We start from the raw sequence: 56,695 nt of genomic DNA, 5'->3' as shown, positions 1-56,695 counted from the left end.
GCGGCGAAGGAGTGCCGCTTCACCGACTCCACGAGCATGGCCTACCGGTGCACCCTGCGTTCGGACCTGAAATTCTCCAACGGGGAGAAGATCGACGCCGAGGCCGTGAAGTACTCCATCGACCGGATCACGAAGATCAAGGTCAAGGGCGGCCCGGCCGGCCTCCTCGGGTCCCTCGACCGGGTCGAGACCAAGGGGGACGACACGGTCATCTTCCACCTCAGCAGGGCGGACGCGACCTTCCCGTTCATCCTGGCCACACCGGCCATGTCGATCGTCGCCCCCGGTGAGTACCCCGAGGACAGCATCCGCGACGACGGCAAGGTCACGGGTTCGGGGCCGTACGTCATGGATTCGTACGAGCCGGGCAAGAAGGCCGAGCTGACCAAGAACCCCAGCTACAAGGGGTTCGCCGACCGGAAGAACGACGCTGTCACGATCCACTACTTCACCGACTCCACCCCCATGGTGAAGGCGCTGAAGAAGAAGGAGATCGACGCCACCTACCGCGGCCTCACCGCCGAGGAGGTCATCGGTCTCGAGGACAACAAGAAGGACAACGACGGCCTGCAGATCGTGGAGTCGGTCGGCGCCGACATCCGCTTCCTCGTCTTCAACCCCAAGGACCCGGCGGCGGGGAAGCTCCCCGTCCGGAGGGCCATCGCCCAGATCGTGGACCGCGACGCCCTCGTCGCCAAGGTCTACCGCGGCACCGCCGAACCGCTCTACTCCATGGTTCCGAAGGGCATCGCCGGTCACGCCACCAGCTTCTTCGACTCCTTCGGCGACCCGGATGTCGCCGAGGCCAGGGCGATACTCTCCCAGGCCGGTATCACCGAGCCGGTCGAGATGACCTTCTGGTACACCACGGACCGCTACGGTTCCTCCACCGCTCCCGAGTTCGCCGAGCTGAAGCGCCAGCTCGAGGCGTCCGGCCTGTTCCGGATCACGCTGAAGAGCGCGCCGTGGAAGTCCTTCCAGGAAGGCTTCACCAAGGGTGACTACCCGGTCTTCGGCCGTGGCTGGTTCCCCGACTTCCCGGACCCGGACAACTTCGTGGCTCCCTTCGTCGGCGAGGACAGCGTCACCGGAACCCCGTATCTGACGGACGAGATCACCCAGGACCTGCTGCCCTCCTCCCGCAAGGAGAGCGACCGCGGGGCGGTCTCCGACCAGTTCAAGCGGGCCCAGGAGATCCTCGTGAAGGATGTGCGGCTGCTGCCCCTGTGGCAGGGCAAGCTCTACGTGGCCGCGGGTGAGGACATCGGCGGCGGCGAGCGCGCGCTCGACCCGCAGACGGTCATGCAGATGTGGGAGCTGTACCGCAAGGCCAGCTGGTAGGAGGGTGACGGCGGGCTCGGCGGGCTCGGCGGGCCGGTTGTCAGTGGGCCCCGGTAGGTTCTGTGGTCAAGAACCGATTGCTTACCGGAGGTTGTGGACGTGACCGACACCGACCTGCTGCCCGAGTCCTGGCGCGGCGTCCTCGGCGAAGAGCTGCAGAAGCCCTACTTCAAGGAGCTCATGGACTTCGTCGAGGAGGAGCGGGCCAGGGGACCGGTGTATCCGCCGCGCGAACAGGTCTTCGCCGCGCTGGAGGCCACGCCGTACGACCGGGTGAAGGTGCTCGTCCTCGGTCAGGACCCCTACCACGGCGAGGGGCAGGGGCACGGCCTCTGCTTCTCGGTCCGGCCGGGCGTGAAGACGCCCCCCTCGCTGCGCAACATCTACAAGGAGATGAACGACGAGCTCGGCCTGCCGGTCCCGGACAACGGATATCTGATGCCGTGGGCCGAGCAGGGCGTCCTGCTGCTCAACGCGGTGCTGACGGTCCGCGGCGGCGAGGCCAATTCGCACAAGGCCAAGGGCTGGGAGAAGGTCACCGACGCGGTGATCCGCGCCGTGGCCGAGCGGCCGGACCCGGCCGTCTTCGTCCTCTGGGGCAACTACGCCCAGAAGAAGATCCCGCTGATCGACCAGGACCGTCATGTGGTGGTCAAGGGCGCGCATCCCTCGCCGCTCTCCGCCAAGAAGTGGTTCGGCTCCCGCCCCTTCACGCAGATCAACGAGGCCGTGGCCGCGCAGGGCCACGAGCCCGTCGACTGGCGGATCCCGGACCTGGGCCTCGGGGCGACCCGGCCGGCCGCCGGGGCCCGCGCCTGAGCGTGATTGCCCGTGGCTGCCGCTAGCGTCTGAGCCACCGGAACAGGCCGGGCGGTGATCAGGGGAGACCTCTGTAGTGGAGCAGCGGGAAGTGCCGGGGGACGCCGTCATGACCAGGATCGGCCAGGCGATCATGCTGCTCCACGCGGGGGACAGGGAGGAGGCCCGCAACCGGTTCGGGATTCTCTGGTCGGAGATCGGCGAGCGCGGTGCCGCCCTGCACCGCTGCACCCTCGCCCACTACATGGCCGACACCCAGGACGATCCCGGGGACGAGCTCGCCTGGGACCTCCGGGCGCTGACAGCCGCGGAAGGCCTGACCGGGGCGGCGGTCACGGCCCCGGGCCCGAGCGCGGCCCCGGCCCCGGACACCGACACCGGCACGGACCCGGACCCCGGCACGAACCCGGAGCCGGGCGGTGAGCGCCGGGAGGTGACCGCCGTCCGGGCCCTCGTCCCCTCCCTGCATCTCAATCTGGCGGCGGACTACCTGAAGCTCCAGCGCTTCGAATCCGCCCGGGTCCATCTGGACCGCGCCTGGGACGCCGTGGGAGTGCTGGAGGACGACGGATACGGCGGAGGGATCCGCGCCGCCATCGGGCGGATGGAGCAGCGCATGCGGGGCAACGCGGCGGGGGAGTGACGCGGGCCGGCCCACCCCCGGCGGCCCCGCTCCGGGCCGGTCAGGCGCCGGTCGTGCCATCGCTCAACCGGCGGCCCCGGTGCCGAGCATCCCCCGCAACAGTTCGGCGCAGCCCCTGCGCAGCTCCTCCTCCGTCGGCACGGCCCGGTGGTAGGAACCCACGGCGCACGCGAACATCATTCCCTCCGCCCAGGCCACGACGGACAGCGCGTGGCGCTCGGGTTCGGTGGATCCCGCCGCGGTCATGAGGGCCACCAGCGGTTCGCGGAACCGCCGGCCCGCGTCGTCGTAGAACGCTCTGAGGTCCGGGCGCCGGGTGGCCTCAAGGGCGAGTTCGTAGCGGCAGACGAGGAGCTCGGTGGAGCCGGTCAGATAGCGGTGCAGCGCGTGTGCCAGCCCGGCGGCGGCTCCGGCCGGATCACCGCTCGTGAGCAGCTCCCCCGGCGCGAGCACCCGCGCCTCCAGCTCGGCCAGGCGGCGGACGGCGGCTTCAAGCAGGGCCTGCCGGGTGCGGGCGTGGTTGGACGTCGACCCCTGGGGAAGCCCGGCCCGCTCGTCCACCGCCCGATGGGTGAGTCCCCTCATCCCGCGCTCGGCGAGAAGGGTGAGAGCGGTGTCGGCGATCAGTTCGGTGCGGGAGGGCGCGGACGGCCGGGCGGCGTCGGCGGGGGCGGCCACCGGGGGCGTGGAGCGTGTGGGCATGGAACCAATCTACCGCCACCACTACACCTGTAGTACGGTGGAGCTCACCTACTACAGATGTAGTCCCGAGGAGGAGTCAGTCATGACGACGTCCCGTGCGGTGGTCATCGGCAGCGGAATCGGCGGACTCACCGCCGCGGCGGCGCTGCACCGGAGTGGGTGGCAGGTCACCGTGCTCGAGCGTGCCGCCTCACTGGAACCCGTCGGCGCGGGCATCAGCCTCGCCCCCAACTCCCAGCGCGCCCTCGACGTCATCGGACTCGGGGACGAGGTCAGGTCCCTCGCGGCCTGGCAGGGGGACGGCGGCATGCGCACGCCGTCCGGACGCTGGCTGGCCCGCACGGACAGCGCCGCCGCGGCGGAACGGTTCGGCGGGCCGCTCGTCCTGCTGCACCGCTCGGCGCTCGTCGACCTGCTGCGCGCACGGCTCCCCGAGGACGCCGTGCGCACCGGGACACCGGCGCGACTCGTGGATCCGGGCCGCGCGGGCGGAAGCCCGGCCCTCGTCAGGACGGCCGCCGGTGACATCGAGGCCGATCTGGTGGTCGGTGCCGACGGCATCGGCTCGGCCGTGCGCACCGAGCTGTTCCCGGGCCACCCCGGCCCCTCGTACAGCGGCTTCACCACCTGGCGCGTCCTCGCCCCCGGGCTGGGCCGCACCTTCAGCTCGCACGAGACGTGGGGCCGCGCCGCGCTCTGGGGCAGCCACCCGCTGAAGGACGGCGGGATCTACGCCTACGCCGCGGCAGCCGTCCCCGCCGGAGCCCGGGCCGCCGACGACGAGAAGGCCGAACTGCTGCGCCGCTACGGCGACTGGCACGACCCGATTCCCGCGATCATCGACGCCGTCGAGCCAGGCCAGGTCCTGCGCCACGACGTGTACCAGCTGGCCGATCCGCTGCCGTCGTTCCACCGGGGGCGCACCGTCCTCGTAGGCGACTCGGCGCACGCCATGGTGCCCTTCCTCGGCCAGGGCGGTAACCAGGCCATCGAGGACGCCGTCGTGCTCGCCCACCACGTCACACCGGACGGTGACCTGGGAGCGGGCGTGGCCGCCTACAGCGCGGCCAGGCACCCCCGTACGACCGCCATGGTCCGCAAGGCGGCGCAGGTCTCCCGGATGACGGGACTGCACAGTGTGCCGGCCGTCGCCCTCCGGAACGGACTGATGTCCGCCGTCTCCCGTCTGGGTCCGGGGCTCGTCCTGCGTACGTTCGACGGGATCTGCGACTGGCAGCCCCCGCAGCGCACGTATGCTGCCGGGACCAGGGAAGGACAGACGACGCGACCGTGACAAGGCCCTGGTAAAGGCGACAGGGAGAACCTCGTGAAGGTCGGCTGCATCGGGCTCGGCGACATCGCGCAGAAGGCGTATCTGCCGGTACTGACGACCCTGCCCGGCGTCGAACTGCATCTGCAGACCCGCACCCCGGCCACGCTGGCGGCTGTCGCCGGGGCCCACCGGATCCCCGAGGAGCAGTGCCACGAGGACCTCGGCTCGCTGCTCGACCGAGGGCTGGACGCCGCCTTCGTGCACGCGCCGACCGCCGCCCACGCGGAGATCGTGGGACGGCTGCTCGAAGCGGGCGTCCCCACCTACGTCGACAAGCCCCTCTCGTACGAACTCGCGGAGTCGGAGCGGCTGGTGTCCCTCGCCGAGGAGCGCGGTGTCTCTCTCGCGGTCGGGTTCAACCGCAGGCTCGCCCCGTCGTACGCGCAGTGCGCCGAGCACCCGCGGGAGCTGATCCTCCTGCAGAAGAACCGGGTGGGCCTGCCCGAGGACCCGCGCACGATGGTGCTGGACGACTTCATCCACGTCGTCGACACCCTGCGCTTCCTGGTCCCCGGTCCCGTGTCGAACGTCGTCGTGCGGGCGCGGATCGCCGAAGGGCTCATGCACCATGTGGTGCTCCAGCTGTCCGGCGACGGATTCACGGCCATCGGCATGATGAACCGGCTCAACGGATCGACGGAGGAGATCCTGGAGGTCTCGGGGCAGGACACCAAGCGGCAGGTCCTCAACCTCGCCGACGTCGTGGACCACAAGGGGCAGCCGACCCTGCGGCGGCGCGGGGACTGGGTGCCGGTCGCCCGCCAGCGCGGAATCGAACAGAGCGTGCTGTCCTTCCTGGACGCGGTGCGGTCCGGCGAGATGCTCAGCGCCCGGGACGCCCTGGAGACCCACCGGCTGTGCGAGCGGGTGGTCCTGGACGCGTCGGAGCAGGCGACCTGAGGGACCGCACCCCCGCCGCTCCGAAGAAGACGGCCAGCACCGCCAGCGCGCCGTAAACGGGCCAGGCCCCCAGCCGGACGTAGAGGGTGGTGCCCCGGGCGAGCGGTACGTCGTAGACGGCGGCCCCGCTCGTGTCCGTATCCAGCGGTGCCCCCACCCGCTCGCCCCGAGGGCCGTACGCCGCGCTCACGCCCGTCAGTGTGGCGTGCACCATCGGCCGGCCCGTCTCCGCCGCCCGCAGCGCCCCCAGCGAGGCGTGCTGCTCCGGGGCCCAGCTCTGCTGGAACGTCGAGGTGGAGGACTGGGCGACGATCAGCTGGGCCCCGTCCTCGGTCAGCTGCCGGCTCATGTCGGGGAACGCCGACTCGAAGCACACCACGGGGCCCACCCGCAGCCCGTCCGGCAGGTCCATCACCACGGGCTCACTTCCCCGCAGCCGGTCCTCACCCGCGGCCTTGCCGACCGAGGTCGCCCAGCCGAGGAGCGCGCGGGCCGGGACGTACTCACCGAACGGCACCAGGCGCATCTTGTCGTAGCGGTCCCCTGTCGGGCCGTCCGGGCCCACCAGCACCGCGGACTTGAAGATTCCGGCGCGGGCGGGGCCGTCCGTGCGCCGGGCGTCCATGTTGACCAGCACATCGGCCCCGACCAGCCGGGACAGTGCGGCGACACGGTCCGCCGTCGCCTTGCTCCGGGACAGATCGACGGCCACGCTGCTCTCGCCCCACACCACCAGGTCCACGTCCCGGCCCGCGAGGCCCCGGGTCAGTGCCTCGCCACGCGCGAAGCGGCGTTCGATGCTGCCGGGGCCCTCGACGACACCCGGCTGCACGACGGCGATCCGGGTCGTACCGGTCTCCTCGGGACGCGGCGCCCAGAGCGTTGTCGCGCCCACTCCCAGCGCCCCCGCCACCAGACACGCGGCCCCGGCCGTACGGGCTGCCGGAACGGCCAGCAGCAGCACGACCGCCGTGTTCACGGCCACGAGCCCCAGACTCACCAGCCACACACCCCCCACCGAGGCGACACGCAGCGCCGGCGGGACGTCCCACTGGCTGGCGCCCAGCAGTCCCCAGGGGCCGCCGAGCCCCTCCCAGGAGCGGACCAGCTCGATCATCAGCCAGCCGGAGGGCACCACGGCCACCGCGGCCACCGAACGCCGGACGGACGGCGAGCCGCCGAGAAGCCGGGCCACGAGCACGCCCCAGGGCGCCCAGAGCAGTCCCAGCAGGGCGGCGAGCACCAGAATGAAGACATGGAGGCTCGGCATCAGCCAGTGGTGCGCGGCGAGCATGAAGCCCGTACCGCCGAGCCAGCCGTCGACGGCCGCTCGGCGTCCCGTGCCCGCCGAGCGGATGAGCAGCAGCCAGGGCACCAGGGCGACGTAGGCGAACCACCAGAGTGAAGGCGCGGGAAACGCCAGGGCGGGCAGGGCGCCCGCACACAGGGCCACGGCGCCGCGCCCGGTCCTGGACCGCAGCAGCCGCTCGTACGGCCGTGCACCTTCCTCACCGGCCGGCCCGTAGCGGAGCCGCCCGCGCAGCATCGGCATACATGCCCTCCTCGCCGGTCGTGCGCCTGATCTCCAGTGTGGTGCAGAAGATCAGCAGCGCACAGGGGGCGTGCCGCGGCCACCGGGCGGGCGCCCCACGCCGGCCGCGGATCAACCGGCCGCGTACCGCCACTTCCGGTGCGCCGTGACGGTCAAAATCCGCCAGCCCGGTTCCGTACGCACCAGCTCGAAGACGTACCCGCCGCCGGTGACCAGGGCCGGAGCCGTCTCCCCGTCCCAGGCCACCGGACCCGTCGGGCTGAGGTAGTCGGCCCGCACCTGCGCCCGGTCACCGGGGTAGCCGCCCAGGTCCTGGAGATCGAGGCGCCTGTTGACGATCAGGTGCTGGCGGGCGGGGTGAGGCCGAAGGCTCTCCGCCAGCCACCCCGCGGCCTCGGCGGCCGGCCCTTCGGCACCTCCCGCACCGCGGTAGTCGGCGTGTCCGTCCGGCGTGAACAGGGCGCCGTAGTCCTCCCAGGCCCCGTCGCCCCACGCCACGGCGTAGTCGGTGATCACTGCATCGATGGAGAGCCGGTCCATCACCGTCGCGAGAGCCACGCGCTGTGTCATCGCCCAAGTCTCGGCCGTCGCACGCCGCACGCCAAGGGGCCGGGCAGGGCCTCTCGGCTCCGGCCGGGGGCAGATGTCACGTGGGGACGACGGCCACCGGGCCGAGGGCGTGCGTCACCGTCGTCTGCGCGACGGGGGAGAGGCCCAGCCCGAGGGCCTCGCCGCCCCTGCGCCGCCCGACCACGGTCAGCGCGGCGGTGGCCGATGCCGTGACCAAGGTGCGGGACGCCGAACCCCGGACAGGTTCGCGCACGACCTCCACCCGCGGGTACGTCTCGCGCCGGCCCACGGTGAGTTCGGCGAGCATCCGCTCGGCCGAGTCCGCCGCCGCTTCGCTGTCGAACACAGGGCCGCCGGACAGCATCGAGGAGAACATCGTCCACCCGTGCACCAGCCGCAGCCGTGCACCCGGCCTGGCGGAGGCGGCCGCGTAGGCGAAATCGAGGACCGCACCGCTGCTGTCGTCGGCGGCGACCCCCGCGACCACGTCCGGGAAGGCGTCCGACGGCTCCACCTCGCCCTCGTCCGTCCTGCCGGTGTGGGCGACGACGACCGGACAGTGCGCCATCGAGGCGGTGGCCAGGCTGTTGGATCCGATCATCAGCGAGCGGAATCCGCCGAGACCACGCGAACCGACGACCACCAGCGAGGCGTCACGGCTCAGCGAGGTCAGCGCCGCCGAAGGAAAGTCCAGCGGCGCCAGCGTCGAGGTGCGCAGCTCGGGGGCGAGCCGGGAGGCCCGCAGCGCGGCCTGCGCCAGCAGTTCCTCGGCCTCGCGTAGAGCTCTCTCCTCCTCCGCATGCCTGGTGGGCGGTCTGACATGCACGATCAGCAGCGGCAGACCGGTGCGCACCGCCTCGGCGGCGGCCCAGTCGAGCGCCTCCCAGCTGTGGGCGGAACCGTCCACGGCGGCGATCACGGGCAGTTCGTCGGCGGTCATGCAAGCCTCCACGGGGCCGGAGAGCTTCCGGGCCGGGGCGGGACGGCCCTGAACCGTGATTATGACCCGGTTGCGCGCCCGTGGCCCGGCGGACCTCACCGGCGTAGGCGGACTACTGTGCAGCGGACGTAACCACGCTTGATCGTCCGGTGTGACACCCGGGAAACGGACGTTTCGTACGGTCGCGACATCAGCGTTCCCCATGAAAGGCCGTCCATGACCGTGCCGAATCCGCAGCCGGACACTCCCGCCCAGGTGCGGACGGTCTGCTCGTACTGCGGTGTCGGGTGCGGGATGGTCCTGGACATCGGCATGGGCCCCGACGGCCGGCGTACCGTCCTCAAGGCCACGGGAGACAAGGCGCACCCCACGAACGGCGGCCGGCTCTGCACGAAGGGGGCGACGAGCGCGGAGATGCTGGCCGCACCCGGCCGGCTGACGACGGCGCTGGTCCGCGCCGACCGCAGCGAGGAGCCCGCGCCGCTGCCCATGGACGCAGCCGTCAAGGAGACCGCGCGGCGGCTGCGCGCGGTCGTCGACGAGCACGGTCCCGACGCGCTCGCCCTCTACGTCTCCGGGCAGATGACGCTGGAGGCGCAGTACCTCGCCAACAAGCTGGCCAAGGGGTTCGTCCGCACGAGCTGGATCGAGTCCAACTCCCGGCTCTGCATGGCCAGTGCGGGCAGCGGCTACAAGCTCTCGCTGGGCGCCGACGGCCCGCCCGGGTCGTACGAGGACTTCGACCACGCCGACACGTTCCTCGTCATCGGCTCCAACATGGCCGACTGCCACCCCATTCTCTTCCTCCGCCTCATGGAGCGGGTGAAGGCCGGCGCGAAACTCATCGTCGTCGACCCCCGGCGCAACGCCACCGCCGCCAAGGCCGACCTGTTCCTGCAGATACGCCCGGGCACGGACCTCGCCCTGCTCAACGGCGTCATGCACCTCCTCGTGGAGAACGGCCACACCGACCCGGAGTTCATCGCCGAGCACACCGAGGGCTGGGAGGCGATGCCCGGCTTCCTCCGGGACTACGCGCCCGCCGCGGTCGCGGAGATCACCGGCATCCCCGAGGCGGACATCCGGCTGGCCGCCCGCTGGATCGGCGAGGCGGGTGAGTGGATGAGCTGCTGGACCATGGGCCTCAACCAGAGCACCCACGGCACCTGGAACACCAACGCCCTGATCAATCTCCATCTGGCCACCGGAGCCGTCTGCCGCCCCGGCAGCGGCCCCTTCTCGCTCACCGGCCAGCCCAACGCCATGGGCGGCCGCGAGATGGGCTACATGGGCCCGGGCCTGCCAGGTCAGCGTGGCCTGCAGTCCGACGAGGACCGCGCCTTCACCGAGGAGCTGTGGGGCGTCGCCCCCGGGACCCTGCGTACGGACGCGGCGGGCGCCGGGACCGTCGACATGTTCCGGCACATGTCGGACGGTGCGATCAAGGCCTGCTGGATCATCTGCACCAACCCGGTGGCATCCGTGGCCAACCGCCGAACGGTCATCGAAGGCCTCGAGTCGGCGGATTTCGTGGTCACCCAGGACGTGTTCGCCGACACCGAGACCAACGCCTACGCCGATGTCGCCCTGCCCGCCGCGCTGTGGGGCGAAGCCGAGGGCGTCATGATCAACTCGGAACGGAACCTCACGCTCGCCGGACAGGCCGCCGATCCGCCGGGGGAGGCCTGGCCGGACTGGCGGATCATCGCGCGGATCGCCTGCGAGATGGGTTACGAGGAGGCCTTCGGCTACAGCAGCGCCGAGGAGGTCTTCGAGGAGATCAAGCGGGCCCACAACCCGAAGACCGGCTACGACCTGCGCGGAGTCACCTACGAGCGGCTGCGCCGCACCCCCGTCCAGTGGCCCAGCGCCACCCCGGACGGCCCCGCGCGCAACCCGGTCCGCTACCTCAACGACGGGGTCAGCCGGAACCGGGCCGTACGCGCCGACGGGAGCGTGCCACGGCTCCTCTTCCCCACCCCGAGCGGGCGGGCGGTGTTCTTCGCCCGCCCGCACATGCCGCCGGCCGAGATGCCCGACGACGACTTCCCCTTCACGCTCAACACCGGCCGCCTGCAGCACCAGTGGCACACCCTCACGAAGACCGGGAAGGTCGCCAAGCTCAACAGGCTGAACCCCGGCCCCTTCGTGGAGATCCACCCGCGGGACGCCGCGGCCCTCTCGATCACGGAGGGCGACTCGGTCGAGGTCGCCTCACGGCGCGGCCGGGCCGTGCTGCCGGCCGTCGTCACCGACCGGGTGCGGCCCGGGGACTGCTTCGCGCCGTTCCACTGGAACGATCTCTTCGGCGAGTACCTCAGCGTCAACGCCGTCACCAACGACGCCGTCGACCCGGTCTCCTTCCAGCCCGAGTTCAAGGTCTGCGCGGTGACGCTGGTGAAGGTCGCCGCCGTCGTGCCGGCCGCCGCGCCGGCCCCCGCCGTCCCTGTCCCGGCTGCCGTGGAAGGACCCGAAGCCGCGCTCGCCGGGGTGTTCGGGATCGCGGACACTGCCCCGCCCGTACTGGCCGAGCACGAGCGGCGCTATCTGTCCGGATTCCTCGCGGGGCTCGGCACACAGCCGGCGGGCACCCCCGTACTGCCGGTGCACGCGCCGTTCGAGCCCGACCACGCCCTGTGGGTCAACGGGGTGCTGGCCGGCATGTTCTCGCGTGTGCCCGGCGAGGCCTCCGGCGCCCCGGAGCCCCTCGGTGCGGCCCCGGAGCCCGGCGCCGCACCGGGCCGGCAGGTGGTGGTCCTGTGGGCCTCGCAGACCGGAAACGCCGAGGAGGTCGCCGCGGCCGCGGCCCGGCGGCTGACCGCCGAAGGACGGACGGCGACCCTCCTCGGGATGGATGACAGCCCCCTGGACAGCCTGCCGTGCACAGCCGATCTGCTGGTCGTCACCAGCACGTTCGGCGACGGGGACGCGCCGGACAACGGCTCCGGATTCTGGGAGTCGCTCAACGCGCCCGACACGCCCCGGCTGGACGGGGTCCGCTACGCCGTACTCGCCCTCGGGGACTCCTCGTACGACGACTTCTGCGGGCACGGCAGGAGGCTCGACGAGCGGTTCGGTGAGCTGGGCGCCGTGCGGCTCGTCCCCCGTACGGACTGCGAACCGGACTACGAGGAGCCGGCCGGGCGGTGGCTCGACAAGGTGTTCGCCGCCCTGGGCGCCCCGTCCGACCACGCCGACCCCACCCCTCCCGCCGCCCCTCCGGCGCCGACCCGTTCCACCAGGACGGCGACCGGGCGGCTCGTGGGCAACCAGCTGCTCAGCCTCCCCGGCGCCACCAAGGAAGTGCGCCGGTTCACCTTCGACACGCAGGACAGCCCCGTACCGCTCACGTACGAGGCGGGCGACGCACTCGGCGTGGAGGCGCTGAACTGCCCGGAACTGGTGGCGGAATGGCTTGCAGTCACCGGCCTGGACCCCACGGAAACCGTCGACGTGTCAGGCGTCGGGCCCGTACCCCTGGGCGAGGCTCTCCACCGTCACCTGGACATCGCCCGGATCACCCCCGGACTGCTGCGCCTGGTCGCCGAACGCACCCACGACCGCACCCTCAAGAAGCTCCTGCGCCCCGACAACAAGGGCGAACTCGCTCAGTGGACCTGGGGCCGGCAGGCCGTCGACGTCATCGCCGAGCACTCCGCCCGCGCCTCCGCGGCCGAGTGGACCGGGGCCCTCACGCGTCTCCGGCCGAGGCTCTACTCCATATCCTCCAGCCCGCTCACCGACCCCGGCCTCGTGAGCCTCACCGTCTCCGTCGTCCGCTACGAGAACCGGCACGGCGCCGTCCGCAAGGGCGTGGCCTCCACCTTCCTCGCCGACGCGGAACCGGGCACCCCCGTCCCCGTGTTCGTCCAGCGCGCCCCGCACTTCCGTCCGCCGGCCGACCCGGCCACCCCCATGGTGATGGTCGGCCCCGGCACCGGGGTAGCCCCGTTCGTAGGGTTCCTCGACGAACGGCGCGCCCTCGGCCACCGCGCCGCGAACTGGCTGTTCTTCGGAGAGCAGCGCAAGGCGACAGACTTCTACTACCGCGACGAGCTCGACTCCCTGCGCCTCGACTCGACCCTGACCCGGCTGGACACCGCCTTCTCCCGCGACCAGCGGGCCAAGATCTACGTACAGGACCGGATGCGGGAGCACGGCGCCCAGCTGTGGTCCTGGCTCCAGGACGGCGCCCACTTCTACGTCTGCGGCGACGCCTCCCGGATGGCGAAGGACGTGGACCGGGCGCTGCGGGACATCGCCGTGGCCCACGGTGGACTCCAGGAGGACACCGCCGCCGCGTACGTCAAGCAGTTGGCCGCCGACAAACGGTATGTGCGCGACGTGTACTGAGGTCAGTTCCCCGACACGGCGGCGCTGAAGGCCGGCAGATACGCGGACTCGTGGCCCTCGGCCGTCGGGTGGACGTTCGAGCTGCTGATCCAGGCGTCGCTCGTGCAGATCTCGTGCCCGGTGAACGCCGGCCGGCCGTCCGCGAACGCGAACCCGGCTGCCGCCGCACGGCCCGCGATCGTCTCGTTGAGCAGATCCGAACCCTGGTTGACAGCCGTGCGCTTGGCGGAGCTGAGCCCGCCGAGGCAGAGGCCGCCCTCCTTGTAGAGGTGCGGGTATCCGATGACGACGACCTGGGCGTGGGGCGCCCGGGCGCGGACGGTCGCGTAGAGGCTGTCCAGCTCGCCCGGCAGCTCGTTCACGACGTACTCCCCGGCAGTCTCCAGGGCACGCTCGCAGGCCGACTGGGTGGAGTACTGACAGCTGAGCATGGTCGAGGCGAAGCCGGAGTCGTTGCCCCCGATGCTCAGGCTGACCAGGGTGGTGTCCTCGTCCAGCTCGTCCACCTGGTCGCTGAGCACGTCGGGGATCTTCGCACCGCCGCAGGCGACGAACGAGAACGAGGCCGGGTCGTTGGCATCGGCCCAGAGAGCGGGGTAGGCGTTGCGGCTCCGGGTGCACGCGATGTCGGAGTAGCTGCCGGCGCCGGTACCGGAGGCGTACGAGTCGCCGAGGGCCACGTAGTTCACCTCGGCGGCCTCCGGGGCGGCTGTCGCGGTGGACATGGTGACCGAGGCGATCGCGAGGGCCAGCAGTGCGGCACCGGCGGTACGGGGGAGAGGCATGGGGTTCTCCGTGGTGTGGGAGGGGATACGGCCGGTGCACGGCTGCCGCGTGACACCGACGGCCGTGACCACGCCCAACTTCCCGCCCCGGCGGGCTCACGTCATCGGCGAAATGACCCGTCCCCCTGCGCGCTGCCACGGGGCTGCCCTCGGCATCGCGGCCTGCTCGGCCTCCGGTCACGCACGGCGGCCTTGCCACAATGAGGTTGTGGCAGGAGCGACCGGGGGAGCAGAAGCATGGCTACGGATGCAGGCAGGGACACGGGTGTGGACGGTGCGGCGGAAGCCGAGTCCCCGCTGATTCGCGCGGTCCGGGCCGGCGACACCACGGCGCGGATCCCCGGCCCAGCGCACCGGGGAGCCTGCTGCCGCTGTGCGAGGCGGTCGACTCGGGGGCGCCCGCTCTCGTCCGTGCCCTCCTGGACGACCGGATCCTGGCACGCTACGCCGAGTCGGAGCTGCTGGACGCGCGGGACCTCGCCCGCGACTGGTGCGAGACGGGTGTCGAGGCCGGGCTGCGGCGGCGCACGGGTTCCGAGGACGTCGTCACCCGGACCCGGGTCCAGGACGACGAGTACAACAGAGTCGACGAGTTCACACTCGACGGTATGACCGTGCGGGACGGGCACGGGGCGGTCCTCACACGACTGGAGGAACTGCTCGGTGCCCGTACCTCGTTCGAGGAGCTCATGGCCCGGGCGACGGTCCACGCCGATCAGGGTCACGCGCCATGGGCCGCTGCCACCATGCTTCTGGCTCACCGGCGCGACCGGGCGACCTGGACGGCCGCCGCGGCACTGCGCACGCACACGGAGTCGCTGCACCGCTTGTTCGGCGCCGAGGTACCGCGGCTGACCCATCTCTTCGACGGCAGCGACGAGGACGCGTTCGCCTGCCCCGCCCTGGACACGTTCACCGGATGGTCGGCCGAGGAGACGGACCCCGCCGTGCTCGCCGAGGTGCTGGTCGCCCTCGGAGAGCACTCCGGTCCGCGAGCGGAAGCGGCCCTCCTGCCCCACGCGGGCCACCATGAGACCCGTGTCCGGCGCGCGGTGGCGCGCGGACTCGGTGCCTGGCCCTCGCCACCCGCCTTCTCCGGCGCGGTTCGCACGGCGCTGCGAGAGCTGATGCGCGACCCGGAAGCAGGGGTGCGGCAGGACGCCTGCCTCACGTTCACCGACGGCAAGGACCACGACCCCGCCCTCATCGAGGCCATGGCTGCTCTGATGGACGACGAGGACCGCGGGACGACGGCTGAATCCCCCTCCACTCACCGACGCCGGTCGGGCGCCCGGAAGCGTATGGAGCGCAGCTCTGGAGTCTGCCGCACCGAAGCCTCCCGTCAGCCTGCGGACTCGCCCGCATGCGGGCTCAGCGCACCCGCTCCGACCAGGATGAACAGCACGATGCCCAGGATCACGCGGTAGATGACGAACGGCATGAAGCTCTTCGTCGTGATGAACTTCATGAACCAGGCGATTACGACATAACCGACCACGAACGCGATGATCGTCGCGAAGATCGTCGGCCCCCAGGAGACGTGCCCCTCGCCCGCGTCCTTCAGCTCGAACGCGCCCGAGGCCAGCACCGCCGGAATCGCCAGCAGGAAGGAGTAGCGAGCAGCCGCCTCACGGGTGTACCCCATGAGCAGGCCGCCGCTGATCGTCGCGCCCGAGCGGGAGACACCCGGGATCAGGGCCATCGCCTGGCAGACGCCGAAGATCAGACCGTCCCTGACACCCAGTTCCTTCAGGGACTTGCGCTCCTTGATGGCCCGGTGCTTGCCGCCGGTCTCGTCGCGGGCCGCGAGCCGGTCCGCGATGCCGAGGACGACGCCCATGACGATCAGCGTCGTCGCGATCAGGCGCAGATCACGGAACGGGCCCTCGATCTGGTCCTTGAAGGTCACCCCGAGCACACCGATGGGAATCGATCCGATGATGACCAGCCAGCCCATCTGGGCGTCGTGGTCGCCGCGCATCGAGGAATTGGTCAGAGACCGGAACCAGGCCGAGATGATCCGGGCGATGTCCTTGCGGAAGTAGATGAGGACCGCGGCCTCCGTGCCGATCTGCGTGATCGCGGTGAACGCGGCTCCCGGGTCGTGCCAGCCCGCGAACGCCGCGGTCAGCCGCAGATGCGCGCTGGAGGAGATCGGCAGGAACTCGGTCAGTCCCTGAACGAGGCCCAGGACGAATGATTCGAACCAGCTCATGGGGCTTAGGCCATCCCGGAGGTACTCATGCAACGGCCGACGGACCCGAGGGCCGTCGGCGGTGTGCGGATGCGGTCAGAAAAAGGGGACGGGACGCCACGGCCCCGGACATCCTCTGTCGGTTCCGCGCAGCGTATCGCCTGCAGGTGAACAGACTCCCGCCTGCCCCTGGCTACGCCGCGTCGCCCGCCCCGGCCGAGGACGCACCCTCCGTGCCGCCCAGCTTGTGCCGCCTGCGCCAGGCCACGAGCGCCGCACCCGCCCCGGACAGCACGATGAAGCCCATCGCGGCCAGGAACACCGGCGACGTGGGGGAGGAGGCCGAGCTGCCCGCGATGACGTACGCGGCCGTGTTCGGGATCGAGCCGAGCCCGGTGGCCAGCAGGAAGGGCGGGTAGCCCATGCGGGAGGTCGCCGCGCAGTAGTTGGCCGCGGCGAACGGCACCCCGGGGAAGAGCCGCAGCGCCAGCATCGACCTGAAGCCGTGACGGCTCAGCAGACCGTCCGCGGCCTTGAGGTATTTGCCGCGCAACAGGGTCCGGAGAGCGTCCTGCCCCAGCACCCTGCCGAGCAGGAAGGAGACACCGGCACCGAGGACGGTTCCGGCCAGAGCCGCCGCGAGACCGGCCTGGGCACCGAAGAGCGCACCGGCGGCCAGGTTGAGCAGCGGACGCGGCACGAAGGCCACGGTGCACACGCCGTACGCGAGCCCGAACAGCATCGCCGCGGCGGAACCGGTGAGTTGAGGTGGCCAGCCGGAGGCCAGCAGCCGCTGTGGTTCGAACAGCAGCATGGTGGTCGCGGCGGCCAGCAGGACCGCCACGAGCAGGGAGAACCGGGACCAGGGGGACAGTAGCGCCCTCGTACAGCGCACTGCGAGGCCACCGGAGGGCCGTGTTGCGGGGACGGGGTCGAACATCTGGGGAGCCTAACCGAAACAGGTGTGTGATCGCCGTAATGTCCGTGCGAGGGCGACGAGTCACTCGTCACGCATCCCGGTCCCTCCGGGCGGTGACCTAGGGCCCGGCCGGCCCGGAACAAGGCGCGGTCGCCCCTGTTCCGCGCCGGCCCGAGGAGCACTCGGAGCACGGAACGCCCGCCCTCGGCGGTGCGGCAGGACGCAGTCAGTCGCCGCGTGGACCCCGGAAGTCCACCGAGGTGACGAGGACGTAGTCGAAGTAGATCGGGTCCCCCTCCTCGTCCATCGGGTATTCGAAGCTGCTCTCGTTGGACAGGATCACCTTGAGGCGGGGAAGTGTGTCCACACCGTCGTCGTTCTGTTCGACGGTGTGGCCCCGTTCCCCGAGGCGCTCCAGCAGCTCGTCGGCGGGAGTGCGGAAGACGTCGAGCCCGTCGAGGACGACCGCGACATCGGCGTCCTCGATCTGGAACCGATACATATGGATGTCGGTCAGCGCGCCCTTGGTGAAGCCGAGATTGAACACCGTCCGGGACTCCCCGTGCTCGCAGAGCACCTGTCCGGGCGCGTCGCCGTGGTCCGGGTCGGACGGTGCGAAGCCCAGTTCGCGTGCGGCCCCGCCCGCCTCGTCGGCCGACATGCCGAGCCTGAGTGTGGCAACCCCGACCTCCGGCAGCAGTTCCAGAATCATCGCCATTCCTTCCGGCCGGCCGATACGGCCGCCTGCTCCATGTAACCCACGACGCAACAGACCCGTACCCGTTCGCGCTGCGATCTTCCGGTGATCGATCTTGCGTGTGACGCGCCGTCGGATCGACCGGTTCCCTCCACAGTGCCGTGCGGCAGGCGGGTTCGGGCGGCGCGAAAATCATTCGACGTCGTGCCGCCGCTCCGCCATGATCAGGGCATGTTCCGGTACGCCTTCCTCGCAGCGCAGTCCGCAGTCGCGGACGCGCCGAAGGCTGCCGTGAGCCTCGCGGCCGCATGCAACGCAGCGGTCGCAGCAGCAACTGACGCAGCGTTCGCCGCTGCCGCAGCGCCCTTCGGCGGCGCCCGAAGCTGACCCTCCCCCGACAGTCCGGCGGACCCCGCAAGGGGAGGGTCGGCGGGGCCCTGGGGTCTTCTCCTCTCAGCTTCGAAATCCAAGGAACGAGCCATGCCCAAGACGGCATACGTGCGCACCAAGCCGCACCTCAACATCGGCACCATGGGCCACGTCGACCACGGCAAGACCACCCTGACCGCCGCCATCACCAAGGTGCTCAGCGACCGCGGCACCGGCACCTTCGTGCCGTTCGACCGGATCGACCGGGCCCCGGAGGAGGCCCAGCGCGGCATCACCATCAACATCGCGCACGTCGAGTACGAGACGGACACCCGGCACTACGCGCACGTCGACATGCCCGGACACGCCGACTACATCAAGAACATGGTCACCGGAGCGGCGCAGCTCGACGGGGCGATCCTGGTCGTCTCGGCGCTCGACGGCATCATGCCGCAGACCGCGGAGCACGTTCTGCTGGCCCGTCAGGTCGGCGTCGACCACATCGTCGTCGCCCTCAACAAGGCCGACGCCGGTGACCCGGAGCTCACCGACCTGGTCGAGCTGGAGGTCCGTGAGCTGCTCTCCGCGCACGGTTACGGCGGGGACACCGTGCCCGTCGTACGGGTGTCGGGGCTCGGCGCGCTCCAGGGGGACCCACGCTGGACGGCGTCCATCGAGGGGTTGCTGGACGCGGTCGACACGTACGTACCGATGCCGGTGCGCTACACCGACGCGCCGTTCCTCCTGTCGGTGGAGAACGTGCTCACCATCACCGGCCGCGGCACCGTCGTCACCGGAGCCGTGGAGCGCGGGACGGTGCGCGTCGGGGACCGGGTGTCGGTGCTCGGCGCGGACGTCGAGACGGTCGTCACCGGCCTGGAGACCTTCGGGAAGCCGATGGAGTCCGCCGAGGCCGGCGACAACGTCGCCCTGCTGCTGCGTGGCGTCGAGCGCGACCGTGTCCGCCGCGGCCACGTGGTCGCGGCGCCCGGCAGTGTGACGCCGAGCAGGCGTTTCACCGCGCAGGTGTACGTCCTCTCGGCTCGGGAAGGGGGCCGGACCACTCCGGTAGCCACGGGATACCGGCCGCAGTTCTATATCCGTACGGCGGACGTCGTCGGTGACGTCGACCTCGGCGAGGCGGCGGTGGCACGGCCCGGCGACACGGTCACCATGACCGTCGAGCTCGGCCGTGACGTCCCGCTGGAGTCCGGCCTCGGCTTCGCGATCCGCGAGGGCGGCCGCACGGTCGGCGCCGGCACGGTCACCGGTCTGCTCTGAGGCCCGGGCGCGCCCGCCTCCCCACCCCGGGGAGGCGGGCCGCGCGCCGTGCATCAGACTGGGTGCCATGGCAGACACAGCTCTCGTACTGGGCGCCGGAGGCGTCACCGGCACCGCCTGGGAAACCGGCATCCTCCACGGCCTCGCCAAGGCGGGTGTCGACCTCTCCGCCGCCGATCTGATCGTCGGAAGCTCGGCGGGGGCCATCGTCGGGGCGCAGCTCGCATTCGGCCCGGCCGGCATCGACGACCTCTACGAGCGGCAGTTGGCCTCCCCGGAGAACGAGAAGGGAGCGGCGGGCCGGCTAGGACCCGTCACCATCCTGCGGTACGCGAGAGCAGTGCTCTCCTCCCGCACACCCGACGAGTACGGACGCAGACTGGGCGCCCTGGCCCGGGACAGCCGCCTCGCGGCGACCGCGGACGAACGGCGCGAGTCGATCGCGAGCAGGCTCCCGTCGCCCGAATGGCCCGAACAGCACCTGCTGATCACCGCCGTGGACGCGCTGACGGGCGCTCTGCACACCTTCGACAGGACGGGCACGGTCGCGCTCACCGACGCCGTCACCGCGAGCTGCGCGGTCCCAGCGGTCTGGCCCGTGGTCAGCGCCGGCGGCGGGAGCTGGATCGACGGGGGCGTGCACTCCCCGGCCAACGCCCACCTTGCTGCCGGTTACGAACGCGTCGTCGTCATCGCACCCACCGCGAGCGGCAACAAGGTGATCGCCTCGCCCCGCGCGCAGGCCGCCGAACTGGAGGCCGCGGGCGCCCGCGTCGAGGTCATCACCCCGGACGCCGGCACCCGGAAGGCCATCGGCCGGAACTCCCTGGACCCGGCACGCCGGGCCGCGGCAGCCAGGGCCGGCCTCGCCCAGTCCGCCGCCCACACCGAAGCGGTCGCCGCGGTGTGGAACGGCTGACCCTGCGGGGGAGAGGGGCCGGCGCCCGTCACCACAGGGGCTCGGCGCCCGTCACAATGGAGGGGTGAACGAGCCGATACCCGTCATCCGCGACACCGACTGCGGCACCGCCAGGCTGCTGCCCGACGTCGACCGGGACCGGGCCTGGCTGCTCACGGTCGACGGCGCCCCGCAGTCCTACGTCGATCTCGACGAGCCGGAGCACCTCGAATTCGAGTACGTACGCCGGCTCGGCCATGTCGTGGACCGGGCCGGCGCACCGGGAACACCGCTGGACGCCGTGCATCTCGGCGGCGGCGCACTCACGCTGCCGCGGTACGTCGCGGCCACCCGCCCCGGCTCGCGGCAGGACGTGGCCGAGGCGGACCGGGGGCTCGTCGACCTGGTCCGGGAACATCTGCCACTGCCCCGGGGCGCAGGCGTCACCGTGCACGGCACCGATGCCCGGAGCTGGCTGGAAGAGGCGCCGGAGGACTCGGCCGACCTGTTGATCGCCGATGTCTTCGGCGGATCGCGGGTGCCCGCGCACCTCACCTCCGTGGAGTACGCGCGGGCCGCCGGACGCGTCCTGCGGGAGGACGGCGTCTACGCGGCCAACCTGGCCGACAGCGCTCCCTTCACCTTCCTGCGGTCGCAACTGGCCAACTTCGCAGAGGTTTTCGACGAGATCGCCCTCATCGCCGAACCGGCTGTCCTGCGCGGCCGGCGCTTCGGGAACGCCGTGCTGCTCGCCTCCCGCGCCCCGATCGACATCGCTCCGCTCACCCGGCTGTGCGCCGCCGACGCGTTTCCCGCGAGGGTCGAGTACGGTGCGGCGCTCACCCGGTTCATGCGCGGTGCGAAGCCCGTGCGGGACAGCGAGGCCGTGGCCTCACCCGAGCCCCCCGACGGCGCCTTCAGCATCGGCTGACTCCCGGGACCGCTCCGGGACGCTGACCTGCTTCACCAAGCTGCGGCGCGTCAGATTCCGTACATCCGGGACGAACAGTACGCCCGCCGTCACCAGCACGATCAGAGCGGCGCAGCCCCAGAGGGCCTCGCTGCGGCCCACGAGCGTCTCCACCGGGCCGGCCGCAGCCGTGGCCAATGGCACCATCGCCACCGAGCCGAACCAGTCGTACGCCGCTACCCGGGACAGCTTCTCCTCCGGGATCTCCTGGTGAAGGGCCGTCATCCAGGAGACCCCGAACACCTCGATGGCGACCCCGGTCACGAACATCACCGCACAGAGGCCTGCCACCGGCAGCGGGATCGCGAGCCCCGCGGACGGCAGGGCCAGCGGGAACACACAGAGTGTCCCGGCCAGCAGCAGCCGCCTGGGTTTCCACCGCATCATCAGCAGGGCCCCGCCCAGCGTGCCGACCCCGAACGCGGCGAGAGCGAACCCCCAGGGGCGGGCACCTCCGAGCTCGTCCCGCGCCACGAGCGGTCCGTACACCGCCTCGGCTGCTCCGACGACGGCCACGACCACGGAGAACTGCAGCACGACGGCCCAGAGCCAGGGGCGCCCGACGACCTCCTGCCAGCCGTCCCGGAGATCGGCGAGCAGCCCGCCGCCAGGTGCGCGTGCGGGGATGTGGCTCACGTCCAGGAAGGCCCGGAGGGCACCGGCGACGGCGAACGCGGCGGCGTCGACCGCCAGCACCCAGCCCGGGTCCATGGCCGCGATCATGGCCCCGCCGAGCGCCGCGCCGCCGATGGCCGCGCCATGCATGGACATCCGGAAGAAGGCGAAGGCGCGGGCCGCCTGCTCACCGCTGACGCTGGACATCAGCATGCCCTCGGCCGCCGGGCCGAAGAAGGCCTGCCCGGTGCCGCAGAGCGCCGTCAGCACCATCATGTGCCACAGCTCGGCGTCGCCGGTCAGCACCAGCCAGGCGAAGACCGCCTGGGAGGCACAGTTGAGCGTGTTCGCGGCCACCATCACCCGGTGACGCGGCAGCCGGTCCGCCACCGCGCCGCCGATCAGCAGGAAGAGCACCAGCGGCGCCGTACGCGCGGCCGCGACCAGCCCGACGTCGCCGCCGTCGCCGCCCGACTCCAGAACCGCGAACGCCGCCGCGATCAGAGCGCCGTTGGTACCCAGGCTCGTGATGATCGCGGCGGCGGTCAGCAGACCGAAATTGCGGCCTTCCGGCAGGGAGCGGAGGGCGGGGGACGGCGAGGAGGCGGCGGAAGTCACCAGAGGACTATCCCCGGGCCGCCCCCCTCCCGCCAAATGGATCGTCCCGGCGGTGTGCGCCGGAGGCTCAGGACGCGGTCTCCGCACCCTCCGCCAGACGCACCGTGCTGAGGATCTTCTGGATGGTGGCGTCCGGGAGTTCGTCGTCGATCCCCGCGTTCGCGTAGAGGATCCAGGACGAGAACTCGTCCTTGGCGTTCTTGAAGGTGAACGCGATCGACTTTCCGTCGGTGTCGCACTTGTTCTTGTTGGCCAGCCCCGTGGCGGTGGCCGTGACGACGCTGCCGGAGAGACCCGACTTGGTCGTGTACGGCTTGGGCTTGCCGATCTTCACCTTGTTCTTCGGGTCCTCCTGCGCATAGGCGGCCCAGACCCAGTTGGCGGCCTCGTTCGTGGCCGCCTCGTCCGTGTTCTTGGCGCCCTGCCCGCCCTTGGTGCCGACACCGGCCAGGCTGGTGTCGTCCTTGGTGCCGTCCTTGTCCGGGTCGTCGGTGCACCACTTGCTCTTGTAGTGCGCCGGCGCGGAGAAGCCGACCGCCGGAGGACCCGTGGGGTCCTTCACGTCCTCGAAGCCCGAGATCACACCCGTTCCCGAGACCTCCCAGTCGCCGGGCACGTCGAACTGCGTGCCCCACTTGGGGTTGGTCACGACCTTCCAGCCCGGGATCGTGGGCGCCGCGTCCTCGCCGCCCCGCGGGTTGGCCGCGGGGGAGGAGGACGCCGACTCCGACGCCTTCGCGGACGGCGACGAGGACGCCTTGCCGTCGGCCACCTTGGAGCCGCCCTTGTCGTCCTTGTTCATCACGACGACACCGGTGACGACCGCCGCGACGACGACCGCGGTGGCCGCGACGACGGCGACGATCGTCGTCTTCTTCTTGTCGTCCGGCTGCGGCCCGCCCGGCCCGCCCGGTACGGCGTACTGCGGCGCCGTGGGCTGCTGGTACGGGTTGGGCTGCGGATAGCCCGGCTGACCCTGCTGTTGGTATCCCGGCTGCTGATAGGGATTCGGCTGTTGGTACCCCGGCTGCTGGTACGGGTTCTGGTTCTGGTCCTGCGGGTTCTGCTCGCCCCCGGGCGGCTGCTGTCCTGGCCACATGGCCAGTAACCATAGAGGGGCGGGGGGCCCTCTGCCACGGGCGCCCCTGTGAGGGGATGGTCAAAGACTGCTACCCGCTAGTAACATCGCCGCCATGAGCACAGAAGAGATGACAGTCGGCGACATCCTGTCCGCGAGCGTCCCGATGGTCCGGACCCTCGGCATCACGTACCTCGAGACGACCGCGGAGCGCGCTGTCCTCTCGCTCCCCGACCGCGCCGATTACCACAACCATCTCGGCGGACCCCACGCCGGAGCGATGTTCACGCTCGCCGAGTCGGCGAGCGGCGCGATTGTCGTCGCCGCCTTCGGCGACCAGATGGCCCGGGCCGTTCCGCTGCCCGTCACCACGGAGATGGCCTTCAAGAAGGTGGCCATGGGCGAACTCACCGCGACGGCGGTGCTGGGCCGCCCGGCGGCCGAGGTCGTCGCCGAACTCGACGAGGGGAAGCGCCCGGAGTTTCCCGTGAGCGTCGAGATCCGGCGCGCCGACGGCGCCGTCACCAGCGAGATGAGCGTGGTCTGGACACTGCGTCCGAACCGCTGACCGCGGCCTGGCCCCCGCACGCCCCGGTCGGGGGGCCGCGGGGGCCGCTCCGGCCGTCCGGCCCGGTAGGCTGCCCGCCGTGCACCACCCATGGTGCGCGGCCGCAGATCTTTCACGGGAAGGACCCCGCGTTGCACGTCCAGGAGTGGCTCGAGACCGTCCCCGCGGTCAGCATTTACCTCCTGGTGGGGGTCGTCATCGGACTCGAGAGTCTGGGTATTCCACTGCCCGGCGAGATCATCCTCGTGAGTTCGGCGCTCCTCGCCTCCCAGCACGGCGACATCGACCCCGTGGTCCTCGGCGCCTGTGCGTCCGCCGGAGCGATCATCGGCGACTCCATCGGCTACGCCATCGGCCGCAAGGGAGGGCGCCCCCTGCTCACCTGGCTCGGTGGAAAGTTCCCCAAGCACTTCGGGGCGCCCCAGATCGCCATGGCGGAGCGCTCGTTCGAGAAGTGGGGCATGTGGGCGGTCTTCTTCGGCCGCTTCGTCGCGCTGCTGCGGATCTTCGCGGGGCCGCTGGCCGGTGTCCTGCACATGCCGTACTGGAAGTTCCTCATCGCCAACGTGCTCGGCGGGATCGTCTGGGCCGGCGGCACCACCGCAGTCATCTACTCGGTGGGAGTCGTCGCCGAGGCGTGGCTCAAGCGCTTCTCGTGGCTGGGGCTGCTGGCCGCCGTGATGATCGGCCTGGTCTCGATGCTGGTGCTGAAGAGCCGCGCGAAGAAGGCAGCGGAGCAGGCCGACCACCCGGTGCCGGCACCCGAGCCGGACGCCGTCCCGGCCGACTGACCCGGCGCGGCCCCTCGCGGGGCCGCCCCGCGGCCGTCAGTCCTCCTGGTGCGCCGCGCGGTGGGCCTTCGCCAGTTCCACGTAACCCGCCGCGTTGAAGGCGATGCCCTCGCGTTCCTCGGTGGTCAGCTCCCGCTTGACCTTCGCGGGCACACCGGCGACGAGGGACCCCGGCGGCACACGCATCCCCTGCGGCACGAGTGCCTGTGCGGCGATCAGGGAACCCGCTCCGATGTGCGCGCCGTTGAGCACGGTGGCGCCCATGCCGACCAGGACGTCGTCCTCGATGACGCAGCCGTGCACTACGGCGTTGTGACCGACGGAGACCCTGGCGCCCACCGTCAGCGGGAAGCCGGGGTCCGTGTGCACGCTGCAGTTGTCCTGGATGTTGCTGTCGGGACCGAGGGAGATCGGGCCGGCGTCGGCGCGCAGCACCGCGTGGTACCAGACGCTGGAGCCCGCGGCCATCGACACATCGCCGATCACGACGGAGGTCGGGGCGAGGAAGGCGTCCGGATCGACGTCCGGCTCCTTGCCGCCGATACCGGTGACCAATGCCTGCAATGCCATCGCCTGCTCCTCCGGTGGGTGTGGTGCGCTCGGGGCCCCTTGCTCCGCACGAACCGTAATGGACGGTCCCGGCGCCCCGGACGGGTGGGGTGAACATCACAGCCCGCCGCGCGGACCCGCTCCGCCCGGGCGGACTACCGTGAGCGGGTGCCGAAGAACCGGAACTCGTTCTCCTCCCTGGCCCTCCGGCGGCGTGGGCTCGCGTCCCGCGCCGTCCACCGCGTCTGGGCCTGGGTGCAGGAGACCGGAGCGGTCACCGCGCAGCACCCCGGGCGGCTCCGGTTCCGCCGTATCGGTACGGGAACCCGGCTCGCCTTCCCCCAGGGCACCGTCTTCGGGGAACAGTGGATCGAACTGGGCGACCACTGCATCATCGGTGAACAGGTGACGCTCACGGCCGGCCTGATGCCCGACCTGGATCTGGGGGCCGAGACCGTCCTGACCCTGGGCGACGGCGTGGTGCTCGGCCGGGGCAGTCATGTCATCGCAGACACCAGCGTCTCGATCGGCTCGGACACCTACTGCGGCCCGTACGTCTACATCACCTCCACCAACCACAGTTACGACGATCCCCACGAGCCGGTCGGCAAGCAGTGGCCGCGCATGGAGCCGGTCGAGATCGGGCCCGGCTGCTGGATCGGCACCGGGGCGGTGATCCTCCCGGGGGCCAGGCTCGGCCGCAACGTGGTGGTCGCGGCAGGAGCCGTCGTACGCGGAGAGGTCCCCGACCACGCGGTGGTGGCGGGGGCCCCCGCCCGGGTGGTGCGGAGCTGGGATCCGGAGAAGGGCTGGCAGCCGCCGCTGCGCACTCCCGCGCCGGTGCCGATCCCTGACGGGGTCACGTCCGAGCAACTGGCCGCTGTGGCGCTGCTGCTGGAGGACGCGGCCGACGGGGCCTGACGCCCTTCCGCCCCGCCCGTCCGTGCCAGGAGCCCCTCAGCCCGTCGCCAGCAGGAGGGTCCCGAGCAGGGCCAGGCCCGCGCCCGCCGCCTGGACCCCGCGGAGTCGCTCACCCAGCACGCCTCGCGCCGCCAGCGCCGTCACCACCGGATACAGCGAGGCCAGGACGGCGGCCACCGTCACCGGTCCGTGCTGGGCGGCGATCGAATACGTGCCGTTGGCCGCGACGTCGGCGAGCCCGACGAAGGCCAGTGCGGGGAGCGCGGCCCGGACGGCGGCCGCCCCGCCGTCCTCGGGCAGCGCGCGGCCGCCCCGGCGTACGGAGACGTACAGCGCCGTCGTGCCTACCGCGATGTTCGTGAGCCGCTGGACGAAGAGGGCGAGGAAGAGACCGGTCACGGTGGTGGACGCCTCCGCGATCAGGGTCATCACCGCTCCGAAGCCGAAAGCGGCCAGCAGGGTCAGCACGACCGCCTGGCGCTGCACCGTCGCGCCGCGCAACTGCGGCCCGCCGGCCAGGACGACCCCCGCGACGGCGACCGCCACCCCGGCGAACTGCAGCAGCCCGGGCCGCTCGCCGACCAGCAGCCCCACTCCGACCGGGACCGCCACTCCGAGGGAGCCGAGCGGGGAGACCACGCCCATCGGGCCCAGCGCCAGGGCCTTGTAGAAGCTCAGCAACGCGACCGGGCCGACGGCCCCCGCCGCGACCGCGAACCAGAGGCGGCCCCCGGCCTCGCTCCAGCCGCCGGTCGCGATCACGACGGTCCCGAGGACGACGGCGGCGATGCACTGCGACACGACGACCACGGTGAGGGCGGGGGTGCGCCGGGTCAGCAGGCCGCCGCCGAAATCGGCCAACCCCCACAGCAGGCTCGTGGCCAGGGCGAACAGTGCTGTCATCGGGTGCCTCGCAGTACAGTCTGATGGTCGGGTGGGGACACCACACGGTAGTGCAGTATTTTCGACTCTGTCATCCAGAATATTGGACGGAATGTGTCTGACCTCGATCAGCTGACGCAGTCGCTCGCCCGCAACCTCAAGCGCTGGCGGGGCGAGCGCGGTTTCACCCTGGACGCTCTCGCGGCACGGGCGGGGGTCAGCCGCGGCATGATCATCCAGATCGAGCAGGCCCGTACGAACCCGAGCGTCGGCACCACCGTCAAGCTGGCCGACGCGCTGGGCGTCAGCATCACCACCCTGCTCGACTACGAGCAGGGGTCCCAGGTGCGGCTGGTGCCGGAGGACCAGGCGGTGCGCATGTGGTCGACGGAGGCGGGCAGTTCGACCACGCTCCTGGTGGGCACGGAGGCCAGGGGGCCGATCGAGCTCTGGTCCTGGCATCTGATGCCCGGCGACAGCAGCGCCTCCGACCCGCACCCCGAGGGGACGGTGGAGCTCCTGCACGTCACGGCGGGAGAGCTGACCCTGATCGTCGACGGCGAGACCCACGTGGTGCCCGCCGGCACCTCGGCGACGTTCGAGGCGCACGTGCCGCACAGCTACCGCAACGACGGTCCCGAGCCCGCCGACCTGACCATGGCGGTCTCGATCCCACCGGTCCGCCGCGTGAGCAAGTGAGCAGCGCATGAGGGCTGTTAGCGTGAGCGGCATGCGCTCACTCCTGGGCATCTTCAGCGATGCCGCCCCCGCCGCCGACCGGCTGGACCTGCTCGTCCCTCCCGTCGCGGAAGCGGTCGCGGCCGGCTGGGGCGGTATCCCCGCCGAGTCGGTGCTCCACGTCGACACCGACCCCGAGATCGCCGACACGGCCGTGTTCGCCGAGCACTACGGCCCGGAGCTGCTCGACACGTCGGCCAACTGCGTGGTGGTGGCGGGCAAGCGGGGCGGTGACACGACCCTGGCCGCGTGCGTGGTGCTGTCGCGCGCCCGGGTCGACGTGAACGGGGTGGTGCGCAAGCACCTCGGCACCCGTAAGGCGTCCTTCGCCCCGATGGACGCGGCCGTGGGCGAGACCGGCATGGAGTACGGAGGGATCACCCCCATCGGCCTCCCGGCGGCCTGGCCACTCCTGGTCGACCCCGCGGTGGCGGACGAGGAGTGGGTCCTGATCGGCAGCGGCAGCCGCCGCGGCAAGCTGATCGTCCCGGGCAAGGCGCTGGCCGCTCTGCCGGGAGCAGTCGTCCTGGAGGGCCTCGGCGTCTGAGGGGCCGGCGGCGGCCGGCGGGGACGCTCAACAGCCGTCGGGCCGACGGTCCCTGAGCCATTGCGTGGCGAAGTCCACAGCTGCGCGGAGGGGAAACAGGCGGCTCCGAGCAGTCCCCACCCGGCCGTTGCGGACCACTCCGGCCCGCGCACGGACGAAGTCGGCCCCGAGTGCGGCGAAGTCGCTGTCGTCCAGGGCGATGTCCTCGTACTCCCACCAGCGTCGTCCGCCCTCCGACACCACCACACAACGGTAGAGACGGCGGGGCGGAGCGGGGCGGCGGTACTCCGCGAGGTGGAAGGCGGTGCAGCTGTCGAAGCCCGTGCCCAGCAGCAGGACCTGTGCGTCCGCCTCGTACAGCCGGGCGAGGGGGGAGTCCTCGCCCAGGTGGCAGTCCTGGCGGTGGCCCGACAACAGCTTCTCCGCCGCCGGGCCGAGGGCGGCGAACGAGGTCTGCGGGTGGGTGCTGCGCAGCGCGCCCGGAGCCAGCCGCACCGACTCGGCGAGCGCGCCCATGCCGGGTGCCGGAGAGGTCGCCGGGTCGAATGCCGGCATCGACGCACGCACCTCGGCGCGGGACTCGTCGCTCAGGCCGCGGACCCGGTCCAGGTAGGAGCGCGAGGTGTCGGAATTCTCCGGGGTGAAGGCAGGGACGACCAGCGTCCCCTCCGGGCCCAGAGTCCTGCACAGCGCATCGGTCATGCTCCCCGCGTCACCGCCCGCCGAGCGCATCGAGGCGTGCACCAGCAGGACGCCGCCCCGCCGCAGGCCGAGCTCGTACAGCTGGGTGGCGGCGCGCTCACCGCCGAGGAGGAGATGCTGTGTCACAGCGCACATTCTCCCCGCCGGAGCCCTTCCGCGACACCACGCCTTCCGGGCGGCGGGCGCGGCGCCTGCCGGAGGCCGCCCCGAGAGGGCTTCAGTGACGAGCGTCCAGGCGGGGTATCTCGATCGCGGGGCAGCGGTCCATCACCATGGCGAGACCGGCGGCGCGCGTGCGCTCGTACGCCTCCTCGTCGATCACGCCGAGCTGGAACCAGACCGCCTTCGCGCCCACCGCCACCGCCTCGTCCGCGACGCCGCCCGCCAGGTCGCCGTTGACGAAGACATCAACCACGTCGACGGGGAAGGGGATGTCCGCCAGCGAGGCGTACCCCTGTTCGCCGTGGACCGGCTCCGCCTTGGGGTGGACGGGCACCACCCTCTTGCCGAAGCGCTTGAGGACCTCCGCCACCCCATAGGCCGCGCGGGAGCGGTTGGTCGACAGGCCGACCACCGCCCACGTGTCGCCCGTGTCCTGGAGAATCCTGCGAACCGTCTCGTCGTCTGCGTACATGCCCTGACAACGGACGGTCCCGCCGGACCATTCCCCACGGGAGGGTGAAAGTGCGGGGCGGCCCGGCGCATAGGGTGGACCGATGCAGGAGCAGTACCGGACAGTCGCCCGCGCGGGCGTGCACGAGACCGAGGTCAGCCGATCGCGCTTCCTCTGCGCGCTCGCCCCCGCCGCCACCGAGCAGGAGGCGCAGGAGTTCATCGCGCGCGTCCGCAAGGAACACCCCACCGCCAACCACAACTGCTTCGCCTACGTCATCGGCGCCGACGCCTCCGTGCAGAAGGCCGGTGACGACGGGGAGCCCGGCGGGACGGCAGGCGTCCCCATGCTGCAGATGCTCATGCGCCGGGAGGTGCGGTACGCCGTCGCCGTCGTCACCCGCTACTTCGGCGGCGTCAAGCTCGGAGCGGGCGGACTGATCCGGGCGTACGGAGGAGCGGTCGGCGAAGCGCTCGACACGCTGGGCACGACCACCCGCCGCCGGTTCCGCCTCGCCACCGTCACCGTAGACCACCAGCGGGCGGGCAAGCTGGAGAACGACCTGCGGGCCACCGGAGTGGACGTCCGCGACGTGACCTACGCGGAGGCTGTGACCATCACCATCGGGGTGCCGGACGCCGACGTCGACGGCTTCAGGGCCTGGCTGGCCGACGCCACGGCAGGCTCCGCGACGCTCGAACCGGGCGGCGAGGCGTACGGGGATGTCCCGGGCGGATGAGGGGTCCGGGGCCGCGCGGCATTAGCGTGGTCGGGCCGGCCGCGGAAATCCGCGGCGTGCGGCGTGCGGACCGGTCCGGTCCCGGGGGCGGAGGAAGTGGAACATGCGGGTCGGAGCAGCCGGAGTGATGGCATGAGGATTCTGCACACCTCGGACTGGCATCTGGGGCGGTCCTTCCACCGCGTCTCCATGCTCGACGCCCAGGCCGCCTACCTCGACCACCTCGTCGGGACGGTGCGCGAGCACGCCGTCGACGTGGTCGTCGTGGCGGGCGACGTCTACGACAGGGCCGTGCCGCCGCTCCCGGCGGTCCAGCTCTTCGACGACGCACTGCACCGGCTCGCCGCCGCCGGTGTGCCGACCGTAATGATCTCCGGGAACCACGACTCGGCCCGCAGGCTCGGCGTCGGCGCCGGGCTGATCGCCCGGGCGGGGATCCATCTGCGTACCGACCCCGCCGACTGCGCCACTCCGGTCGTGCTGCACGACGCGCACGGTGACGTGGCGTTCTACGGCCTCCCCTATCTGGAGCCGGCACTCGTGAGGGACAGCCTGGGTGCCTCGAAGGCGGGGCACGAAGCAGTCCTCACCGCGGCGATGGACCGGGTTCGGGCCGACCTCGCCGCCCGGCCGGACGGCACCAGGTCCGTGGTTCTCGCCCACGCGTTCGTGGCGGGCGGCGAACCCAGCGACAGCGAACGCGACATCACCGTGGGCGGTGTCGCCGCCGTCCCCTCAGGAGTCTTCGACGGCGTCGACTACGTCGCACTCGGCCACCTGCACGGCTGCCAGACGGTCACGGAGCGCGTGCGCTACTCGGGCTCGCCCCTCGCGTACTCCTTCTCCGAGCACACGCACCGCAAGACGATGTGGCTGATCGACCTCGGCCCCGGCGGGGACCTGGTCGCCGAACGTGTCGACTGCCCTGCGCCGCGCACGCTGGCACGGCTCCGCGGACGCCTCGGCACGCTCCTCGAGGACCCGGCCCTCGAGCGGCACCAGGAGTCCTGGGTGGAGGCCACACTCACGGACCCGGCGCGGCCGGACGAGCCGATGGCCCGGCTGACGGAGCGCTTCCCGCACACCCTCAGCCTGGTCTTCGACCCCGAGCGTTCCCCGCAGGACCCCCTCGCGTCGTACGCCCAGCGGCTGCAGGGGCGTGACGACCAGCAGGTGGCGGAGGACTTCGTGGCCCATGTACGCGGCGGAAGCGGACCCAGCGCACAGGAACGGACGGTGCTGCGCGCCGTCTTCGACGACGTACGGGTGGGCGACGGAGTGGACGAGGTGTCCCGTTGAGGCTGCACAAGCTCACCCTGACCGCGTTCGGGCCCTTCGGCGCCACCCAGGAAGTCGACTTCGACGCACTGTCCTCGGCCGGGATCTTCCTGCTGCACGGCCCCACCGGCGCGGGCAAGACCTCCGTCCTCGACGCCGTCTGCTACGGCCTGTACGGGGCGGTGCCCGGCGCCCGGCAGAGCCCCGGCACCTCACTGCGCAGTGACCACGCCCCGGTGGACCTGCCGACCGAAGTGTGCCTGGAGCTGACCGTGGGAGGGCGCCGCCTGGAGATCACCAGGCGGCCCGCCCAGCCCCGCCCCAAGAAGAGGGGCGGCGGCTTCACGACCGAGAAGGCGCAGAGCTGGCTGCGCGAGTACGACCCGGAACACGGCTGGAAGGCTCTCAGCCGCTCCCACCAGGAGATCGGCGAGGAGATCGGCGGCCTCATCGGGATGAGCCGGGACCAGTTCTGTCAGGTGGTACTCCTGCCGCAGGGCGACTTCGCGCGGTTTCTGCGCGCCGACGCCGAGGCGCGCGGAAGGCTGCTCGGCCGCCTCTTCGACACCCGTCGCTTCGCCGCCGTCGAGGAGCGCCTGGCAGAACTGCGACGCGCGGCCGAAGCGCGGGTCAAGGCAGGGGACGAGCAGATCCTCGCCCTGGCCCAGCGCATCGCCCAGGCGGCCGGCCCGACGGCGGAAGAGGTGACGCTGCCGGACGCGCGGCCGGGCGAGCCCGGTCTCGCCGAAGGGGTCCTGCAGTGGGCCGCCGTCGCGCGCAGCGGAGCCGGTGAACGGTCCGACATCGCCCGGTGCGTCCTGGCCGGGGCTGAGAGCCGGGCCGCCGCCACCCGCCGCGCACTCGAAACCGAGCGTGAACTCGCCCGGCTCCAGCAGCGCTACGAGGAGACCCGACGCCGTGCCGCGGGGCTGGAGGACCGCCGTGCGGAACGCGACCGCTGCCACGAACAGCTGACCCGCGCGCGCAAGGCGGACCTGGTCGCGCCGGCGCTCGACCTGCGTGACGAGGCGGAGCGGGCCCATCGCAGGGCTGTCGAGGCCCGCGATCGGTCCCGCGCGACGCTGCCTCCAGAACTGGCCGAAGCGGGCTTCGAGCAGCTGGCCGGCAAGGAACGCGGACTGCGGGCGGAGCTGGGCGCACTCGACGCCGCACGCCGGGCCGAACGACGCAGCCGGGAGATCGACGCCGAACGCTCCGGCCTGGAAAGGCAGTCCCGCTCCGACGACGAACTGATCCAGGAGGCGGCACAGTGGCTGGCGGGCTGGGACGCCACCCACCGGAGCCTCAGGGAGCGCGTCGAGACGGCGCAGGAGGCCGCGACCCGCGCGGAACAGCTGGCCGGCCGCCTCGACCCCGCACGCAGGAGGCTGGAGGCGGCACGCCGCCGTGACGCCCTGGGTGTCCGGGAGGAGACCGCGGTGGCGGCCCTGACAGCGGCCCGCGAACGTGCCGTGGAGGCGCACGAGAAGTGGCTCGTGCTGCGGGAGCAGCGGCTGAGGGGCATCGCCGCGGAACTGGCGGGCCGGCTCGTCGACGGCGTCGCCTGTACGGTGTGCGGCTCGGCGGAGCACCCGGAGCCGGCCCGCGCGGAGGCCGGCCACGTGGACCGGGCCACGGAGGAGGCGGCGCTCGCCGCCCACCAGCGGGCGGACCGGGACCGTGCCGAGGCGGAGAACGAGCTCGGGGTGGTGCGCGAACGCCTCGCCGCGGCCCGGGCGGAGGCGGCGGACCCGGAGGACGTGGACGGGGCCACAGGGCCGGCCGGCCGATCCCAGGCCTCCGTGGCCGGACTGCAGGCCGTCGTCGACCGCCTGACCCAGGACCACGCGGACGCGCACCGCCTCGCCGCGGGGACGCACGCGGCAAGGGAAGCACTCGCCGCCGCCGAGCGTGAGCACCTCGGCCGCCTCGACGACCGGCAGCAGGCCGAGCGGCGTGGAGCTGCCCGCACCTCTCAGCGGGAAGCACTCGACCGTGAACAGTCCGCACTGACAGCCGAGATGGTGAAGGCTCGGGGTGCCTGTGACTCCGTGGCCGAACGCGCCGGGCTCCTGGAGCGCCGTGCCGGGCTGCTGGCCGACGCCGCCGAGGCGCTCCGGGTGGAGCAGGACGCGGCCGAGCGGCTCAAGGAGGCCGACGGCAGGCTCGCCGACGCCGCCTTCAGGGCCGGGTTCGCCACCCCGGAGGCCGCCGCCGCGAAGCTCCTGGGCGACACCGCGCAGCGGGAGTTGCAGCACCGCATCGACGCCTGGCAGACGGAGGCCGCCACGGTCGCCGACCGGCTGGCCGAGGAGGACGCCCGGGCCGCAGCCGGCCGGCCGTCAGCGGAGCCGGACGCGGCCCAGGAGGCGTACGACCGGTCCGCGAAGGTGCTGCGCGACAGCGCCGCGACGCACGCTGCCGCCGAGGAGCGCGGCGTGGAGCTCGGCCGGCTCTCCCGGCGCGCGGAGGAGGAGGTTCGCGCCCTGGGCCCCCTGCGCCAGGAGTACGAGAGGGTGGCTCGTCTCGCCGGCCTGACCGCGGGCACCTCCGCGGACAACGAGCGAAAGATGCGGCTGGAGGCGTACGTACTGGCGGCGCGCCTCGAACAGGTGGCCGCCGCGGCGACGGCCCGCCTCCAGCGGATGTCGGCGGGCCGCTACACGCTGGTCCACTCCGACGAGCGCAGCGGGGCCCGCAGGGCGGGGCTCGGACTGCACGTCGTCGACTCCTGGACGGGCCGGGAGCGCGACACGGCCACGCTGTCCGGCGGGGAGACCTTCTTCGCCTCGCTCGCGCTGGCGCTCGGCCTCGCCGATGTGGTGACGGACGAGGCGGGCGGAGTACGTCTGGACACGCTCTTCATCGACGAGGGCTTCGGCAGCCTGGACGACCAGACGCTGGACGAGGTGCTCGACGTCCTGGACTCGCTGCGCGAACGCGACCGCAGTGTCGGGATCGTCAGCCATGTGGCCGACCTGCGCCGTCGCATCCCCGCCCAGCTCGAGGTGGTCAAGGAGCGGCACGGATCGGCGGTGGTCCACCGGGCGGCCGGCACGCTCAGCGGCTGATCGCCCGAGGGGGGAGGGGCGAGGGAGTACACGATGCTGTGGTCACGGAGCAGAGGGTGCCGATCCCCCGTGACCTCTGCCGGCCCACCCCGTCGCTGCCTGCCTCCCCGCCCACCTACCTGCCCGCGCCTACGCCTGCGGGGTGTGCTGAAGCGGGGCACGCCCCCGGATGCCGTCAGGTACCGGTGAGGGCGCCGAACAGGCTCTCGCCGGCGTCCCCGGCGGGCAGGCCGCTGACCTGACCGTCACCGACCTCCACCACCCGCCACGCGCCGTCCTCCCGCAGCGCCATGTCCGTGGTCACCCACCGGCAGCCGAGAGCGCGCACGGCCTCGCCGACGGCGTCGAGGGCGGGTGCGGGTAGCAGGCCGGGCGTGTCCGGATGAGCCGTCACCCGCACCGCCTCGCCGTCCACCCACCACACCCGTGCCTCCCCGCCCGGCACGAACGGTTCGTACGCGCGCAGCACCACGCCACCGGCCAGGAAGTCCCCCTGCAGTTCGACGAACCGCTCGACGACGCGAGCGAGCCGTTCCACGTCCCCCAGCTCCGGGACGAAGCACGCCTCATCCCATTCGTGCTTACGGGACTTCACGAAGTCCTTGACGATTCCGGGGCCGGCACCGAGACCCCGGGCGAGGCCCGACCACACGGACGGCTCGGGCAGCGCCTCACCGGCGGCCACGGCACGCCAGACGCTGAGCGGGGTGAGTTCGGCGAACACCTCGTACCAGCCGGGGAGTTCATGCGCGGTGCGATAGGCGGAGGCGTCGGTGAGCAGCGAGCAGCCACGGGCGGCGAGTGCGTGCTCCAGCTCCCCGTAGCGGGCGGGCGGAATCATCCAGCCCCGGTACCAGTACGGCCCCGAGTCCCGCGGCACCCGGCCGACGGCCGTCTCCGGATCCCCGGCGAGCAGCGCGTCGTGGTCGACCAGGACGGTCCGCGCACCTGCGCGCCGCGCCGCGGACGCCTCCTCGGCGAAAGCCGGATCAGGGTGCCGCGGCCGCAGGGGGTCGCGGCAGAACAGGAAGCCGGGCGCAGGCACGTAGACATCATCCTTCAGGCTGTCGGCGGGGGAGGGAGGCGTGCGGGGTCCGGTGGCGCGCACCGGCCCCGCACCGCCGGGATCAGAGCCTGGACAGCTCTTCCACGAGGTCGTCCAGGCCGAGCGACCCCTGCGACAGGGCCGCCATGTGCCAGGCCTTGAGATCGAACGCGTCGCCGTGTGCCTTCCGCGCGTTCTCCCGGCCCAGCAGCCAGGCACGCTCGCCCAGCTTGTAGCCGATGGCCTGCCCCGGCATGGAGAGGTAGCGGGTCAGCTCGCTCTCCACGAAGTCGGCGGGCCGGCCGCTGTGGCTGCCGAAGAACTCCTCGGCCAGAGCCGGCGTCCACCGCTCACCGGGATGGAACGGGGAATCGCCGGGGATCTCCAGCTCCAGATGCATGCCGATGTCGACGATCACCCGGCAGGCGCGCATCATCTGCGCGTCCAGATAGCCGAGGCGGCGCTCGGCGTCGGGCAGGAAGCCCAGTTCGTCCATGAGCCGCTCGGCGTACAGCGCCCAGCCCTCCGCGTTGGCGCTGACCTGGCCGACCGACGCCTGGTAGCGGGAGAGGCTGTCCGCGACATGCGTCCACTGCGCGATCTGCAGGTGATGGCCGGGAACGCCCTCGTGGTACCAGGTGGACACCAGGTCGTACACGGGGAACCGGGTCTCGCCCATGGTGGGGAGCCACGTGCGGCCCGGCCGCGAGAAGTCCTCGGACGGCCCGGTGTAGTACGGAGCCGCGGCACCGCCGGCGGGAGCGATCCGGGACTCCACCTTCCGGACGCGCTCGGCGAGTTCGAAGTGGGTCCCGTCGAGCGCCTCGATGGCCTCGTCCATCAGGCTCTGCAACCAGACACGGACCTCCTCCACGCCCTCGATGTGCTTACCGTGCACGTCGAGATGGGCGAGCGCCTCCCAGGGGCCCGCGCCGGGGAGGATCTTGTCCGCCTCGGTCTTCATCTCGGCCAGCAGCCGGTGGTATTCGGACCAGCCGTAGGCGTACGCCTCGTCGAGATCCAGATCCGTGCCGTTGAACTGGCGTGCCCAGCGGGCGTAGCGCTCGCGGCCCACCGTGTCGGGGGCGCCCTCGATCGCGGGGGCGTAGACATCCCTCATCCAGTCCCGCAGGGCGACCAGGGACGCGGCGGCCTGCCCGGCCGCTTCGTCCAGCTCCGGGCGCAGTGAAGCGGGTCCCCCGGCCACGAAGTCCTGGAAGAATCCGGGCCCGTCGTCCTCCCCGGCCCAGGTCCCCAGCTGGCCGATGAACGTCGCGGCCGGACGGGGGCCGCCGTACAGCTTGCGCTCCAGACCGAGGGCGAGCGACGCGCGGTACCCCTCCAGAGCCGCCGGTACCGCCCGCAGCCGGTCCACGACCGCGGCCCAGTCCTCGTCCGTCGCCGTCGGCGTCGCCGAGAACACGTCGCGGAGGCTGTGCGCGGGGGAGTGGATGTTGGAGACGGCCCGCAGCCCCTCCTCGGCCTCGTGGACGGCGAGTTCGGCCGTCAGGCGCTCCCGCAGCAGGCGCGCGCACCGCCTCTCCTCGTCGGTGTCCGCGCCCGGCAGCTGCTCGGCGGCGTCGAGTTCACCGAGGGTGCTGCGGATGAGTCCGGCCATGGCGGCCTGGCCGGCGGGCGAGAAATCGGGCAGCCGACGGGAGCTTTCCGCGACACCGAGATAGGTACCTGTGATCGGGTCGAGTTCGATGTATGCGTCGACGTAGGCGTCGGCGACCTGGCGCGGCAGTGCGCTGCTCGATGTGTCTGACATGTGGGACATCCTCGTACGGAGAGGGCCTTCACGTCACGGGGAAAAGGACTTCGGGATCACGCGCCGGTCGCGGGCGGCATCAGAGGGCCGCACTCCCACTGCTGGAAGATCAGCCGGGTCTCCACGCGTGCGACCTCGCGGCGTGAGGTGAACTCGTCCAGCACCAGGCGCTGCAGGTCCGTCGGATCGGCGACGGCCACATGCACCAGATAGTCGTCGGGTCCGGTGAGGTGGAAGAACGCCCTGGACTCGGGCAGCGCCCTGATCCGTTCGACGAAGGGGCCGATGAGTTCTCTGCGGTGCGGCCGGACCTGAACCAGCAGAAGCGCCTCCAGGCCCCGGCCGAGCCGCGCCGGATCGAGCCGCAGCCGGTGTCCGAGGATGACACCGGACCGGCGCAACCGGGCCACACGGTCCAGACACGTGGACGGGGCCACTCCCACTTCTGCGGCCAGCTCCCGGTACGTCGTCCGCGCATCGTTCTGCAGCAGCCGCAGAATGTGGAGATCAACCGGATCGAGAACGACGGATTCAGGCATCGGGCGAACGTAGCACGGCATCTTGGTGCCTCGGGCCGGTTGCTGTTCAGGCTGGTGACATGGACACCGAAGCCTCCTCGCTGAGATCCCAGCCCTCCTTCCGGTCCAGGGCGCTCGCCACCGAAGCCGTGCACGCCGGACGCGACGACCTCGCCTCTCTCGGCCTGCACGCCGCGCCGATCGATCTGTCCACCACCTATCCCTCGTACGACTCCCGGGGGGAGGCCGCGCGCATCGACGCCTTCGCCACCACCGGGGCCAGGCCCGACGGCCCGCCCGTCTACGCACGGCTCGACAACCCGACGACGGGCCGTTTCGAGACGGCACTGGCCCGGCTGGAAGGCGCGGGCAGCGCAGTCACGTTCGCCAGCGGGATGGCGGCGCTCACCGCCGTCCTGCTGTCCCGCGCGAGCCTGGGGCTGCGTCATGTGGTCGCGGTGCGGCCGCTCTACGGCTGCAGCGACCACCTTCTGAGCGCCGGGCTGCTGGGCACCGAGGTGACCTGGACGGATCCGGCGGGCATCGCCGAAGCGATCCGTCCGGACACCGGCCTGGTGATGGTCGAGACGCCCGCCAACCCGACGCTGGCCGAGATCGACATCAGGGCCGTGGCGCACTCCTGCGGCTCCGTGCCGCTCCTCGTCGACAACACCTTCGCCACGCCCGTGCTGCAGCGGCCCCTCGAACACGGGGCCCGGATCGTGCTGCACAGTGCCACCAAATACCTGGGCGGTCACGGCGATGTGATGGGCGGAGTCGTCGCCTGCGACGAGGAGTTCGCCGCGACCCTGCGGCAGGTCCGGTTCGCCACCGGGGGAGTGCTGCACCCGATGGCCGGATATCTGCTGCTGCGCGGGCTGTCCACCCTGCCGGTACGGATCCGGGCCGCTTCGGCCTCCGCCGGCGAACTGACCCGCCGGCTCTCGGCCGACCCCCGCGTCGCCCGCGTGCACTACCCGGAGGTGGGCGGCGCGATGGTGTCCTTCGAGGTGTTCGGTGACCCGCACAGGGTCATCGCGGGGGTCCGGCTGATCACGCCCGCCGTGAGCCTCGGCAGCGTGGACACCCTCATCCAGCATCCGGCCTCCATCAGCCACCGCATCGTGGGTGAGGGAGACCGGAGGGCCGCCGGTGTCGGTGACCGTCTGCTGCGTATGTCCGTGGGCCTCGAGGACGTCGAGGACCTCTGGGCGGATCTGTGCCAGGCGCTCAGTGACGGAAGCGCTGGTCCGCAGGCGGTGCGAACTGCTGGGCAGCAACCGCGGACAGCCGCGCGGTGATGACCAGGGTGCCCTCCTCGATCTGGTAGTCGAGAGGCAGCGAGAGCGCCCGCATGGCGGCCACCATCCCCGTGTTGTGGGCCTGCGTCACCGCGTAGACGCTCTCGCAGCCCGCCTCGACGGCCAGGGCCACCAGCCGGCCGAGGAGCTCGGAGCCGATGCCGCGGCGCTGCCAGTCGTCCTCGACGAGGAGGGCGACCTCGGTCTCGTCCCCGTCCCAGAGCAGATGACCGAGCGCCACCAGCCGGCCGGAGGCCGTCTGCACGGCGAGCGTGCGGCCGAAACGAGGGCTGAGCAGGTGGTCCAGATACCGGTCGGCGTCACGGACAGGACCGTGGTAGCGCAGCCCGAGGGTGTGCTCGGAGCAGCGTTCGTGCATGGCGAGGGCCGCGTCGAGGTCCCCGCGGTCCGCGCGGCGCACGGTGATCTCGTTGCCCTCCGGCAGGGTGAGGACGTCCTCGCTGCGCGGGACGCGCGGGCCGAGCCGCGCGTCGAGCTCGACCAGCGCACGGGCGCGGGCGAACTCCGTCGGGGTGAAGGGGAGGTAGGGGCGCTCCACGGTGATGACACCGCCCGACGGATCGCGCAGCCTCATCACGGTCTCCTCGAGGACACCTTCCACCGGTGCGCTCTCCCCGGTGGGGCGGCCGGTGATGGACAGGGCGGGCAGGGAGTGGATGGTGCACCGGCCCAGGAGCTGGCGCAGGGCCAGGGGGAGTTCGGCCGCGTCCAGCGCGGTCCGGGTGGCGAGGCCGAGGACCCGGGTGGGCGTGTCCACCAGGTCGTGGGCGTCCGCGCGCTCGATCCAGGTGGCGGACCCACCGGCGGCGGAGACCTCCCGGGTGAGCTGCTGGGCCGGCAGCGTCGCGGGCGCACGCAGCAGGAACTCGTCGACGGTGCCCTCGGCCAGTGGGTGGGTCTGCAGGGTCAGGATGTCGATGCGGTGACGGGCCAGGGCGATGCAGAGAGCGGCCAGGGCACCCGGCGCGTCCCGCACGGTCGTCCGCATCCGCCAGAGCACCGTTTCGGCAGGCCTGTCGTTCTCTTCGGCCTTTTCGGCGTCGGCGGAGGGAAGCTCCGGACCGGCGCCGGTATCGGTGTCCGGGGGTGGTGCGTGGCTGTGCCGCCGCGCCCACCATGTGTGGAAGGCGGCCGTGGCGGCCAGAGCCACGGCCGACGCCATGAGCAGATAGGGCCCGTCGGGCTGGTGCCCGATCAGGTTGGCGATCGCGTCGGCCACGGCTACGGCTGTGAAGAGGGCGGCCAGCTCGATCAGGTCCCGCCGCCAGTGGTGCGGACGGCGGGCACTCTTCGCGGATGTCACATCAGTCATGCCTTCACTGTGACCGAACGGTGTTGCCTGATCACGAACGCATTGTGACTGATGGGTTACGTGTGGATCTGGTCGCCTTCAGCACCTTTTTCATGTCCTCGCCCTCGCACCGCCGACGAGCCGGTCCTCCACCCGGTGTCCACCGGGTGGAGGAGCTCACTGCCCGGCGCGCCCCGGCTGCAGCACCTTGCTGAACAGGACGGTGCCGCCCTGCGCCCTGAGCCGCACGGTCAGCTCCCCGCTCCCGCCGTCGATGTCGACCTCTCCGAAGAACTGCGGCTGCTCCATGGGAGAGACGTTCTGCCGGTCGGGCGCCCGGACGAAGACCCGCTCCGGGCCGAACGTCCCGTCCAGCGCGTTGGCGGGGAAGCTGCCCGCGGCCAGCGGGCCCGAGACGAACTCCCAGAACGGTGCGAAGTCCTTGAAGGCCGCGCGCTCGGGGGCGTAATGCTGGGCGGAGGTGTAGTGCACGTCGGCCGTCAGCCAGACGGTCCCGGTGATACGCCGGTGCTTGATGTAGCGCAGCAGCTCCGCGATCTGCAGTTCGCGCCCCAGCGGCGCGCCCGGGTCGCCCTGTGCGACCGCCTCGAAGTCCGTGGCACCGTCGGGGACCACCAGCCCCAGCGGCATGTCGGCGGCGATCACCTTCCACACCGCACGGGACCGCGACAGCTCGCGCTTCAGCCAGCGCAGCTGCTCGGTGCCGAGGATGCCCTGGGCGTCGTCGGGCTGCCGGCCGGGGGAGTTGGCGTTGCGGAAGGACCGCATGTCCAGGACGAACAGATCGAGCAGCGGACCGTGCCGCACGACGCGGTGCATGCGCCGCTCGTCCGGCGATCCCTGGAGCGTCGTAACCGGGAAGTACTCGCGGAACGCCCGCATCGAGCGCGTCGCGAGCAGGTCCACGTTCTTCTCCGTGTAGCGGACGTCGTCGAGGATCTGTCCCGGGTACCAGTTGTTCCGCACCTCGTGGTCGTCCCACTGGACGACGGAGGGAACCTGCGCGTTGAACGCCCGCAGGTTGTCGTCGAGCAGGTTGTACCGGAAGTTCCCGCGGTACTCGTCCAGGGTCTCGGCGACCTTCGACTTCTCCGGGGTCGTGATGTTGCGCCAGATCCGCCCGTCGGGCAGCGTCACGCTGGGTTCGATCACCCCGTCGGCATAGATGTTGTCGCCGCTGCAGAGGAAGAAGTCCGGGTCCAGGCGGCGCATTTCGTCGTACACCCGGTAGCCGCCGATGTCGGGGTTGATGCCCCAGCCCTGCCCCGCGATGTCGCCGGACCAGAGGAAACGCACCCCGTCACGCCGGCGGGCCGGTGCCGTGCGGAAGGTTCCGTACACCGGCTTGCCCGTGCGACGCGGGTCGTGCGGGTCCGCGAGCGTGACGCGGTAGTGCACCTGCTCGCCGGCCGGCAGCCCGTACAGCGGGGTCGTGCCGGTGAAGTCCGTACCGGCGTCGACCAGCGGGCCGTGCCATGCGCGGGGGCGGCGGAAGGACTCGGTCGCGGATGTCTCCACCACCATCTGCGCGGGGCGGTCCGAACGGACCCACACCAGGGCGGACGACGCCGTGACATCACCGACCTGCACGCCCCAGGAGGCGCTCGGCCGGCCCGACAGCGCGAAAGCGGGAGCCGTGGTGACCGCGGCCGGCACGGCGACCGCCGCCGAGGCCAGGAGCGAGCCACGCAGCACGGTGCGGCGGCCGGGGACCGGGACGGGGGGACGGTGCGACATGGATGCGCCTCCATGGGCGAGAGGGCTGCCGGGACAGCGGGGGCGTACAGGCTGATTGCAGCCCTATGCCTAGTACCCGGCGGCGGCGGGCACGCCAACCGCAGATGAACAGCCGGTCGGCGGTCCGCCCCTACGCCTCTACGCCCCTATGCCCTTCCGCCCTCCCGTCCCTACGCCTAGACCGCCGGGGCCTGCGGCGCCCGGCCGTGCCGGACCGCCTCGGCCAGGAGCCGGACACCGTGCTCCACGACGGCGGGCGCCAGGTGCGCGTAACCGAGCACCAGACGGACCGTGCTGTCCCGCGCCCCGCCCGCCGTGCAGTCGCTCAGCGCACGCAGCGCGATGCCTGCGGCTGCCGCCCGCCGCAGGAACTCGTCCTGCGGCCCGAATCGTTCCGGCAGCCGGGCGATGATGTGCAGACCCGCGGAGATCCCGCTGACCTCCACCCCGGGGAAGTGAGCGGACAGGGCCTCCGTCATGGCGTCACGGCGCTCCCGGTACGCGCGCTGACAGCGGCGCAGCTGCCGGTCGTAGCCGCCGCCGGCGACGAAGTCCGCCAGTACCGCCTGGTCGACCGACGGGTTGCCCAGGTCCATCGTGCGCTTCCGGGCGACGATGGCGTCGGTCATCGAGGCGGGGGCGATGAGCCAGCCGAGCCGCAGGCCGGGAGCCAGGGACTTGCTGACCGAGCCGGTGTACACGACATGTTCCGGGTCCAGACCCTGCAGGGCCCCGACCGGCGCCCGGTCGTAGCGGAAATCGCCGTCGTAGTCGTCCTCCATGATCACGCCCGAGGTGCGCCGGGCCCAGTCGAGCAGTGCGCCGCGCCGTCCGGAGGAGTACGCGATGCCGGTGGGGAACTGGTGAGCAGGGGTCGTGACCACCGCGCGCACACCGGAGCGCAGCAGCGGTTCCACCGCCAGCCCTTCGTCGTCGAGCGGCAGCGGAAGCGTCTTCAGACCGGTGGAGGCGAACAACGAGGCGTGCTCGGGGCTGCCGGGATCCTCGACACCGACCGCTGCCTCGCCGCGCTCGCGCAGGACGAACCCCAGCAGAGTCGTGGCCTGGGCCACCCCCGAGCACACCACCAGCCGCTCCGGATCGGCCACCACGCCCCGGCGCCTGGCGAGGAGGGAGGCCAGCGCCACGCGCAGTTCCGGCAGGCCGCGCGGATCCGGGTAGCCGAGGGAGCTGTGCGGCAGCCGGTCCAGGACCGTGCGATGGGTCGCCGCCCAGGCACCCCGCGGGAACAGCGCGAGGTCCGGGGTACCCGGACGGAAGTCCACCACACGGGGGCCGGGTGCCCGCGGTGACAGATCCCGTGCTCCCTGCGCGGCGGGCCTCACCGCTCCGCTCACCCAGGTGCCCGCGCCCCGGCCGGCGCGAAGGTAACTCTCCGCCGTCAGCTGCTCGTACGCCTCGGTCACCAGGCCGCGCGACACCCCGAGATCGGCGGCGAGCTCACGGCTGGCGGGCAGCCGGGTGCCTGCCGGCAGACGGCCCGAACGCACGGCATCGCGAAGGGCCGACTGCAGCGCGCGTCCCCGCCGGCGGGCGGGGGCGGATGCGGCGGGAAGCAGCAGTTCCCAGGCGGCTGAAGCGCCCCCGCCCTCGCCCCCGTCGTACGAGGCCGGGCCGGGCGGTGGATTGGTCCCCGAAGAAGTCATGGAAGTGGACCTTAAACGGGACCACCACGGACTCTAGCGTCGCCCTCATGAACGCAACTCCCTTGCGCGGAGCCCTCCTCGCGGCCTTCGCCTGCACCCTCGTAGGCGCCTCCTTCACGGCGAACAGTGTTCTCGGCGACTACCCGTACGCGGGCGGGCAGGCAGTGCGGTACGGCCTGGCCGCACTGCTGCTCCTGCCGTTGCTGCGCTCCGGCGGCCCCCGGCCCGCCGCCGTCCTGAGGACGCTCACCCGGAGGCAGTGGGGCCGCCTGGGAGCTCTCGCCGCCATCGGGATGGTCGGCTTCAACCTCGCCGTCCTGGCGGCGGAACGTACGGCCGAACCGGCTGTACCGGGAGTGCTCGTCGGGTGCGCGCCCATCGTCGTCGGCGTCCTCGTACCCATCCTGGAAGGGCGCCGCCCCACCCGGGCGGTCCTGTGCGCGGCGGGCCTGGTCGCCGTCGGCGCGTTCACCGTCCAGGGCTGGGGCCGGACCGACCTCGCGGGCGTCCTCTACTCGGTGGGCGCACTCGGCGGTGAGGTCGGCTTCGCGGTACTCGCCGTGCCGGTGCTGCGCCCCCTCGGACCGAAACTGCTGTCGGCGGTCGTGTGCGCCGTGGCGGCCGTGGAATCAGCGCTGCTCGGCGTCCTGCTCGACGGGGGAGGCCTTCTGCGGACGCCCACCGTGGGGGAGGCCCTGGCGCTGCTCTGGCAGGCCGCGGTGGTCACCGTCATCGGCTTCGTGTGCTGGTACAGCGGTATGCGGCGCATCGGGGCCGAGCGGGCCACGCTCTTCTCCGGGCTGATCCCCGTATCGGCCGCGCTGACCGCACCGCTGGTCGGTACGGGGACGTACGGCGTGGGTCAGGGCGTGGGAAGCCTTCTGGTGGGTCTGGGGGTGGTGCTGGGCTCAGGCGTTCTGGGACGGGGCGGCCCCCGTGCGTCGGCGGCTCGTGTCGAGGATGACCCGCGCGACGGCGGCCGGGTCGTCGTTCATCGGGACATGGCCGCAGTCCGGAAGGCGGACGAGTCGCGCTCCCGGTATCACGCGCTTGGCCCTGACGCCCTGCCGACGCAGGAGCAGTCGGTCCTTGTCGCCCCAGGCGATGCTGACGGGGACGTCCGGTACGTCGTCGGTGAACGCGACGGTCAGACCGGCCTCCAGAGTCTGCCGGAAACCGGTGGCCTCGCGCAGCGCGACGGTCTCCGACACGACCGCGCCCGGTGAACGGCGGCCGGGGCGAGCGTAGATGGTGCTGGTCAGCGCGGCCCGGCCGGGCGAGCTCTGGGAAAGCCGCTCGATCAGCGGCATCGGCATCGAGAGGGCTGCTCCACGCATCGCCCGCAGCACCCCGAAGGCGTAGCGGCGCTCGCTCCGGGTCCAGAAGCCCGCGGGGGACAGCGCCGTCACCGAACGAACGAGCTTCTCGCGGCCCAAATCCAGCGCCAGCAGGCCTCCCAGAGAGTTCCCGGCCACATGCGGCCGCGCCACGCCGAGCGCGTCGAAGAACGAGCCGAGCACCGGAACCATGGTCCGCAGGTCATGGTCGAGCCCCTGCGGAAGCGCCGGTGAGGCGCCGAACCCGGGCAGGTCCACCGCTATGACGTCCCGCTCGACCGCCAGGATGCGCACGACCGGGTCCCACGCCTGACGGTGATGGCCGATGCCGTGCAACAGCACCAACGGTTCGCCCGAACCGGTCCGTTCGTACGACACATCGACCGTGCGCGGGCCGACGGGAGAGCCCACTGCGAACGAGATCGTGGTGGCCATGCTGCTCCTCTGGACGAGCCTGCCGGGTCGGGGCGGAAGGAATGAGACGCCTCGTCAGCAATGATTACCGCCGGGTAGCTCGTAGTTCAAGGGGCGGGCGTGATTCCCGCTGGACACCCTCGGACGTGTCGGCTGGGATGGATGAGTGACTGCCGACACCGTGACCGATCTCTTCGAAGAACACCGGCCCTTCCTCACCGGGGTCGCCTACCGCATGCTCGGCCGCGTCGCCGACGCCGAGGACGTGGTGCAGGAGGCGTGGCTGCGCTGGTCTTCGGCAGAGCGTGAGGACGTGCGGGAGCCGCGGGCCTTTCTCGTCCGGATCACCACGCGTCTGGCCATCGACCGGCTGCGCCACCTGAGGTCCCGGCGCGAGGCGTACGTGGGGCCGTGGCTGCCCGAACCCGTGGTCACCGAATTCGGTCCGGCCGTCCCCGATTCCACCGAACGCGTGGTGCTCGCCGACTCCGTGTCCCTCGCCGTGCTGGTCGTCCTCGAGACCCTTTCCCCGCTGGAGCGTGCCGTCTTCGTCCTGCGCGAGGCCTTCGGTTTCCCGTACGCGGAGATCGGCGCCGCTCTCGACCGGTCCGAAGCGGCGGTGCGGCAACTCGCCGGCCGCGCCAAGCGCCACGTGGACGAGCGCAAGCCGAGGTACGACGTGGACCCGGCCGTGCGGCGCGATCTCACCGAGCGTTTCCTCGCCGCCGCTTCGGGCGGGGACCTGGAGCAACTGCTCGCTCTGCTGGCTCCCGACGTGCGCCTCGTCAGCGACAGCGGAGGCAAGGCGAAGGCGCCGAGGCGGATCATCGAGACGGCTGACAAGGTCGGCCGCTTCCTCATCGCGGTGGGCCAGGACCGGCCTGCCGCGACGGAGGTCCGCATTCTGGAACTCAACGGCGGCCCCGCCCTGGTGTTCAGTGTGAAGGGAGAGGTGGACACGGTGTTCCAGGCCGAGATCGGCGACGGAGTCATCCAGTGCGTCTACGTCATTCGCAACCCGGACAAACTGGCCGCGGTGCGCGCGGGTTGACGCGGGTCGGTGGCGAGGGGGGAAGCCCCGGTCCGGGAAATCACGCGCCCACACACAGCCCCACGACCCTCACCGATGGTGCAGGCCGTGGGGCTCCGTGTTGCCTGCGCCCGTCACCACGCGAACGTCCCGTGAACGCTCTGCGGCAGTGGATCGTTTCGCTGCGTTACGGGGCGAGGATTGGTCTTGACCAAGGTGGTTCGCCGTCCTAAGGTCTGAACGATAAGGCAGGAACCTTTAATAAATAACGTCGCGGAATACAAGCCACCGGGCGGATGCGGAGGACAGGGTGGGGACCACGCAGCTGGAAGCGGTGCAGGAGCCGAAGTACTGGCACCTCAAGACCGTGCTCAGTGAGGCACTCGACTCGGACTTCGCGGTGGGAGAGGTACTGCCCAACGAGCGGGATCTCGCGGCGCGCTTCGGCGTAGCCAGGGCCACCCTCCGCCAGGCGCTGGAGCAGCTCGAACTCGAAGGCAGGCTCCAGCGGCGCCGCGGCGTGGGCACCACCGTCGCCCCGCCCCGGGTCAAAGTGGCTGTCGCCACCGCACAGCAGGGCTGGGCGGGCGGCGACACGGACGAGGCATGGCAGCCCATCGAGTGCGTCACGGGCACCGCTCCTGCCGCGGTCGCCGCGCTGCTCGGCACTGACGCAGGGGAACCTGTGCACGTGGTGCGCCGCATCCGGGTCGCTCAAGGGCAGGCTGTGGCGGCCGAACTCCTCTATGTACCGACGTCGTCCGTGCCCGAACTGTCAGCCATCGAAGCGCCGTCAGGGCCTGTCCGGGCCCGCAAAGTCCTGCGGGAACTGCACCGCATCGACCTCGACGGCCAGGACCGCTCGGTCGAACTCGGTTCGGCCCGCGCGGACGACGCGAAGGAGCTCGACCGGCTCCCCGGCGCCCCGGTTCTCGTGGTCACCACCCGGCATCTCGCCGCCGCAGGCACGGCAGCGGTCTCTGTAGCCACGTACAGGGCCGACACCTGCCGGCTCACCTTCGGGGATTCCGGCGCGCTGGAGATCAGCCACGATGAGCAGGAGCGCAAAGCCTCCTGACGTGCCGGGGGGCTTGCCCCGCCGTCTTCGGGCCTGGTTCCCGGACGGGTGTCCGCCCCGGGCTTCCCGCTCGGGTGCCGCGGTCCGATCCCGTTTCCTCACGGCCCGTCGCTGTCAGCGGCGGGCCGTCACCGTTCCTTCCACGGCGAAGAGCTGTTCCTCCACGTGGTCCAGGGCCAGCCGCAGTGCGCCGGTGGCGACAGCCGCCTCCCCGAGGAGGGAGAGGGTCACCCTCGGCGGCCGCAGGCAGTAGCGGGCGAGCTCGTCGCGGAGCGGGTCGAGAACACCGTCCAGCCCGGCGGCCCAACCGCCGATGACCACGAGCTCCGGATCGAGCGCCAGCACCAGAGCCGCGACATCGTGCACCAGACGCTGGATGAACCGTGCGACCGCGGCCTGGGCCCCCGCGTCGCCGTGCCTGGCCTTGGCGAAGACCGCGGCGACGGCGTGCTCGTCCAGAGGGTCCAGCGGGGTGTCCGTCGTGGAGAGCAGGTGTTCCGGTGTGACATCGCGGCCGAGGAGATGCAGCGCGCCGATCTCTCCGGCCGCACCACCGAACCCGCGGTGCAGCCGCCCGCCGATCAGAGACCCGGCGCCCGGACTCAAGCCCGCCAGGACGAAGACGATGTCGTCCGACTCGGTCGCCGCGCCCTTCCAGTGTTCGGCCACCGCAGCCGCGTTGGCGTCGTTCTCCACCAGGACGGGGCACCGGAAGGAACGCCGCAGCCTTTCGCCGAGCGCGAGACCGGTCCAGTCCGGCAGTGCGGTGCCCAGCCGGACGGTGCCGTCGGCCTCCACGATGCCGGGGCTTCCCACTCCGACCGCGCGCAAGCTGCTCCGCTGCACCCCTGTGCGGCGCAGCAGATCGGCGATCATGCCTCTGACCTGGTCGAGTCTGTCATCCGCGCACGCCGTCTCGGAGACGTCCCGTGAGCCCGCGCCGACGATCCGGCCGTCCAGTCCGGACAGCAGGGCGGAGACCCGGTGCGGGCCTATCTCGATGCCCAGCAGGTACCCGGCCTCGGCACGGAACCTGAACCGTCGGGCAGGCCGGCCCTGGCGCCTGGTTCCGCTTTCGTCGGGCAGCGCCTCCACCACCAGGCCCGCCGCGAAGAGCCCCTCGACGACACCTTCGACCGTGGGGCGCGACAGGCCGGTGATGCGGGTCAGGTCCGTGAGCGTGGGCGAATCCGCCCCTCGCAGGGCGTGCAGCACCACCGCGGAATTGATCCTCCGCAGCAGAGACGGGTCCCCACCGGTCAGCCTGCCCACCGTGTGTCCTCCCAGGTCGTGCCCATGTCTGCCGGATCGTACTCGCTGACTCTCACCTCGGCGACCAGCACCCGGAGAGAGACAACCGGAACCGGTCCGGGCCCGGGCGCGACCCCGATCGGAGCGGAGCTGAGGGCCGGCGTGGAGCTGCGATGGGCTGGAGGGGCGCATCGAGGGCCGGCGGGGGAGCTGGGAGGGTCAGCTGGGCGCTACGAAGCCGGACTCGTAGGCCGCGATCACCGCCTGTGTGCGGTCCCTGGCGCCCAACTTCGCGAGCACAGCGCTGACATGTGTCTTCACGGTCTCCACGCCCACCACGAGCTCTGCGGCGATCTCCGCGTTGGACCGGCCCCGTGCCATCAGGCGGAGCACCGCCGCTTCGCGGTCGGTGAGCGCCGCCCGGACCATCGCGTCCCGTGCCTGTCTCGTGCCGTAGTCCGCCGCGAGCTGCCGGACCGCGGCGGGGAACAGCAGCGACTCACCTTCCGCCACCAGCCTCACCGCGTAGACGATCTCCGCGGGCCGGGCCCGCTTGAGCAGGAACCCGTCCGCTCCCGCGCGCAGCGCCTCATACACGTACTCGTCGTTCTCGAACGTGGTCACCACCAGGATCTTCGGCGGATCGGCAACGGTGCGCAGCACCAGCCGGGTCGCCTCGATGCCGTCCATCAAGGGCATGCGCACATCCATGGCCACGACGTCCGGCCGGAGGCTGCTGACGAGAGGGATCACGGCCGCACCGTCTGCGGCCTCACCCACCACCTCGATGTCGTCCTGCGCTTCCAGGACCGCGCGGAGTCCCGCGCGCACCAGAGGTTCGTCGTCGACGAGAAGTACGGTGACCGGCATGCGGTCAGGGTATGCGGTCCAGCGGCAGGCTCGCGTGCACGATCCATTCCCCTTCGTGCGGCCCGGTTCTGGCCTTGCCACCCAGCAGGGCGGCCCTCTCCCGTATGCCCCGGAGCCCGCTGCCGCTGCCCGGGGCACGGGTCGATGCCACGAACGGATTGGCCACCTCCAGCTCCAGCCTCTCCTTCGCCACGGCGATCCTCACCCGTACGGGAACGGCGCCGGCATGACGTAGCACATTGGTGAGCGACTCCTGCAGAATCCGGTAGCCCTCGCGGGACACCGGACCGGGGAGCAGATCCAGCGGCCCGGTCATTTCCACGTCCATCTTGACGCCGGAGCCGCGAGCCGATTCCAGCAACCGGTCGGCTTCGACCAGGGTCGGACGCGCCCCGGCAGGAGGGTCCGATTCCCTCAACACACGCAGGACACGCTCCAGATCGTCCAGCGCCTGGCGCCCGGTCTCCTCGATGGCGGCGAGTGCCCGCGCGGTGAACTCCGGGTTGCCCGCTGTCCTGGCAGCCCCGGCCTGCACCACCGCGACCGTCAGCGCGTGTCCGATCGAGTCATGAAGCTCGCGAGCTATGCGGTTACGCTCCAGAAGCTGCTCCGCGCGTTCCTCCAGAGCGGTCAGCCGCTCCGTCGGTGAGGGCCCCAGCAGCCCGCGGGCGGCCGCGGTGGCCACCTCACCGAACAGGACGACCAGCCCGAGAAGTACAAGGATCGGCAGGGGTGCGAGCAGAGCGCACCACCAGCCGGGCTCGACATCACGGGCCAGCCATGCATCGCTCGGACGCGTTCCGAACGCACCACGCACGAGATCGACCGCCGTCGCCGACAGCCAGACCGTCGCGAAGCACGCAACCGTCCCTAGGACCAGGCGTGCCTCCAGCCAGGCAACGGTGCGCCAGCGGGCAGCCCAAGTCATGGCAGGTGCGGCGGAGATCGCGGCATCTGGGCGGCCCCGCTGATCGGGCGTGAGGAGAAACTGTGCCTGGAGCCCTTCGGCCAGACGCATCGCCGGAAGCAGGCCGACAGGAATTGCGAAGAGGACGGGCATCCACGGCTTGGTCGGGGAGATGAACAACCACACGCTGCCCACCGCGGCCGGAATGAGCAGGTGCAGCCAGCGACTGTATGTGGCCGGTCTGGCCAGCATGGATAAGAAGCGGCGCATGCTGCCATCGTGCCAGGGCAGGCCGGGGGCCGGCTCCCCCGAGAGAGGGAGACGATCCACTCGGGCGGGGGAGGCCCCAGGCCGGGCCCGACGACCAGGCTGAGGTCATGACCAGCATCGACGTGCATGAACTCACCAAGGACTACGGACCCACCCGTGCCGTGGACCACCTCACGTTCAGCGTGCGACCTGGCCTGGTGACGGGCTTCCTCGGGCCGAACGGGGCGGGTAAGTCCACCACCATGCGCCTGGTCCTCGGACTGAACCGGGCGACCGGGGGTTCCGGCAGGATCGGTGGCAAACCCTACGCGTCATTGGGTAATCCGCTGCGACGTGTCGGTGCACTGCTCGACGCACAGGCCGCACATGGCTCCCGGACCGCCCGCAATCACCTGCTCGCGCTCGCCACCAGCAACGGTATATCGGGAAGCAGAGTTGAAGAGGTGCTCGTGGAGGCAGGCCTCGGCTCGGTAGCCGAGCGGCGGATCAAGACGTTCTCGCTCGGAATGCGGCAGAGGCTCGGTATCGCCGCGGCTCTTCTCGGCGATCCCGAGGTGGTGATGCTGGACGAGCCGTCGAACGGATTGGATCCGGAAGGCATCGTCTGGATCCGTGAACTGATGCGGAAGCTGGCCGGTGAGGGCCGTACGGTTCTGGTCTCCAGTCACCTGATGAACGAGACCTCTTCGTTCGCGGACCACTTGATCGTCCTCGGCAGGGGAAGGCTCCTGGTCGACATGCCGATGCAGGAGTTCCTTGCTTCCCGGAGCCGGCCCGGCGTCCGGTTCCGTACGACGGAGCCCACACGGCTGCTCGACGCACTGGCCCGCAGGGGGTTCGAGCCTGCACAGGACGACAGCGGGCGCTGGACGGTCGTCGGTGCCACGGCAGAAGAAACTGGTGTCCTGGCCGCCTCCGAAGGCGTCCCACTTCTCGAACTCGTCGATGAGCAGGCCACGCTGGAAGAGGCCTACTTCGATCTCACGTCGGCCGAGGCCGAATTCGCCGCCCCCATGCCCCCCGCCGCCGGCCAGGAGGTCTGACCAGCATGACCATGTCGACGACTGCAGTACTGCACTCCGAGTGGATCAAGATCAAATCGGTGCGATCCATTTCCGGTTCCCTGATAGCGGTTTTCGCCGCTACCCTCTTCGTCACCGTGCTCGCCTCCTCCACCGTCGGGCAGGCAGAAGCGGACAACCCGGGTAACGACCTTCTCTTCTCCGCCTTCTACGCGCTGAACTTCGGCCAGATCGCGGCCATCAGCTTCGGCGCGACCGCTCTGTCGTCCGAGTTCCTGAACGGCGCCCTACGGACATCGCTCACGGCCGTCCCCAGCCGCAGCCGTTTCTACGTAGCGAAGATGGCGATGGTCGGTGGGCTCGCCCTGGTCGTTGGGCTGATCACCAGCTTCGCCGCATTTCTGGTGGGACAGCTGTTCATGGGCGAGTACAGGATCCATCTGGCGGAACCAGGCGCCCTGCGCGCCGCGGTCGGTGGTGGTGTCTACCTCGCTCTGATGGCGCTGTTCGCGGCCGGACTGACAGCGGTGTTGCGCAGCGCGGTTGCCGTACTCGGTCTGCTCATCCCCTTCATCCTGATCGTCTCCTTCGTGGTCGGCGACATAGCGGGAGGCGTCGCCCAGTACCTCCCCGACCGAGCAGGGCAGTTGGTGCTCCGGGGACAACCTGAGGGGGGCCTCGGACCATGGACGGGACTGGCCGTCACCGCGGGGTGGGCGGCAGTCGCACTGGTCGCCGGCTGGTGGGCCCTCCGGAAGCGGGACGCCTGAGGGGCGGCGCCGGAGTGGACACGGCCCGAATGCACGGCCCGAATGCACGGCCCGCACGGCCGGCTTCCAGTACCGCGCGTGGTCGGCCCACAGCACCTCGGGAGAGCAGGAGACCGTCGGACCGGGGCCATGTGTCAGTGCAGGGAGGTTTACTGACGGTATGACCACCGCACACCACCTCCTCCTCATCGACGGGATGCGCACCAAGGACTTCCCTCTGGAGCGTGTTCCGTCAGGCTCGGGAGTCAGCGGACCTGGCTACCACACGGCGGTCCTCATCGGTGAGGACGGCCACGACGGGAGAGATGGGGCAGACCGGCTGGAACACCGGGCGCAATGTCTGGCGGAACGCGACGCGCTGCTCACGCTGCTCACCCTGCGCTGGGGTGAACCCCAGCTCGTCAGCCTGTGGAGCGCACAGGAACGGGCGACGAGAGGAGAGGAGATAGCCGAACCATGGGCTGAAGCAGTCGCCGGCTGCGAGTATCTCCAGCTGTGGCATACGGAAGGCCGGTGGATTGCCGTGGTGCTCCACCTGGAGGAAGACGGGCCGGGCTGCGAGTTGGGCGTGCTTGTCACCGTGATCGACCCACCCTGAGTGACAAGGACCTACGGCCGCGCGGCCGCGCGCCCGGAGGCAGTCCCGCAGCAGCTCATGGCGGAGCCGGGGCCGGGGCGGCCGGGCCGGAGGCGTCCCGGCCGACCGCGGCCAGCAGTCGAGCGTACTCGTCCGCCATGGTGCTCACGGTCCAGTGTGCGTTCAGGCCACTCGGGTTGGGCAGCGCCCAGACACGCGCGCCGCCGATGGTCCGCTCCTGCGGGCCGATCTGCGCACGGCGGTCGCCGAAGGCCGAGCGGTAAGCGGTCACCCCGACCACGGCCAGCCACTGCGGGCCCAGCGCTTCCACCTTGGCCGACAGCAGTTCTCCACCCGCACGGAATTCCTCCGGACTCAGCTCGTCCGCCCGTGCGGTGGCTCTGGACACCACATTGGTGATGCCCAGGCCGTAACCCGGAAGCTGATCCTGCTCCGACGGTTTCAGCTGCCTGGGTGTGAAGCCCGACAGATGCAGCACCGGCCAGAACCGATTGCCGGGATGAGCGAAATGGTGCCCCGTGGCGGCGGTCATCAGGCTCGGGTTGATTCCGCAGAACAGCACACGCAGACCGCCCGCGACCACGTCGGGTACGACGCGATCGCGGGCGGCCAGTAGCTCTTCGGGTGTCATGCGGCAGTGGGGCAGGCCGTCAGAGGATGGAACCGGGGGTGTACGCCGCGGCCTCCGGGTGCTGCTTGGCGATCTCCTCGATCCTGGACACCAGAACAGCGACCTGATCGCCCGCCGCGCCGGTGAACGAGAGCTTGTCCGCCATGAGGGCATCGAGCTCACCGCGGTCGAGGGGGATACGCTCGTCGGCGGCCAGCTTGTCCAGCAGCTCGTTGCGCTCGGCTCCTTGCTCCCGCATGGCGAGAGCCGAGGCGACCGCGTTCTCCTTGATGGCCTCGTGCGCGACCTCGCGGCCGACCCCTGCCCGCACCGAGCCCATCAGCACCTTGGTCGTGGCGAGGAAGGGGAGGTAGCGGTCCAGCTCACGTGCGACGACCGCGGGGAACGCGCCGAACTCGTCGAGCACGGTGAGGAACGTCTCCAGCAGGCCGTCGAATGCGAAGAAGGCGTCCGGCAGTGCGACCCGGCGGACCACGGAACAGGACACGTCGCCCTCGTTCCACTGGTCGCCCGCCAGCTCGCCCGTCATCGACGCGTAGCCGCGAAGGATCACCATCAGCCCGTTGACCCGCTCGCAGGAGCGCGTGTTCATCTTGTGCGGCATCGCCGACGAGCCGACCTGGCCCGGCTTGAAGCCCTCCGTCACCAGCTCGTGTCCGGCCATCAGCCGGATGGTCTTGGCGACCGACGACGGCGCGGCGGCAAGCTGCACCAGCGCGGTGACCACGTCGTAGTCGAGGGAACGGGGATAGACCTGGCCCACGGAGGTGAAGGCATGTGCGAAGCCGAGGTGGCCGGCGACGCGCTGCTCCAGGTCGGCGAGCTTGCTCGCGTCTCCGCCCAGCAGGTCCAGCATGTCCTGCGCCGTCCCGACGGGGCCCTTGATGCCGCGCAGCGGGTAACGGCCCAGCAGGTCCTCCAGGCGCCCGTAAGCCACCAACAGCTCGTCCGCGGCGGTGGCGAAGCGCTTACCGAGCGTGGTCGCCTGTGCGGCGACATTATGCGAGCGACCCGCGATGACCAGCTCGCTGTACTCCGCCGCCAGCTTGCCCAGCCGGGCCAGAACCGCCACCGTGCGGTCGCGCATCAGCTCCAGCGAGAGCCGGATCTGCAGCTGCTCGACGTTCTCGGTGAGGTCCCGGGAGGTCATGCCCTTGTGGACCTGCTCATGGCCGGCGAGGGCGTTGAACTCCTCGATCCGCGCCTTCACGTCGTGCCGGGTGACCTTCTCGCGCTCGGCGATCGAGGCGAGGTCGACCTGGTCGATCACACGCTCGTAGTCGGCCGGCGCCGCGTCGGGTACCTCGATCCCGAGGTCCTTCTGAGCGCGCAGCACCGCCAGCCACAGCTGGCGTTCCAGCTTCACCTTCTGCTCGGGGGACCAGAGGACGGCCAGCTCCGTAGAGGCATAGCGGCCGGCCAGGACATTGGGGATGCGAGGCTTCGCAGACACAGCAGTCACGTGTCCGGATTCTACTGGCGGTTTCTGCAGGTCCGCGCCGCGGGCCGGTATGTGGCTTCCTACGAGGACCGGGAGCGGGGTCTCCGGTCCGCCGGCTCCTCAGGGCTTCGCGGCCACGAAGCCCCACTGGTCCACGGGCTCACCCGCCGGGGGCTCATCGGGACGCCACAGGCTGATCGACCCGAATCCGGGTTCGACGAGATCGAGCCCGTCCGCGAAGGAGCGCACTATCTCCCTGGGGCGCGAGATGTACGGCATGGCTCCACCGCTGGCGTACTCGTCGGAGGCCGCCCGGGTCTCCTCGGTCTCGATGGTGTCGCACAGCATCAGGAAGCTTCCGGCAGGGACCGCGGCGAGGTAGCCGCGCAGAAGGGCGGCAGCCTCACCCGGGTCGGCGATGTGTCCCAAGGTGGAGAGCACCATCAGCGCCACCGGCTGCTGAAGATCCAGGGTCCGGGCTGCCTCCCGAAGCACGGCGTCCGTATCCCGAAGATCCGCGTGCACGTAGTTCGTGGCGCCCTCGGGGCTGCTCGTCAGCAGTGCGCGTGCGTGGGCCAGAACAATCGGGTCGTGGTCCACGTACACCACGCGCGCCGCCGGGGCGACAGCCTGCGCGACTTCGTGCGTCGCGTTCGCGGTCGGCAGGCCGGTGCCGAGATCGAGGAACTGACGGATCCCCACCTCCTCGGCCAGATGACGCACCGCCC

The 56,695-nt window shown here is 71.5% G+C and carries 51 protein-coding genes and 1 pseudogene (2 of these 52 only partly in view); 25 read left to right on the top strand and 27 right to left on the bottom strand.

The genetic code is table 11. The features are described 5' to 3' along the window. The 3 genes from ACIQM3_RS11560 to ACIQM3_RS11550 form a co-directional block, all read left to right on the top strand. Positions 1-1,341: the 3' portion of an ABC transporter substrate-binding protein gene (locus ACIQM3_RS11560; protein WP_401622200.1), read on the top strand. The gene continues 240 nt to the left of window position 1, outside the view; 1,341 of the gene's 1,581 nt are visible here — the last part of the coding sequence; the start codon falls outside the window, past its left edge; the stop codon is at positions 1,339-1,341. 99 nt (positions 1,342-1,440) lie between these two features. Then, positions 1,441-2,160 (top strand): uracil-DNA glycosylase, encoded by a 720-nt coding sequence (locus ACIQM3_RS11555; protein ID WP_401622197.1) that lies wholly within the window; start codon positions 1,441-1,443, stop codon positions 2,158-2,160. Between the two features lie 76 nt (positions 2,161-2,236). Next, positions 2,237-2,803 (top strand): hypothetical protein, encoded by a 567-nt coding sequence (locus ACIQM3_RS11550; protein WP_401622194.1) that lies wholly within the window; start codon positions 2,237-2,239, stop codon positions 2,801-2,803. Between the two features lie 63 nt (positions 2,804-2,866). On the opposite strand, the gene ACIQM3_RS11545 is transcribed toward ACIQM3_RS11550, so the two are convergent. Next, positions 2,867-3,505 carry a TetR/AcrR family transcriptional regulator gene (locus tag ACIQM3_RS11545; RefSeq protein ID WP_401622191.1) on the bottom strand — a complete coding sequence of 213 codons (639 nt, stop codon included), beginning with the start codon at positions 3,503-3,505 and terminating at the stop codon, positions 2,867-2,869. Positions 3,506-3,587: 82 nt separating this feature from the next. Between ACIQM3_RS11545 and ACIQM3_RS11540 the strand changes: the two genes are divergently transcribed. Beyond that, positions 3,588-4,799: an FAD-dependent monooxygenase gene (locus ACIQM3_RS11540; protein ID WP_401622188.1), complete on the top strand. Its 1,212-nt coding sequence runs from the start codon at positions 3,588-3,590 to the stop codon at positions 4,797-4,799. Between the two features lie 33 nt (positions 4,800-4,832). Then, positions 4,833-5,738, top strand: coding sequence for a Gfo/Idh/MocA family protein (locus ACIQM3_RS11535; RefSeq protein ID WP_401622186.1), 906 nt, complete (start codon positions 4,833-4,835; stop codon positions 5,736-5,738). On the opposite strand, the gene lnt is transcribed toward ACIQM3_RS11535, so the two are convergent. From lnt to ACIQM3_RS11520, 3 genes are all read right to left on the bottom strand, one after another. After that, the gene (gene lnt / locus ACIQM3_RS11530; protein WP_401622184.1) at positions 5,662-7,290 is read right to left on the bottom strand and encodes an apolipoprotein N-acyltransferase; all 1,629 of its coding nucleotides are present in this window, start codon (positions 7,288-7,290) and stop codon (positions 5,662-5,664) included. The two genes, ACIQM3_RS11535 and lnt, sit on opposite strands and share 77 nt — an antisense overlap. Before the next feature lie 111 nt (positions 7,291-7,401). Then, on the bottom strand, positions 7,402-7,860 hold the full coding sequence (locus tag ACIQM3_RS11525; RefSeq protein ID WP_401622181.1) for a nuclear transport factor 2 family protein: 459 nt from the start codon (positions 7,858-7,860) through the stop codon (positions 7,402-7,404). Positions 7,861-7,936: 76 nt separating this feature from the next. Further along, on the bottom strand, positions 7,937-8,800 hold the full coding sequence (locus ACIQM3_RS11520; RefSeq protein ID WP_401622178.1) for a universal stress protein: 864 nt from the start codon (positions 8,798-8,800) through the stop codon (positions 7,937-7,939). Positions 8,801-9,016: 216 nt separating this feature from the next. On the opposite strand from ACIQM3_RS11520, the gene ACIQM3_RS11515 reads away from it, so the two are divergent. Continuing rightward, positions 9,017-13,153 (top strand): molybdopterin-dependent oxidoreductase, encoded by a 4,137-nt coding sequence (locus tag ACIQM3_RS11515; protein WP_401622176.1) that lies wholly within the window; start codon positions 9,017-9,019, stop codon positions 13,151-13,153. Positions 13,154-13,155: 2 nt separating this feature from the next. On the opposite strand, the gene ACIQM3_RS11510 is transcribed toward ACIQM3_RS11515, so the two are convergent. Then, complete coding sequence (locus ACIQM3_RS11510) at positions 13,156-13,938, bottom strand: SGNH/GDSL hydrolase family protein (protein WP_401622173.1); 783 nt, start codon at positions 13,936-13,938, stop codon at positions 13,156-13,158. 200 nt (positions 13,939-14,138) lie between these two features. Here ACIQM3_RS11510 and ACIQM3_RS11505 point away from each other — a divergent pair, with 200 nt between their 5' ends. Continuing rightward, on the top strand, positions 14,139-15,365 hold the full coding sequence (locus ACIQM3_RS11505) for a HEAT repeat domain-containing protein (RefSeq protein ID WP_401622170.1): 1,227 nt from the start codon (positions 14,139-14,141) through the stop codon (positions 15,363-15,365). Here ACIQM3_RS11505 and ACIQM3_RS11500 read toward each other — a convergent pair. The 3 genes from ACIQM3_RS11500 to ACIQM3_RS11490 all read right to left on the bottom strand — a co-directional run bounded on the left by ACIQM3_RS11500 (position 15,281) and on the right by ACIQM3_RS11490 (position 17,763). Further along, positions 15,281-16,153, bottom strand: a complete 873-nt coding sequence (locus ACIQM3_RS11500) for an undecaprenyl-diphosphate phosphatase (protein WP_401622168.1) — start codon at positions 16,151-16,153, stop codon at positions 15,281-15,283. The two genes, ACIQM3_RS11505 and ACIQM3_RS11500, sit on opposite strands and share 85 nt — an antisense overlap. 172 nt (positions 16,154-16,325) lie before the next feature. Then, positions 16,326-17,072: a TVP38/TMEM64 family protein gene (locus ACIQM3_RS11495; RefSeq protein WP_401622166.1), complete on the bottom strand. Its 747-nt coding sequence runs from the start codon at positions 17,070-17,072 to the stop codon at positions 16,326-16,328. Between the two features lie 205 nt (positions 17,073-17,277). Next, a complete protein-coding gene (locus ACIQM3_RS11490; RefSeq protein ID WP_401622163.1) occupies positions 17,278-17,763 on the bottom strand; it encodes a hypothetical protein in 486 nt (161 codons plus the stop codon). Between the two features lie 465 nt (positions 17,764-18,228). Here ACIQM3_RS11490 and tuf point away from each other — a divergent pair, with 465 nt between their 5' ends. The 3 genes from tuf (at position 18,229) to ACIQM3_RS11475 (ending at position 21,227) form a co-directional block, all read left to right on the top strand. After that, a complete protein-coding gene (gene tuf, locus ACIQM3_RS11485) occupies positions 18,229-19,398 on the top strand; it encodes an elongation factor Tu (RefSeq protein WP_399234490.1) in 1,170 nt (389 codons plus the stop codon). A gap of 67 nt (positions 19,399-19,465) precedes the next feature. Continuing rightward, positions 19,466-20,317, top strand: a complete 852-nt coding sequence (locus ACIQM3_RS11480; protein WP_401622160.1) for a patatin-like phospholipase family protein — start codon at positions 19,466-19,468, stop codon at positions 20,315-20,317. Between the two features lie 64 nt (positions 20,318-20,381). Continuing rightward, a complete protein-coding gene (locus tag ACIQM3_RS11475) occupies positions 20,382-21,227 on the top strand; it encodes a spermidine synthase (protein WP_401622157.1) in 846 nt (281 codons plus the stop codon). Here ACIQM3_RS11475 and ACIQM3_RS11470 read toward each other — a convergent pair. Further along, complete coding sequence (locus ACIQM3_RS11470) at positions 21,189-22,499, bottom strand: MFS transporter (protein ID WP_401622155.1); 1,311 nt, start codon at positions 22,497-22,499, stop codon at positions 21,189-21,191. The two genes, ACIQM3_RS11475 and ACIQM3_RS11470, sit on opposite strands and share 39 nt — an antisense overlap. Before the next feature lie 67 nt (positions 22,500-22,566). Further along, positions 22,567-23,598, bottom strand: coding sequence for a hypothetical protein (locus ACIQM3_RS11465; protein ID WP_401622152.1), 1,032 nt, complete (start codon positions 23,596-23,598; stop codon positions 22,567-22,569). A gap of 109 nt (positions 23,599-23,707) precedes the next feature. On the opposite strand from ACIQM3_RS11465, the gene ACIQM3_RS11460 reads away from it, so the two are divergent. After that, entirely contained in the window at positions 23,708-24,145 is a 438-nt protein-coding gene (locus ACIQM3_RS11460; protein WP_356715122.1) for a DUF4442 domain-containing protein, read from the top strand. 131 nt (positions 24,146-24,276) lie between these two features. Beyond that, positions 24,277-24,936 (top strand): DedA family protein, encoded by a 660-nt coding sequence (locus ACIQM3_RS11455; protein ID WP_401622149.1) that lies wholly within the window; start codon positions 24,277-24,279, stop codon positions 24,934-24,936. A 36-nt stretch (positions 24,937-24,972) separates the two neighbouring features. Here ACIQM3_RS11455 and ACIQM3_RS11450 read toward each other — a convergent pair whose 3' ends face one another. Then, positions 24,973-25,506: a gamma carbonic anhydrase family protein gene (locus ACIQM3_RS11450; protein ID WP_401622146.1), complete on the bottom strand. Its 534-nt coding sequence runs from the start codon at positions 25,504-25,506 to the stop codon at positions 24,973-24,975. Between the two features lie 147 nt (positions 25,507-25,653). Between ACIQM3_RS11450 and ACIQM3_RS11445 the strand changes: the two genes are divergently transcribed. Then, on the top strand, positions 25,654-26,406 hold the full coding sequence (locus ACIQM3_RS11445; RefSeq protein WP_401622143.1) for an acyltransferase: 753 nt from the start codon (positions 25,654-25,656) through the stop codon (positions 26,404-26,406). Between the two features lie 36 nt (positions 26,407-26,442). Here ACIQM3_RS11445 and ACIQM3_RS11440 read toward each other — a convergent pair whose 3' ends face one another. Then, a complete protein-coding gene (locus ACIQM3_RS11440; RefSeq protein ID WP_401622140.1) occupies positions 26,443-27,309 on the bottom strand; it encodes an EamA family transporter in 867 nt (288 codons plus the stop codon). Between the two features lie 93 nt (positions 27,310-27,402). Between ACIQM3_RS11440 and ACIQM3_RS11435 the strand changes: the two genes are divergently transcribed. Both ACIQM3_RS11435 and ACIQM3_RS11430 read left to right on the top strand, forming a co-directional pair. Further along, positions 27,403-27,987 carry a helix-turn-helix domain-containing protein gene (locus ACIQM3_RS11435; protein ID WP_401622137.1) on the top strand — a complete coding sequence of 195 codons (585 nt, stop codon included), beginning with the start codon at positions 27,403-27,405 and terminating at the stop codon, positions 27,985-27,987. A 31-nt stretch (positions 27,988-28,018) separates the two neighbouring features. After that, positions 28,019-28,573, top strand: coding sequence for a YbaK/EbsC family protein (locus ACIQM3_RS11430; RefSeq protein ID WP_401622134.1), 555 nt, complete (start codon positions 28,019-28,021; stop codon positions 28,571-28,573). A 27-nt stretch (positions 28,574-28,600) separates the two neighbouring features. Here ACIQM3_RS11430 and ACIQM3_RS11425 read toward each other — a convergent pair whose 3' ends face one another. After that, positions 28,601-29,410: an aminoglycoside N(3)-acetyltransferase gene (locus ACIQM3_RS11425; RefSeq protein WP_401622132.1), complete on the bottom strand. Its 810-nt coding sequence runs from the start codon at positions 29,408-29,410 to the stop codon at positions 28,601-28,603. 82 nt (positions 29,411-29,492) lie between these two features. Further along, entirely contained in the window at positions 29,493-29,909 is a 417-nt protein-coding gene (locus tag ACIQM3_RS11420) for a CoA-binding protein (RefSeq protein WP_401622129.1), read from the bottom strand. Positions 29,910-29,991: 82 nt separating this feature from the next. Between ACIQM3_RS11420 and ACIQM3_RS11415 the strand changes: the two genes are divergently transcribed. The 3 genes from ACIQM3_RS11415 to ACIQM3_RS11405 all read left to right on the top strand — a co-directional run bounded on the left by ACIQM3_RS11415 (position 29,992) and on the right by ACIQM3_RS11405 (position 34,976). Continuing rightward, positions 29,992-30,627: a YigZ family protein gene (locus ACIQM3_RS11415; protein ID WP_401622126.1), complete on the top strand. Its 636-nt coding sequence runs from the start codon at positions 29,992-29,994 to the stop codon at positions 30,625-30,627. Between the two features lie 132 nt (positions 30,628-30,759). After that, positions 30,760-31,926 carry an exonuclease SbcCD subunit D gene (locus tag ACIQM3_RS11410; protein WP_401622124.1) on the top strand — a complete coding sequence of 389 codons (1,167 nt, stop codon included), beginning with the start codon at positions 30,760-30,762 and terminating at the stop codon, positions 31,924-31,926. Next, complete coding sequence (locus tag ACIQM3_RS11405) at positions 31,923-34,976, top strand: AAA family ATPase (RefSeq protein WP_401622121.1); 3,054 nt, start codon at positions 31,923-31,925, stop codon at positions 34,974-34,976. The genes ACIQM3_RS11410 and ACIQM3_RS11405 overlap by 4 nt, the downstream gene beginning before the upstream one ends. Before the next feature lie 175 nt (positions 34,977-35,151). On the opposite strand, the gene ACIQM3_RS11400 is transcribed toward ACIQM3_RS11405, so the two are convergent. The 3 genes from ACIQM3_RS11400 to ACIQM3_RS11390 all read right to left on the bottom strand — a co-directional run bounded on the left by ACIQM3_RS11400 (position 35,152) and on the right by ACIQM3_RS11390 (position 38,331). Then, complete coding sequence (locus tag ACIQM3_RS11400) at positions 35,152-36,021, bottom strand: ATP-grasp domain-containing protein (RefSeq protein WP_401622118.1); 870 nt, start codon at positions 36,019-36,021, stop codon at positions 35,152-35,154. Between the two features lie 82 nt (positions 36,022-36,103). Next, complete coding sequence (locus ACIQM3_RS11395; RefSeq protein WP_401622115.1) at positions 36,104-37,792, bottom strand: DUF885 domain-containing protein; 1,689 nt, start codon at positions 37,790-37,792, stop codon at positions 36,104-36,106. Positions 37,793-37,848: 56 nt separating this feature from the next. Beyond that, positions 37,849-38,331 (bottom strand): Lrp/AsnC family transcriptional regulator, encoded by a 483-nt coding sequence (locus tag ACIQM3_RS11390; protein ID WP_362927799.1) that lies wholly within the window; start codon positions 38,329-38,331, stop codon positions 37,849-37,851. Positions 38,332-38,390: 59 nt separating this feature from the next. On the opposite strand from ACIQM3_RS11390, the gene ACIQM3_RS11385 reads away from it, so the two are divergent. Then, on the top strand, positions 38,391-39,611 hold the full coding sequence (locus ACIQM3_RS11385; RefSeq protein ID WP_401622112.1) for a trans-sulfuration enzyme family protein: 1,221 nt from the start codon (positions 38,391-38,393) through the stop codon (positions 39,609-39,611). On the opposite strand, the gene ACIQM3_RS11380 is transcribed toward ACIQM3_RS11385, so the two are convergent. The 3 genes from ACIQM3_RS11380 to ACIQM3_RS11370 form a co-directional block, all read right to left on the bottom strand. Beyond that, the gene (locus ACIQM3_RS11380; protein WP_401622429.1) at positions 39,541-40,935 is read right to left on the bottom strand and encodes a GNAT family N-acetyltransferase; all 1,395 of its coding nucleotides are present in this window, start codon (positions 40,933-40,935) and stop codon (positions 39,541-39,543) included. The two genes, ACIQM3_RS11385 and ACIQM3_RS11380, sit on opposite strands and share 71 nt — an antisense overlap. A gap of 165 nt (positions 40,936-41,100) precedes the next feature. Then, positions 41,101-42,681, bottom strand: coding sequence for an alkaline phosphatase D family protein (locus ACIQM3_RS11375; protein ID WP_401622109.1), 1,581 nt, complete (start codon positions 42,679-42,681; stop codon positions 41,101-41,103). A gap of 176 nt (positions 42,682-42,857) precedes the next feature. Beyond that, a complete protein-coding gene (locus tag ACIQM3_RS11370; protein WP_401622106.1) occupies positions 42,858-44,348 on the bottom strand; it encodes a PLP-dependent aminotransferase family protein in 1,491 nt (496 codons plus the stop codon). On the opposite strand from ACIQM3_RS11370, the pseudogene ACIQM3_RS11365 reads away from it, so the two are divergent. Beyond that, positions 44,246-45,193, top strand: a pseudogene (locus ACIQM3_RS11365) (DMT family transporter); the annotation flags it as partial. The gene ACIQM3_RS11370 and the pseudogene ACIQM3_RS11365 sit on opposite strands and share 103 nt — an antisense overlap. A 63-nt stretch (positions 45,194-45,256) precedes the next feature. On the opposite strand, the gene ACIQM3_RS11360 reads toward ACIQM3_RS11365, so the two are convergent. After that, positions 45,257-46,120 (bottom strand): alpha/beta fold hydrolase, encoded by an 864-nt coding sequence (locus ACIQM3_RS11360; protein ID WP_401622103.1) that lies wholly within the window; start codon positions 46,118-46,120, stop codon positions 45,257-45,259. A gap of 145 nt (positions 46,121-46,265) precedes the next feature. On the opposite strand from ACIQM3_RS11360, the gene sigJ reads away from it, so the two are divergent. Then, positions 46,266-47,150, top strand: coding sequence for an RNA polymerase sigma factor SigJ (gene sigJ, locus ACIQM3_RS11355; RefSeq protein WP_401622100.1), 885 nt, complete (start codon positions 46,266-46,268; stop codon positions 47,148-47,150). Between the two features lie 289 nt (positions 47,151-47,439). Continuing rightward, positions 47,440-48,207 carry a GntR family transcriptional regulator gene (locus tag ACIQM3_RS11350; RefSeq protein WP_401622098.1) on the top strand — a complete coding sequence of 256 codons (768 nt, stop codon included), beginning with the start codon at positions 47,440-47,442 and terminating at the stop codon, positions 48,205-48,207. A 114-nt stretch (positions 48,208-48,321) separates the two neighbouring features. On the opposite strand, the gene ACIQM3_RS11345 is transcribed toward ACIQM3_RS11350, so the two are convergent. From ACIQM3_RS11345 to ACIQM3_RS11335, 3 genes are all read right to left on the bottom strand, one after another. Continuing rightward, positions 48,322-49,479, bottom strand: coding sequence for an ROK family protein (locus ACIQM3_RS11345; protein ID WP_401622096.1), 1,158 nt, complete (start codon positions 49,477-49,479; stop codon positions 48,322-48,324). A gap of 198 nt (positions 49,480-49,677) precedes the next feature. After that, positions 49,678-50,328 (bottom strand): response regulator, encoded by a 651-nt coding sequence (locus tag ACIQM3_RS11340; protein ID WP_401622093.1) that lies wholly within the window; start codon positions 50,326-50,328, stop codon positions 49,678-49,680. Between the two features lie 4 nt (positions 50,329-50,332). Beyond that, on the bottom strand, positions 50,333-51,505 hold the full coding sequence (locus ACIQM3_RS11335; protein WP_401622090.1) for a sensor histidine kinase: 1,173 nt from the start codon (positions 51,503-51,505) through the stop codon (positions 50,333-50,335). Between the two features lie 107 nt (positions 51,506-51,612). On the opposite strand from ACIQM3_RS11335, the gene ACIQM3_RS11330 reads away from it, so the two are divergent. From ACIQM3_RS11330 to ACIQM3_RS11320, 3 genes are all read left to right on the top strand, one after another. Beyond that, positions 51,613-52,548 carry an ABC transporter ATP-binding protein gene (locus ACIQM3_RS11330; protein WP_401622087.1) on the top strand — a complete coding sequence of 312 codons (936 nt, stop codon included), beginning with the start codon at positions 51,613-51,615 and terminating at the stop codon, positions 52,546-52,548. A gap of 5 nt (positions 52,549-52,553) precedes the next feature. Next, positions 52,554-53,297, top strand: a complete 744-nt coding sequence (locus ACIQM3_RS11325; protein WP_401622085.1) for an ABC transporter permease — start codon at positions 52,554-52,556, stop codon at positions 53,295-53,297. A gap of 160 nt (positions 53,298-53,457) precedes the next feature. Beyond that, a complete protein-coding gene (locus ACIQM3_RS11320; protein WP_401622083.1) occupies positions 53,458-53,895 on the top strand; it encodes a hypothetical protein in 438 nt (145 codons plus the stop codon). Between the two features lie 55 nt (positions 53,896-53,950). Here ACIQM3_RS11320 and mug read toward each other — a convergent pair whose 3' ends face one another. From mug to ACIQM3_RS11305, 3 genes are all read right to left on the bottom strand, one after another. After that, positions 53,951-54,526 (bottom strand): G/U mismatch-specific DNA glycosylase, encoded by a 576-nt coding sequence (mug, locus tag ACIQM3_RS11315; RefSeq protein WP_401622080.1) that lies wholly within the window; start codon positions 54,524-54,526, stop codon positions 53,951-53,953. Positions 54,527-54,545: 19 nt separating this feature from the next. Next, on the bottom strand, positions 54,546-55,988 hold the full coding sequence (gene purB / locus ACIQM3_RS11310; protein WP_399234446.1) for an adenylosuccinate lyase: 1,443 nt from the start codon (positions 55,986-55,988) through the stop codon (positions 54,546-54,548). A gap of 99 nt (positions 55,989-56,087) precedes the next feature. Continuing rightward, positions 56,088-56,695, bottom strand: the 3' portion of a protein-coding gene (locus ACIQM3_RS11305; RefSeq protein WP_401622077.1) for an SAM-dependent methyltransferase. Its footprint extends 193 nt past the window's final position; 608 of the gene's 801 nt are visible here — the last part of the coding sequence; its start codon lies beyond the right edge, outside the window — the gene reads right to left on this strand; its stop codon occupies positions 56,088-56,090.

It is taken from the genome of Streptomyces sp. NPDC091271 (assembly GCF_044757505.1).
GTDB lineage: Bacteria > Actinomycetota > Actinomycetes > Streptomycetales > Streptomycetaceae > Streptomyces.
This window is presented reverse-complemented; position numbering and strand designations above follow the sequence as displayed.

Bases quoted from the DNA above. Each gene is read 5' to 3' on its own strand.
- ACIQM3_RS11545 (WP_401622191.1), bottom strand. From the start codon at position 3,505: ATGCCCACACGCTCCACGCCCCCGGTGGCCGCCCCCGCCGACGCCGCC.
- ACIQM3_RS11540 (WP_401622188.1), top strand. From the start codon at position 3,588: ATGACGACGTCCCGTGCGGTGGTCATCGGCAGCGGAATCGGCGGACTC.
- lnt (WP_401622184.1), bottom strand. From the start codon at position 7,290: ATGCCGATGCTGCGCGGGCGGCTCCGCTACGGGCCGGCCGGTGAGGAA.
- ACIQM3_RS11525 (WP_401622181.1), bottom strand. From the start codon at position 7,860: ATGACACAGCGCGTGGCTCTCGCGACGGTGATGGACCGGCTCTCCATC.
- ACIQM3_RS11520 (WP_401622178.1), bottom strand. From the start codon at position 8,800: ATGACCGCCGACGAACTGCCCGTGATCGCCGCCGTGGACGGTTCCGCC.
- ACIQM3_RS11515 (WP_401622176.1), top strand. From the start codon at position 9,017: ATGACCGTGCCGAATCCGCAGCCGGACACTCCCGCCCAGGTGCGGACG.
- ACIQM3_RS11510 (WP_401622173.1), bottom strand. From the start codon at position 13,938: ATGCCTCTCCCCCGTACCGCCGGTGCCGCACTGCTGGCCCTCGCGATC.
- ACIQM3_RS11505 (WP_401622170.1), top strand. From the start codon at position 14,139: ATGAGGTTGTGGCAGGAGCGACCGGGGGAGCAGAAGCATGGCTACGGA.
- ACIQM3_RS11500 (WP_401622168.1), bottom strand. From the start codon at position 16,153: ATGAGCTGGTTCGAATCATTCGTCCTGGGCCTCGTTCAGGGACTGACC.
- ACIQM3_RS11495 (WP_401622166.1), bottom strand. From the start codon at position 17,072: ATGTTCGACCCCGTCCCCGCAACACGGCCCTCCGGTGGCCTCGCAGTG.
- ACIQM3_RS11490 (WP_401622163.1), bottom strand. From the start codon at position 17,763: ATGATTCTGGAACTGCTGCCGGAGGTCGGGGTTGCCACACTCAGGCTC.
- tuf (WP_399234490.1), top strand. From the start codon at position 18,229: ATGCCCAAGACGGCATACGTGCGCACCAAGCCGCACCTCAACATCGGC.
- ACIQM3_RS11480 (WP_401622160.1), top strand. From the start codon at position 19,466: ATGGCAGACACAGCTCTCGTACTGGGCGCCGGAGGCGTCACCGGCACC.
- ACIQM3_RS11465 (WP_401622152.1), bottom strand. From the start codon at position 23,598: ATGTGGCCAGGACAGCAGCCGCCCGGGGGCGAGCAGAACCCGCAGGAC.
- ACIQM3_RS11460 (WP_356715122.1), top strand. From the start codon at position 23,708: ATGACAGTCGGCGACATCCTGTCCGCGAGCGTCCCGATGGTCCGGACC.
- ACIQM3_RS11450 (WP_401622146.1), bottom strand. From the start codon at position 25,506: ATGGCATTGCAGGCATTGGTCACCGGTATCGGCGGCAAGGAGCCGGAC.
- ACIQM3_RS11440 (WP_401622140.1), bottom strand. From the start codon at position 27,309: ATGACAGCACTGTTCGCCCTGGCCACGAGCCTGCTGTGGGGGTTGGCC.
- ACIQM3_RS11430 (WP_401622134.1), top strand. From the start codon at position 28,019: ATGCGCTCACTCCTGGGCATCTTCAGCGATGCCGCCCCCGCCGCCGAC.
- ACIQM3_RS11425 (WP_401622132.1), bottom strand. From the start codon at position 29,410: ATGTGCGCTGTGACACAGCATCTCCTCCTCGGCGGTGAGCGCGCCGCC.
- ACIQM3_RS11420 (WP_401622129.1), bottom strand. From the start codon at position 29,909: ATGTACGCAGACGACGAGACGGTTCGCAGGATTCTCCAGGACACGGGC.
- ACIQM3_RS11415 (WP_401622126.1), top strand. From the start codon at position 29,992: ATGCAGGAGCAGTACCGGACAGTCGCCCGCGCGGGCGTGCACGAGACC.
- ACIQM3_RS11410 (WP_401622124.1), top strand. From the start codon at position 30,760: ATGAGGATTCTGCACACCTCGGACTGGCATCTGGGGCGGTCCTTCCAC.
- ACIQM3_RS11395 (WP_401622115.1), bottom strand. From the start codon at position 37,792: ATGTCAGACACATCGAGCAGCGCACTGCCGCGCCAGGTCGCCGACGCC.
- ACIQM3_RS11390 (WP_362927799.1), bottom strand. From the start codon at position 38,331: ATGCCTGAATCCGTCGTTCTCGATCCGGTTGATCTCCACATTCTGCGG.
- ACIQM3_RS11385 (WP_401622112.1), top strand. From the start codon at position 38,391: ATGGACACCGAAGCCTCCTCGCTGAGATCCCAGCCCTCCTTCCGGTCC.
- ACIQM3_RS11375 (WP_401622109.1), bottom strand. From the start codon at position 42,681: ATGTCGCACCGTCCCCCCGTCCCGGTCCCCGGCCGCCGCACCGTGCTG.
- ACIQM3_RS11370 (WP_401622106.1), bottom strand. From the start codon at position 44,348: ATGACTTCTTCGGGGACCAATCCACCGCCCGGCCCGGCCTCGTACGAC.
- ACIQM3_RS11360 (WP_401622103.1), bottom strand. From the start codon at position 46,120: ATGGCCACCACGATCTCGTTCGCAGTGGGCTCTCCCGTCGGCCCGCGC.
- ACIQM3_RS11340 (WP_401622093.1), bottom strand. From the start codon at position 50,328: ATGCCGGTCACCGTACTTCTCGTCGACGACGAACCTCTGGTGCGCGCG.
- ACIQM3_RS11335 (WP_401622090.1), bottom strand. From the start codon at position 51,505: ATGCGCCGCTTCTTATCCATGCTGGCCAGACCGGCCACATACAGTCGC.
- ACIQM3_RS11330 (WP_401622087.1), top strand. From the start codon at position 51,613: ATGACCAGCATCGACGTGCATGAACTCACCAAGGACTACGGACCCACC.
- ACIQM3_RS11325 (WP_401622085.1), top strand. From the start codon at position 52,554: ATGACCATGTCGACGACTGCAGTACTGCACTCCGAGTGGATCAAGATC.
- ACIQM3_RS11320 (WP_401622083.1), top strand. From the start codon at position 53,458: ATGACCACCGCACACCACCTCCTCCTCATCGACGGGATGCGCACCAAG.
- mug (WP_401622080.1), bottom strand. From the start codon at position 54,526: ATGACACCCGAAGAGCTACTGGCCGCCCGCGATCGCGTCGTACCCGAC.